This window comes from Desulfocastanea catecholica, assembly GCF_054657295.1.
The window spans coordinates 1-57,671 of the sequence record NZ_BAAHYZ010000022.1 but is presented as its reverse complement, the minus strand read 5'-3'; the positions used below and the strand labels follow the sequence as shown (position 1 = coordinate 57,671).

Below are 57,671 nucleotides of genomic sequence, written 5' to 3'. Positions count from 1 at the left end.
AGGCGAGACGGAGTTTACCGACCAGAATCTCGGAGGAAGTTTTCTGTTCAATTCCAAGGTTGGCGCGCAGCTGGTATTAGGAGAACACTGGGGACTGGAATATGTCTTTTATCACCAATCCAATGCCGGCATCTATGACCATAACATTGGTCTCAATATGCACCACTTTGCCTTGTCGTATAAATTCTAAGTTGCTCACTCCCTGATTCTGCTGCGCAGTATGCTGGCCAGGTCTTCCCTGGCCAACGGGGTCGGATTGTATTTATTACCTGTTTTCGCTACGATATTTTCAATGTCGGCGCCAGTGACGCCATATGCACTGAGTGGTGCAATGGCCAGGTCGTCGGCGAGGCTTTTCAGCTCTTCAATGAAATAATCCTGGTACCAGGCCTCTGTCTTGTTCTGCTGGTCGCTAAAGAGACTGCCAAGCTGGGTGTACTTAGTCAGAGCCGGGAGGTTATCACCTTTTGTGCGCAGATTTTTCAGGGTCAGCGCGTTCACCGGAGCCATCAGGGTGCCGCAGACCAGCCCGTGCGGGATGGGGAAAAGGCCGCCAAGAGCCGAGGCAAAGCCGTGTACCGCGCCGAGGCCGCTATTGCACAAGACAATACCGGAGAGCAGGGCCGCATAGGCGAGGTCGCTTCTGGCCCGGAGATTGCCGCCATCGGCACAGACCAGACGCAATGATCGATGAATTGCCTTGAGGCCGTCGACAGCCAGGGCGTCGGTAAGAGGTGAGCTGTTGGTCGATAGATAGCCTTCTACCAGTTGACTAAAGCAGTCCATGCCGCAGGCAACGGTCAATTTTTCCGAACAGGACAGCGTTAACGTCGGGTCGACCAGGGCCAGGTCGGGAATGAAATTATCGTGGCGCAGGGAGCTTTTAAAGCCCTGGCTGCCGATGGAACTGATCACGGCATTACTGGTCGCTTCGCTGCCGGTGCCGGACGTTGTCGGAATGGCGACAAAGGGCAGTTTCCTGCCGCTGGGAATTGTCGTGCCGACACCTTCGAGAAACCTGATGACCACTCCTTTTTCCCTGAGCATAACCGAAATGGCCTTGCCGCCGTCAAGGGTCGAGCCGCCACCGACGGCGATGACCAGATCAATGTCTGCGTCGGCAAGGTCGGCAACTATTGCATCGATCATCTCCGGTGAAGGTTCCGAACCGATATGCACGGTGTGCACCGGCATCCCCAGCTTGGCAAATATCTTCTCGAGCACGACAGCGTGTCCGGCTGCTGCAAACGAGCGGCTACCGAGTACCAGCAGAGGCCGCGCGCCGAATCGACCAAGGATATGTTCAAGTTCGGTCAGTTTGCCTGGCCCGAAAATAATCTGTCGCGGAAGCTTGAGGGTAAAAGAGGAAAACATAATTTTTCCCTAAGGAGTGGAGCAAGGTGGATTGGGCTGGAGTGCCTGACGAAACCAAGCATCCAGCGGGGAAACAGTTGCTTGTCCGGGTTCATGTCAAGCGCAATATACCGCAGCAGTCGAGTAATGCGTTGTACTATTTATTTGCGTCGAGATTAACACAGCGGTTGTATATGAAGTAAGATTGCGACAAATATTTTGCAAATATATTACATCTGATTGTGCATCGAGTCAGGGGGAGAGAGACATGAAACGAAGTAGACGAGGCAAAGCCGGCGAGGTGTTCAGGCGGGCGAAGAAATCGGGGCTGCCGCCGGGAACAGCGGTTTTTGTCGGCGAGCAAAAACAGGAGATGATTGATATCAGCATCCTGCGTTACTCCAGGGAGCATATTGAGGAAATACATACAGCAAGTGTTGAAGATTGTATGCAACTGCCGAAAGGAATCGATATTACTTGGATTAACGTTAATGGTATCCATGACGTTAAGGTGGTTCAAGCTCTGGCTAATTTTTTCGGCCTGCATCCGCTCACCACCGAGGACATCTCTAATACCCATCAGCGGCCCAAGGTTGAAGTGTTTGACGAATACATTTTGTTTGTTTTGAAGATGTTGACCTACGACGAAGAAAAAAACACCATCGAAAATGAGAATGTCAGTCTCATCCTCGGCAAAAACTTTGTCATTTCGTTTCAAGAACGCAGCGGCGATGTGCTTGATCACTTGAGGCAGCGCGTTCGTTCGGGGAAGGGCAAGGTACGCAGTGCCGGCGCTGATTATCTGGCATACGCCATTATGGATGGGGTGGTAGATGGCTATTTCGTGGCCCTTGAAAAGCTGGGCGATCACATCGAGGCAATCGATGATGAGATTTTGACCGCACCCGATACGAGGCATATGAATGAACTGCATCGACTGAAACGCGAGATCGTCTTGCTCCGCAAGGTGATATGGCCCTTGCGGGAAAACGCTTCAACTATTGAAAAATCTGCTTCAGGGCTCATCGACGAATCAACGCGACCCTTTCTGCGCGATCTTTATGACCACACCATCCAGATCATCGACATGGTCGAGACCTATCGCGACATTATCGGCGGCATGCACGACACTTATCTATCAAGCGTCAGCAATCGCATGAACGAGGTTATGAAGGTGCTGACGATCATTGGGACTATTTTCATTCCTCTCACCTTTATCGCGGGTATCTATGGCATGAACTTTGAGTATATGCCTGAGCTGAAATGGACCTGGGGCTATTTCAGCCTTTTGGGGGTCATGGCCGCCATCGGACTTATCATGCTCGGCATTTTTAAAAGGCGGAAATGGCTTTAGATTACAGATTGTTTTTTTGCGAGGAATTAATGCAACAAAAAACGCTGGTAACGTTACTTTTTTTTGAGGAAGTAACGTTTTTCTTCTTCTGTCATTTGCCTGCGGATGATTTTCAACTCATTGAAACTAAAATATAATGTTGTTTTTTTCCTGCTATCGAATGTTTGGCATTGATCTTGTAATAGAGAGATGAATGGCAGCAGCATAATTGGTTTTAACCGAGCAGAAAAAGGAGAAAAACAACATGAAAATCTTGATAGTCTATTCATCCAAATCAGGTAACACAAAAAAACTTGCCGAAGCCGTCCATGCGCATCTTTCCGGTGAAAAAGTCATACAGGCCATTGAAGAAAACCCGGACAGTGCGGGATTTGACCTTGTTGTCGTCGGTTTCTGGCTGCAGGCCGGCAAGGTTGATCCCCTGGCAGGGAAGTATCTGGAAAACCTGCGTGGCGGCAAGCTGTTTCTCATGGCCACCCACGGTGCTGCCGTGCATTCCGAGCATGCCAAAAATGCCATGGCCGGTGCGGAAAAAATGGCCTCCTCCTGTCACATCCTGGGAACTTTTAACTGCCAGGGAGAAGTCAATGCGGACTTCCTGGTGAAAGCCCAGGCGAAGGAACCGCCGCCACCGTGGATCAAGGATGCCCCCTCTGCGATAGGACATCCCGACGATGCAGATATCGCCAGGCTGCTGAAAGAGATTGACAAGGTAACACCTTAACAGAGCATACCACTCAAGCACGACCCCCCTGAGGAGGGAAGAATGGCAACAACATTTTCCGATATCGCGATTGTCTCCTGTGGCACCATGCGGATGGAACTGCAATATCTGCAGAAGGAGGGGTTTCTTAATTCCCCGCAGATATACTATACCCTCCCGGGACTGCACCAGAACGTCCAGGAGTTGGAGCATCAGTTGGTCAAACAGATTCGCAAGGCCAAAGAGAACTACCGCAAAGTCATTGTCGTTTACGGTGGCAAATTCTGTTATGTGAACATCGATGATCCGATGCGACAAATGCAGCAGATCATCGAGGAACAGGGCGAAGGCGTGGTACGCATCCAGGCAACGCACTGTATGGATATGCTGGCAAGTGGTGCGGAGCTCGAGACAATTGCCCGGGAGATGGCCGGCGGGGAACCGGTCTGGTGGATGACCCCGGGGTGGGTGAAATATCGCGCCCAGGTTTTCGATGGCTGGGATCAGGGACGTGCCAATGAAAATTTTCCGAGACATACCGGTGGAGCCATAGTCCTGGACGGTATTGGCTTTCTTGACAGCTTTATGGCGGAAGACCCGGAAAAATTTCTCGAGTATGTCGACTGGATGGGTATAACGCTCACCGCCTATCCTGTTGCCCTTGATCGTTTCAAGGGCTTACTGGCAGAACAGGCGGAGGTGCTCAATTCTTAAAGAGGCTCACCCTGTAGTGGAATATCCCATTTCTTCATATATTTCCAGATGGCGGTACGGCTCACTCCGACCCGCCGTGCGACTTCCGCTTTATTCCAGGCACAGTCGGCCAGCAAGGCAAGTAGATTTTCCTTAGTCAAATTGTGCTGCTTCAGGTTCTGTTTTTGGCTTTGTTGCGGCTGGCTTTGTGTGATATTGCTCTTTGTTGCCGTGCGGCCCTTGCCTCTCTGTCGAATTTCAAAAGGCAGATCCTTCAGTTCGATTCTATCTGTTTTGCAGAGAACAAAGGCATGTTCGATGGCATTTTCCAGCTCTCGAACATTGCCGGGCCAGTCATGATCCATCAACGTGCGCATGACCTCTCGCGAGGTATCCATGACCTGTTTTCCGGTTTTTTTATTCATGATACGGACAAAATGACTGATCAGCAGGGGAATATCCTCTTTGTGCTGCCGCAGAGGCGGAATGGTTATCGGGAACACCTTCAGGCGGTAATAGAGATCTTCGCGAAAATTACCTTCGCTGACCAGCTTGTAAATATCCTGATGGGTGGCGGTGATGAGCCGGATATCAATCTTTCGTTTCCTGGACTCACCAACCCGCTCAATTTCCCGCTCCTGCAGCACCCGCAAGAGTTTGACCTGAATAAAGGAACTCAGCTCACCAATCTCATCGAGAAAAAGAGTGCCGCCGGCCGTCTCTTCAAATCTGCCGATTCTATCACGGACAGCTCCTGTGTAGGCGCCCCTGGCGTGGCCGAATAGTTCACTCTCCAGCAAAGATTCGGACAGGGCACTGCAATTGACTGTGATCAACGGTTTGTCCCTGCGCATGGAGTTAAAATGTATGGCCCCGGCGACCAGCTCTTTGCCCGTGCCGCTTTCGCCCTGAATAATAATGGTCGCATCGCTGTCGGCCGCGGCCTTGATTGCCGTAAAGACATCGCGCATGGCCTGGCTCTTGCCGATAATGTTATCGAGGCGGTGGATTTCACCCAGACGCAGAGCCGCCTGTTCTGCTCGCTGACGCGCCTGATTCAGTTCCGTCACATCCGTTACCGTTTCAACCACGCCAAGAATCACGCCATCCTCGTCTTTGACGACACTGGCATTTTTTATAACCGGGACATCATGACCATCTTTATGCCGTAACTGGCATTCTTTGACTTCAATACGCTCTTGGGTAAGAATCCGGCATTTCTCAATATTCGCCGGGCAGTTTTCCCCAAAACACCGACTGCAGTTGAGCAAATCACACCGCCTGCCCAGGGCTTCGTTGGCGGTATAGCCGCTGATTCGCTCCATGGATTGATTCCAGGAAGAGATATTCCCCTGACTATCCATGGTAAAGACCCCATCGGCCATGGATTCAATAATCCTGCTGAGGAAGCGTCTGTTCCAGATTTCATGTGTTTTCATTGACATGGTTTGAGTACTCCTCGGTTGTTATTCAGGTAACGTTACCACCGTTTCCTTTTGTATAGTCCAGCATGTGCGGGAAGATGTCAATATGTAAATTGTCTATACAGAGCAGGTAGTTGCAGAGGTTAAATTTTATGGCATGAAAGTTGATATTTACTCTTCCGGAAGGACGTGACTGGAGGGGCTCTGTTGGACTAATCATTTCGCGGGAAATGAGCGTCTCATTTTTGTAACGGTCCATAGCAGCACGTGCAAAATGCACGGAGATGTCAGTTATGTTTAATAAAAAAAATGTGCCGATCACTAAACGGCCGCTTCACTACTGGATTTTCAGCCGATACCATGGCTTGCAACTCCTTTTACTGGTTATTATTCTGATAAGCGTGTTTCTCAGGGTTGTTCCGCTGGAACTGCAGAAAAGAATTATTAATGACGCAATCAGTAAACGTGATGAGTATCTGCTCCTGTGGTATTGCGGTCTGTATATTGCTGCTGTCCTGCTGACCGGACTGAGCAAGTATCTGATCAATATGCTGCAGGTGATTATCGGCCAGAAGATTCTCATTGGTTTACGCACAGAACTCTATTTGTATGTTCTGCATTTGCCGCTGCAACGGTATCGAGGGTTACGAACAGGTTCAGCTATTTCTGCAATAACCGGGGAACTCAATGCCATCGGCGCCTTTCTCGGGCAGGCCCTGGCCGTCCCTCTTACCTCAATTTTCACCTATGTGGCCGTGTTCAGTTATATGTATTCATTGAGCCACATGCTCACCCTGATAACCATTGCCGTTTATCCCTTTGAACTCATTGTGATTCCTTTACTGCAGAAAAAGTTTAATGCCTGGAATCAGAAAAGAATCACCACGGTGAGAGAGATGAGCGATACCGTCAATGAGGCTATCAACGGAATCGTGGAAATCCAGAGTTATAACAGGTACCAATTTGAAAAGAGCCGGATCAGCCGATTGATAGACAAGCTCTACCGGATAACGATCACCCTCAATTTATACAAATTCGGCATTAAATTTTCCGGTAATTTTTTCCAGGCCCTCGGCCCTTTTCTGTTATTTCTCGTGGGCGGCCATTTGGCAATTAATGGTCAGTTCACCCTTGGCGCTCTGGTTGCGTTTCTTTCCGCACATGAGAAACTGTATGATCCGTGGCAGGAGCTGCGGCTTTTCTATCAAGAATACCAGAATGCTCACGTCGTTTATCAACAGATAACCAGACTTTTTGATAACCAGGAAGTACCGGCTCTTCCCGCCCCCCGCCCAATCCATACCAACCCGGCGTACCTTGAGCTTGCTCATATATATTACACTCTGCCCGGCCATATTACCCTCCTGCGCAATGTCAGCCTGACCATACATCGCGGACAGCATATAGCTCTGGTCGGTGCCTCAGGTTGCGGCAAATCGACTCTTGCCTTGTTGTTGGCCGGTTTGTACAGGAGCACGGAAGGGACTATCCATCTCGAGGGGCAGGATATGAACTGTTGTTCCGCCGAATTCATCAGTTCTCAAATCGCCATGATTCCACAGCGTCCGTTTATCTTTTCAGGAACTATCAGCGAAAATATTATGTACGGCCTGCCTGATTCAGCCTCGAATGCCGGCTCTTCCGGAGAAATTCGCCATAGATTGCGGCAAATTATTCATAATATCGGTTTGGAAAAGGATCTGGTCTGGCTTGGCATGAGTTCGATTCCTCCGGTAGACAAGGCCCATAAACTCAAAAAACATATTCTGAAGATGCGACAGATCGTTCATCAGGATCTCAAAAGTCAATTTGAGGAAGTCGTCGAGTTTTATGATCGGGATAAGTTTCTGTATTATGCCACGTTACGTGATAATCTGATCTTTGGCGAGTCCCTGAACGGCAGATATGTCATTGAAAAATTACCGACCAATCCTGACTTTATTACTTTGATGAAGCAGACAGATCTGCAACAGGAGCTGCTTGATCTTGGTCTGGCCCTGGCTCGTATTACTCTGGAAATGGTGCAGCAGACCGCTACTGACGAATCTTTCTTTACCAGTAATCCCATGGAGGAAGAAGAACTTGGCAAATATCAGGATATTATAAGCCGGCTTGACAGTGCGGTCATGTTGACCAGGGAAGAAAAAAATTATCTGATGATTCTTGCTCTGCGCTATATCCCGGCTAAACATGGGCTGGTTCGTCTGAAACCGGAACTGGAAAGAAAGATTCTTGCGGCGAGACACTATTTTCTCAACGAAATTCAGCATGTCGTCAATTATCTCTGTCGACATGACAACCTTGACCTTTTATGCAACAATCACGGTGTTTCTTTGGATGATAAACCCCATGATTTTAATACGTATTGTTATTCCGGATATTTGTATAAACACAATATTCGCACCAACATATTGCTGGGTTCGGTCAAGAAGACGTTTGAAGATATCCTGCGCATAAAAGACCTGGCTTGGGACACCTTCAAACGTGAAGGGCTCCTCGATGAAATTATTGACCTTGGCCTGGAATTTTTTGTCGGCAGTCAGGGGAGTCATCATTCCGGGGGGCAAAAACAAAAAATCGCCATCGCCCGCGCCCTGCTCACCGACACACCTATTATTATTATGGATGAAGCAACGGCAAGTCTGGATAACATCTCCCAGTCGATGATCCAGGATTTTATTTCGACGTCTTTTACGGAAAAGACCATTATTTCGATAATTCATCGTCTTGATTTAGCACAATTTTATGATCGTATAGTGGTAATGGACAATGGCGGCATACTTGAAAATGGATCATATGACGAACTTATGCAGTATAAAGGCGCTTTTTACCAGTTGTATCACAGTGACAATCCGTAATGCACTGAGTGTCCTATCCACTGTTTACTCTCGCATACCTAGCAGGCTGTTCGATCTCGTTTATGCCTTATGTTTTTCGGTCCGCACTGACAACTTTGCCGGGCGTACTCTTTTAAAACCGGTGTGCCGGCCTCCTGGTAACGGTTAACACTTTTTGGTAACGTTACCGGGTGACTCTTCAGCAAGGCGATCTTTTTTTTTACTTGATTATGTTATTGATAACATTAGATTATAAAATTAAAACTTTTAAAGGAGAGTTGTTGGCATAAATATTGGATTAGCAACTTGTGGGTGCCATACAGGCTGGTAAAGAAATTTTCAAGCTTATCCATTGCAGAGGGCAAAAATGAAAAATGTAGATGTATTAGTTATAGGTGGCAGTGCTGCCGGTATTGTTGCTGCGACCACTTCAAGAAATTTTTATCCGGACAAACAAGTTGTATTAATTCGAAAAGAAGAAAAAATGCTGGTTCCTTGCGGTATTCCTTATATGTTTGGCACGCTGGAGTCCAGTGATAAAAATGTCGTTCCGAATATGGTCGTGGAAGACTGCGGTATTGATCTGATTATTGACGAAGCTGTTTCTGTTCATCAGGAAAACAAGATCTGTACGCTGACTGATGGGACGGAAATAGGTTTTGCGAAACTCATTTTTGCGACGGGTTCATCTCCTGTTGAACCACAGTGGCTTGGTGGTATTGATCTGGAAAATGTTTTTTTTATTCCTAAAGAAAAAGAGTACCTGGATAAAGAAAGACTGGCATTTGGCGCATGCGACACGGTTGTCGTCATAGGTGGTGGCTTTATTGGCGTTGAGATGGCCGATGAACTGGTCAAAGCAGGGAAGGATGTGACGATTGTTGAACTCTTACCCCATGTGCTCAGCCTTGCTTTTGATGAAGAGTTGGCATCCAGAGCTGAAGACGCCCTGATCGCCCGTGGAGTCAAGATATGTTGCGGCAGGAAGGTTAAGAAAATTCTCGGGGAAGATAAGGTCACTGGCGTGATGCTCGACGATGGGCAGATTCTCGATACCGATGCGGTGATTTTGTCTGTAGGGTATCACCCCAACTCAAATCTAGCCGAAGAAGCCGGCCTGGCTGTCAATAAGATGGGCTTTATTAAAGTCGACGAATATATGCGCACGGAGAATCCTGATATTTTTGCCGTAGGTGATTGTGCTGAAAAGTTGAGCTTTGTGACACGTACGCCAAAGAGGACCATGCTTGCTTCGACAGCATGTGCTGAGGCTCGGATTGCCGGTATGAACCTTTTTAAATTATCCACAGTTCGTTCCTTTACCGGCACTATTTCTATATTTTGTACCGCGATCGGTACAGATGCATTTGGTGCTGCCGGGGTAACGGAAAATTTGGCGAAAGAAAGGGGCTTTGATGTTTTTACCGGCATGTTTGAAGGAATAGATTGTCATCCTGGTAGCTTACCTGACGCCCACAAACAAATTGTAAAGTTGATTGCCTCAAAGGATTCAGGAATTATTCTCGGCGGGGAGGTTTTTGGCGGCAAATCCGTTGGAGAGCTGACGAATCTGATAGGGTTTATTATCCAGAGCAGAATGACGGTAGATGGAATACTTACTTCTCAGATCGGCACGCATCCTCTGCTGACAGGACCACCGACAGCATATCCGCTTATCAAGGCAGCCGAGATGATTGCCATAAAACGAAATACTTGCTTAGCTTGAAAAAACTCCCGGTTTTCATGCCGTATTATGTATGTGGGCGAGTATGAAAGAACTGATAACCGTCTCAACTTCTCCGGAATTTGTGGGCATTACCCGACAGGATCTGAGCTTGATTGCTTTCGGCACACCCTGGTCATCCCCGTGCCGTCGTCAGTATCAGGTACTGGTGAATTTTATGCGGATATATAACGGTGAACTGGCAATTGCTCGGGTTGATGTCGAAAGACATCCGGAGATTGCCCGGAAATGTCATATCCAGACGGTGCCGACATTGATCGTCTACCGAAAAAGCAGGGAAGTCAAACGGGCTATCGGGCTGCAGTCTGTTCAAACCCTTACTGTATTACTCCAGGCGTCACTATCGAATGGCAACCTGGAAAGCCCGCCTTCTTTGAACCCTGAGCATTAAAAGGATATATAAACATGCCCACATGTGTCAACCATCCCGATCGTGAAACCAACTACGTGTGTTTGAAGCATAATGTCTACTTATGTGAAGAGTGTCTGGCATGCAGTGATGCAGAGTTCTTTTGTAAGTTTCGCCCTTCCTGTATCATCTGGTTTATGACGAAAAAGAGCGCCGGGATGGAGGCTACTGCAAAGAAAGTGCCGCAACGCTGATAACAGGTGCAGCTGTAAAAAGAGTGAGCATTTTGTTCACTATTACCCAAAGTACAAAAAGGAGAGACCATGAAAAAAGGCGAAAAACTGGTTATTGTTGGCTGCAGTGGTTCCGGCGGACCGGCGGCCATGATGTCGAAAAAACTCATGCCGGAGGTGGATGTCACTGTTATTCGCAAGGAAGAATTCTTTATCGTCAGGTGAGCTCTGCCCCATGTGATAGCCGGTCTGGCTACCAGTGCTTCAATTGTTGTTCCTGATAAGATGCTGCAGGGTATGGGCATCCGTGTTGTTAACGATGAAGTGGTTAAGATCGATGCAGTAAAGAAAACCGTTGTCTCATCCGGAGGTGAGGAATTCAAATACGACAAGCTGTATATGGCCACGGGGTCCAGTTCGTTTATTCCCCCCATCGAAGGCAATGATCTGGAAGGCGTCATGACCCTGCGGGGGCTCCCCGATGCAGAAAAGATTAAAGCCGCCGTGGCCGGTGATCAAAAGAAAAATATCATATTTATCGGGGCCGGATTTATCAGTATGGAAATCGCATCTCTGCTTGCGGAGACCAAGCCGGATGGTTTTAACATTTCTATCATTGAATTGATGGACCGACCGCTCCCTCTCATGCTTGATAAAGACATGTCCGACGCTGTTCGGACCTATCTCGAAGAGAAAGGTCTCCAAATTCAGACGGGAGAAAAAGTTGAAAAACTTATAGGCAAAGACGGCAAGGTGGTCGGTGTTCAGCTTTCATCGGGCAAGACCCTTGATGCGGATGTTGTTTTCATGAATGTCGGCGTTCGCCCGAATATTCAGTTGGCCAAGGAGATCGGCCTGGAGATGGGCCAGTTCGGCATTAAAGTGAACGCATTTCAGGAAACCTCCGATCCGGATATTCTTGCCGGTGGCGATTGTGTCGAAAAAATAAATTTCATCACTAAAAAACCTACCCCGGGACAGCTGCGCGGGCCGGCAGTCGTGCAGGGTCGGCTGGCCGCCAAACGGCTCGCCGGCTATGCCATCGAATTTCCCGGCGTCCTCGATGCCGGCGGCTGCAAAATGTTCGACATGACCATTACCGCAACCGGGCTGACGGAATCAAATGCAGCCAGGGAAGGTATTGAAACTGTCTGCGCCATGGTCGATTCAAGAAGTAAACACGGCATGATTCCGGGGATGAAACCATGGAAGCTGAAGCTGGTATTTGACAAAAATACCGAGAAACTGATCGGGGGCCAGATCGTCAGTCATGCCATCGCACCTGCGCGAGAAATCGATGCCGTTTCCGCATTTATCCTCGGCGGGAGAACAATTTCACAACTGACAACCTTTACCTCCGCCTGCAATCCGGATATATCTTCCGAGCCCAGCGCGGAACCTATCACCATTGCCGCCGAGCAGGCATTGCAGAAATTGAAAAAACAGTAAGTTAATACATTGTCATGTTTAGCCACTGTTCGGGACAGCCCAGCAAAAGAGCAATGAGAGGATTCTTTCATTGCTCTTTTTCGTCCTGAGTATGGCCTCGATATTGTTGCCTCGATCATGCTCTTTTCACGGTGCCCGTGCGTTGAAGAAATTGACACTCTTTTATCTTGACAGTGAAGACCTTTTATCGCTAACACTGCGTGCATGAGATGGGTATATGCTCATAATGCGACGTTGTCGCACCACCAAAAAAAAAGGAGGTAATTATGGCGGAAGAAGCAGCTGTTGGATGTGCCAGGCCGACAGGGGGGCCGGTTGGCGAGGATGTTGTCGAAGTGGAGGCGTCACCTAAAATAATTAAGGAGGAACGGACAATGGTCATGGTTGGTCAAAAAGCCCCTGATTTTGTTGCCCCGGGCTATCAACAAGGTAAGTTTGTCAATATTAAGCTCTCGGATTATTTAGGTAAGTGGGTTGTTCTTTGTTTTTATCCAGGCGATTTTACCTTTGTCTGAGCTACGGAAATTTCAGCGGTCGCTGAAAAATATTCCGTGTTTCAGGACATGGGTGTCGAAATACTTTCTATGTCCATTGATTCCATGTTTGTCCATAAGATGTGGGATGATGACGAGCTGGCAAAAATGGTTGCGGGAGGAGTCCCTTTTCCCATGTTGTCCGACGCTGGTGGCAAGGTCGGTAAAGTCTATGGGGTTTTTGATGAAACCGCCGGTGTCGAAGCCCGTGGCCGGTTTATCATAGATCCGGATGGAGTCATCCAGGGGTTTGAGGTGCTGACGCCTCCGGTCGGCAGAAATGTCAATGAGTCCATTCGGCAAATTCAGGCATTCCAGTTGGTGCGAGAGACGAAGGGTGCCGAGGCCACGCCTTCCGGCTGGCGCCCGGGCAAGAAAACGCTGAAACCAGGCATTGATCTGGTTGGCAAGGTCTGGCAGGAATGGAAGACCGATATGGCCTTTGATTGATAGGATGCGCTGTGCACGTCGTACCGGCCGGGCCAAAACCGCCGCCGGTACGACTTTTGAAAGAAATTTGCCTGCCTGGAGTCTCTGTACAACGTTATGAGTCCTTCCACAGGTCAGCGACGGTGTACGGAGAACCGGGCGTTGCGAAAAAAGCGCCATCGACAAAACGATAGCCACTCTCCAGTGCATTTATCGCCGCCAGGTCGCCTGCCTCAAGCTCCAGATCAGCGGCAAGAAAATTTTCCCGCAATCTTTCCGGGTTGACTGATTTAGGTATCACTGCCGTGCCTCGGGAAAGTCCCCAGACAAGCAGTACCTGTCCCGGGGTGATTTGTCGTTTTGCGGCGATTTCCAGAATAACCGGATGGTCGAGGAGTGAGGGTTCATCGGCCTTTTTCATGGCCGCCGGCCGATCCCCCGAGCCCAGTGGCGAATAGGCTGTGAGCAGCACCTGGTTTTTTTTGCAGTATTCGAGCATCTTTACCTGCTGCAGGTAGGGATGCAGTTCAATTTGGTTCATTACCGGTTGAATATGCGCCTGGCCTTTGAGGTCAATCAGGCGGCTGAGGTTGAAATTACACACACCGATATACCTGCACAGTCCCTTTTTCACCATCTTCTCCATCGCCTGCCAGGTTTCCATGAGAGGAATGGCCTCCGGGGCGAGATACTCCTCCGGCCGTTTGGGGAAAACAATATTCTGCTGAAAGTGAACCGGCCAGTGGATGAGGTAAAGGTCCAGATAGTCAAGCTGCAGGTCTTTCAAGGTTCTTTCCAGGGCCGGCTGTACATGTTTGTGGGCATGGGCGTTGTTCCACAACTTGGAAGTGATCCACAGCTCCTCTCTTTTCACCTGTCCGATCGTCAGTGCTCCGGCCAGGGCCGTACCGATCTCCTTCTGGTTCTGATAGATGGACGCGCAATCGATATGGCGATAACCGATTTCTAAGGCTTCTGCAACAGCCCGACCAGCTTCTCCATTGCTTGATTTCCAGGTGCCGAGCCCGAGGGCGGGTAGAGTAACTTTGTCTGTAATAGGAAGATATTTCATCAGCTCCTCCGAGGTGGGTTAAATAATCTGTAAGGCTAATAGGTCTTTGGATGATAACAGGCCACCATGCAGCCGTCAATGTCGCGCAGTTCCGGCGGTTTTACCCGGCATATTTCGGTCATCGACGGACAGCGTGGATGGAAGGTACATCCTGACGGCGGGGCAATGGGTGACGGCAGCTCGCCGCGCAGCACGATCCGTTCCTTGGTTCGAAAAGGATCAGCCACCGGCGTAGCCGAAAGCAGCGCCCTGGTGTAGGGATGGTGCGGTTTGCTGAACAGGGTGTCCCGGCTGCCGGATTCAACGGGTTTGCCGAGATACATGACCATCACCTCGTCGGCGATGTGTTTGACTACCGACAGGTCATGGCTGATAAACATATAGGCCAGATAGAACTGTTCCTGCAGCGTGGCGATGAGGTTGAGGATCTGCGCCTGTATCGACACGTCCAGGGCGGAGACCGGCTCGTCGAGTACGACGATTTCCGGATTGAGCATCAGGGCCCTGGCCACGGCGATTCGCTGCCGCTGACCTCCGGAAAACATGTGCGGATAGCGATCATAGTATTCCGGCCGGAGGCCGACGAGTTTGATTATCTTCAGGGCGGCGTCGCGTCGTTCTTTTTTACCCATGGTGGTGTTGACCAGCAGTGGTTCTTCCAGCGCATGACCGATTTTCTGGCGCGGGTTGAGAGAGCCGTACGGATCCTGAAAGACGATCTGTACCTTTTTATGCAGGTTGCCGAGCACCTTTTTATCGGCAGTGATGATATTGATGCCGGTGATTTTCAGCTCGCCGGATGTCGGCTTTTCAATCATCGTCACCAGGCGGGCCAGTGTTGACTTGCCGCAGCCGGATTCGCCGACGACCGCCAGGGTCTTGCCTTTGATCAGTTGAAAAGAAGCCCCGTCAAGGGCCTTTAAAATTGCCGGCTTCTGGAAGGAACCGCGTTCGACCTTATAGTGGCGGGTGAGATTTTCCGCCTCCAGAACCACATCTCCTTTCATGCGCGTACCTCCTCGGGATAGTTGGTCGGGAGTCCGGCCACCAGGGGATAGTGGCAGAGGGCACGGCCGAGCTCAAGCGATGCAGCGACCGGGGGAGTAGTGCGGCAGAGGTCGGTGGCATATTTGCAGCGGGGGGAAAAGAGGCAACCGACTGGTTTGTCGAATTGACCGGGGACGACGCCGGCGATTGACGGCAGTATCTTGGCAGTCGAGCGCTCCGGCAGAGAGTTAAGTAAAGCCTGGGTATAGGGGTGGTGCGGATCGGAAAACAACCCCTTCACCAGCTGTTTTTCCACCTGCTGCCCGGCGTACTGCACCGCCACTCTTTCGGCGGTCTCGGCAACCACGCCCATATCATGGGTTATCAGCACCAGTGACATGCCTTTTTCCTTTTGTAATGTGAGCAGCAGATCAAGAATCTGCGCCTGAATGGTGACGTCGAGGGCGGTCGTCGGTTCGTCGGCAATCAATAATCTTGGATTGCAGGAGATGGCTATGGCGATCATAACCCGCTGGTTCATGCCGCCGGAAAGCTGATGCGGGAAGGCGGAAAGCCGTTTCTCCGGTTCCGGGATGCCGACCAGATCAAGCAGCTCGATGGCGCGTTTTTTTCTCTCTGCCCGATTCATACCCATGTGGATTTTCAGCGTTTCGCTTAACTGAAACCCAACGGTAAAACAGGGGTTGAGACTGGTCATCGGCTCCTGAAAGATCATCGCCATCTTCGAACCGATGATCTGGCGGAGCTGCTTCTTGCTGATGGTTTTCAGATCCTGACCGTCAAAACGAAGGGTGTCGGCGGTGATGGTCGCGGTCCAGGGCAAAAGCCCCATCAGCGCCAGCATTGACACCGATTTTCCCGAGCCGGATTCCCCGACGATGGAGACGACCTCTCCGGGTTCAATATTCATCGAGACCCGGTCGACGGCGGTGAATTGTCCCCCGCCGGTCAAAAAGGTCACGCTGAGATTTTCAATTTCAAGTAATGGCATGGTCCATTTATGAGCGTTTGAGTTTCGGATCGAGGGCATCGCGCAGACCGTCGCCCATCAGGTTGATTGCCAGCACAGTGGTCAGAATGGCAACTCCGGGAAAGGTGACCACCCACCAGGCGCGCAGGATGAATTCGCGGGCTTCCGCCAGCATGGTTCCCCATTCCGGGGTCGGTGGCTGGGCGCCCATGCCTAAAAAACCGAGGGCGGCGGCGTCAAGGATGGCAGTGGAAAAACTGAGCGCAGCCTGGACGATCAGCGGCGCCATGCAGTTCGGCAAAATGGTAATAAACATCAGCCGCAGCGACTTGACACCGATGACTCTGGCGGCGGTAACATAGTCCTTGGTCATCTCCGACATCACCGCCGCCCGGGTCAACCGGACATAATGCGGCTGCTGCACGATGGCGATGGCCACCATGGCGTTCATCAGACTCGGTCCGAGGATGGCGACGAGAACCAGGGCCAGCAGCAGGCTGGGAAAGGCGAGAACGACATCCATGATCCGCATGATGAAGGTGTCGACCCGGCCACGGAAAAAGCCGGCCATAAGGCCAAGAATGACTCCGACAACCAGGGAAATCGAGACGACGATACAGCCGATAAACAGCGAATAACGCGAACCGTAGATCAGTCGTGACAGCATATCCCGGCCGATGGCGTCGGTACCGAGGAGAAAACGGGCATCGCCGCCGGTCTGCCAGAACGGCGGCTGGAGAAGGGCCTCTCGGAACTGCTCGTTCGGTAAATGGGGCGCGATGATATTGGCAAAGACGGCGATAAGGACGACGGCAATGAAAAAAAACAAGCCGATGACGGCACCGCGGTTTTCACTGAAATAGGACCAGAATTCGCGAAGATCGGCGATGAATCCGGTCGGCCGGCTATCGATGATTCCCTCTTCACTTACTGCTTGCATGGTTGTTTCGGTCATAATTAATCCGTATGGCGTATTTGCGGGTTGATCAGACCGTAGAGCAGATCAACCGCCAGGTTGACGAGCATGACGATTGCCGCAATGAGCAGCAGACCACCCTGTACCGCCGAATAGTCTCGTCTGAAGATTGAGTCGACCATCCATTTGCCGATCCCCGGCCAGGAAAAGATGGTCTCGGTGAGGATTGCCCCGGCGAACAGCACGCCGACCTGCAGACCGATCACGGTTATGACCGGGATCAAGGCGTTACGCAGGGCATGCAGACCAATGACCCGCTGGGGTCCGAGCCCTTTGGCCCGGGCGGTGCGTACGTAATCTTCACTGAGTACCTCAAGCATGGCGGAGCGGGTCTGCCTGGCGATAACCGCCAGCGGAATGGTGCCGAGGACGATGGCCGGGAGGATGAGATGGGAAACCGCTGAGGCAAAGGCACCTTCCTGCCCGGAGAGGAAACTGTCGATCAGCATAAAGCCGGTAACGGGCTCAAAATAATAGAGCATGGAGATGCGACCCGAAACCGGGGTCCAGCCGAGGATGCCGGAAAAAAAGATAATCAGCAGCAGCCCCCACCAGAAGATCGGCATGGAGTATCCGGTCAGGGCGCCGGTCATCACCGTGTGGTCAAACATCGAGCCTCGACGGGTGGCGGCGATCATCCCGGCCGGCAGGCCAAAGAATATGGCAAGGAGCATCGCACACAGAGAAAGTTCGACCGTCGCCGGAAAGAGGGTCATGAATTCGTCGAGCACCGGTTTTCTGGTGATAATTGACGTACCGAAATCGCCCTGCACCAGCTGTTTCAGATAGTAGCCGTACTGCAGGATGATCGGTTTGTCGAAGCCGAATTCGGCCATCAGGGCGGCATGCCGTTCCTCGCTCATCCCTCGTTCCCCGGCCATGAGGAGCACCGGGTCGCCGGGGAGGGTACGAATAAAGATAAAAGCCACCAGGGTAACGCCGAAAAAGGTGGGCAGAATGACACCCAGTTTTCTTAAGAAATAAACGAACATATGTGCGTTCTCTGTAGAATAGACGGTACAAAAAAGGCCGGGCAGATTGTCTCTGCCCGGCCTGCGGGGATCATTTACTTCAGGTCAACGCCGTAGAAAACATTGCCGCCGAAAGGATCGATACGGAAATCGACGACTTCCTTGCGTACCGGCTGGAATACCACGGAATGGGCGATGGTCGCCCAGGGAGCCTGCTCTTTGAAAATGAGCTGCGCTTCTTCATAGAGTTTGGTCCGTTCCGCCGGATCGGCAACAATCTTCGCCTTCTGGATCAGATCTTCGAAGGGCTGATGACACCACTGGGCACGGTTTGCCCCGCCGACGCCGTCACAGCCGAGCAGCACGGCGAGGAAGTTGTCCGGATCACCGTTGTCACCGGTCCAGCCAAGGAGGACGGCGCCATCACGGGTCTCTTCTTTGGAACGTTTCAGGTACTCACCCCATTCGTAGGAAACGATGTCCACTTTCACGCCAACCGCGGCAAAGTCGGACTGGAGCATCTCGGCCATACGACGGGCATTGGGATTATAGGGCCGCTGTACCGGCATGGCCCAGATGTTCATTTTCAGATCCTTGACGCCTGCTTCAGCCAGTGCTTTTTTGGCGGCGGCAGGATCATAAGGATCATCGACGACGGCATCGTTATAGGACCAGATAGTCGGCGGGATCGGATTCTTGGCAACCTTGCCGGCGCCCTGGAAGACCGCGTCGAGGATGCCCTGCTTGTTGATGGCCATGTTCAAGGCCTTGCGGACCTTGGGATTGTCGAAGGGGGCCATTTTCGTGTTATAGGCCATGTACCCGACATTCAGACCTTCTTTCTGCAGCAGGTTGATGTCGGCATCCTTGCCCATCGCTTCCAGATCGGCTGGATTGGGATAGGGCATGACATGGCATTCACCGGCTTTCAGTTTCTGGTAGCGGACGGAGGCATCGGGGGTAATAGCGAAGACCAGATTATCAAGAGGGGCTTTGCCTGCCCAGTAATCCGGATGGGCTTTATAACGAATGACGGCATCTTTCTGATATGCTACCAGCTGGAAAGGACCGGTACCGACCGGCTCGAAATCAATGACATTTGGGGTGCCGGCCTTCATCATCTTGTCAGCGTACTCTGCGGAGAAAATCGAGGCGAAATCCATGGCCAGATTGGCGATAAAGGGTGCTTCAGGCCGTTTGAGGATAAATTTGACGGTGTAGTCGTCGACCTTGATGATCTCTTGCAACAGTTCCGGCATGGACATACTGTTGAAATATTCATAGGAAGCACCACCCACCTTATGGAAGGGGTGTTCTTTGTCAAATTGGCGCATGAAGGTGAAAATGACATCATCGGCGTTGAAATCACGGCTCGGGGTAAACTTTGCGGTGGTGTGAAATTTTACGCCTTTGCGCAGATGAAAGGTGTATTCGGTACCATCGGCGGAAATATCCCATTTTTCGGCAAGACCCGGGCCGATCTCGGTGGTCCCCCGTTTAAACTCGGAGAGTTTGTTGAAAACCTGTCGGGAGGAGGCATCAAAGGTCGTTCCCGCGGTATAGAAGGCAGGGTTAAAGCCTTCGGGACTTCCTTCGGAACAGAATACCAGCGTTTTCGGTGCTGCCATGGCATTCATCGAAGCCAGCAACAAGGTCGCACCACAGAATGCAGCAATCAGATTCTTCGTTTTTCGCATCTTTTTGGTCTCCTCTTTTTAAGTTGTATACCGTTATGGTACCCACTGCATGCTATACTAGACTGTAACGGTGAAATAGTAAAACAGATTTTAAAACTGTTTCAGGTCGTCGCACCCATCGCTTCCGACGGCTTTCGTCATTGCTTGTTTTTCCAGTTGGCGAAAGGATTGACGACCAGATTGGCATTGTAATATCTGCTGTCGTCGGTGACTTCTCTGCCTATCCATGCAGGTTTGGTGAATTGCTGTCCTTCGTGCTGCAATTCAATCTCGGCAAAGAGTAGCCCTTCGTTTTCTCCTTTGAATTCATCTACTTCCCAGATGAACCCGGCGAATGGAATCTTGTATCTGGTTTTTTCGATGAGGGGTTTCCGGCAAAGTTGATCGAGCATTTCCCGGGCATCATCGATGGGGATATCATATTCATACTCAAGCCGTGTGCCCCCGACATTCGGGCCTTTAATGGTCAAGATTCCCTGCTCGTCGATGATTCTTACGCGAACTGTTCGACCTTTTTCCGCATTGAGGTATCCCTGGCAGTACATTTTACCTGATCCCAGGCCGCGCCAGTCATCGTTTGCCAGCAGGAATTTTTTTTCAATTTCTTTACCCATGAAAGTATCCTTGTAAAAGTATCCGTTAAAAAGAGGGAGTGGATGGTCTGTTGGCACGTTCAATGGCCGAAAAATTCAAGGTGGTGTGTACAGTGAGCAAGGGAAAGAGCAGGGCGATAGCGAAGATGTTGACGAAAGGGATCATACTGACCAGGGCGGGCAGAACGCCCAGGCGGAAAGCAGGGCTGCGGTGCCTGCGCAGCCAGCGAAGTTTTCTGCCCAGTGACCAGCCACGCCGTGAGGCCGGATAATCGATGAACATCAGGGCCGAATAGTAGGTATACAGGAGCAGGACGATCACCTGACCTATTCCCGGAATGAAATTAACAAAGAGGGCGACAAGGGTGACAAACATGCCGAAAATGGCAATTTTTATACCCTCGAAGATGTCGGAAAAAAAACCGACCACGGAAAAGTTTGCCTCGGCGTCGAAATGCGTGCCGGCATGGAGCTTTTCCGCAGCTGTACTGAGGAAGACATAGCCGGGAGTGGAGAAGCTGTAGGCGAAGAGAAAAGCGAGATAAAAGGCGACTATCCTCGAGACAATGAGAAACAGCCAGCTGCCGACCAGCCAGCCTTTGTGCTTGATCCATCCGAGCACCCCCTCAGCTGCCGGGGCAGTGGCAACAAAATTTCCGGTCCATTGATCGATGAAATCGACGGTAAACTGAAAGCCGATCCAGGTAAGGGCAATGGTTATCAGAAAAAGAAGAAAGCTCCAGCCAAAGAGCCTTTTTCGGCGGATCATCAGGGAAAATGAGGTAGACAGCGGTATCCATTCGGCGGCATGGGCTGTTACATGGAGTTGCTTTTGCATGGTATTTACTGGTATAACGGGTATGTTTTTACGGTTTTGACGATCTCTCTACCGGGTGCAGGAAAGTATAGAGCATTTCGACTGCATGTAAAGGCTGAAAACGGATGTATTTTCAACGGAAAACACAACATTGATAAACTCATAAAAAGTCGGATTACAGGATGGCTAAGTAAAAAACTTCATATTATGAATATACTGAGCAAAAAGCAGAACCGGCCGGTTTTTGTCTGCCGGCAGTGTGGCTATCAGAGCGGCAAGTGGCTTGGCCGCTGTCCCGAATGCGGCGAATGGGAGAGTCTGGTTGAGGAGATTATTAATCCGCATATCCCGGTAAAAGGTTCCCTGGCCCAGCCGCAGCCGCTGTATCTGGCCCCCGATGGGGACGAGGAACGGATCAGCACGCATATCGACGAACTCGACCGGGTTCTCGGCGGCGGCATAGTGCCGGGCTCGGTGGTGTTGATCGGCGGGGAACCGGGAATCGGTAAATCGACCCTGCTTCTCCATCTTCTCGCCGCAATAGCCGAGGATGGCAAGAAGGTCCTCTATGTCTCCGGCGAAGAGTCGGCCCGGCAGATCAAGATGCGCGCCAGGCGGCTTGGCGCCATTCATCCGGAACAGTTTCTGGCGACGGAGAACGTGGTCGAGCATATCATCGCCATGACCTGTGCGATGCGGCCGAGCCTGCTCGCCGTCGATTCCATCCAGACCCTCACCTGTGCGGAGATATCCTCTTCTCCCGGGTCGGTCACCCAGGTACGGGAGTCGGCATATAAGCTGCTCGGCATGGCCAAGAAAGAGAATATTCCGGTCGTCCTGGTCGGGCATGTGACCAAGGATGGTGCCATCGCCGGGCCGAAGGTGCTGGAGCATATGGTCGACACGGTGCTCTACTTTGAGGGAGATCGCAGCCATGCCTTTCGCATCCTGCGGACGGTGAAGAACCGTTTTGGCTCTACCAACGAGATCGGCGTCTTTGAAATGAAGGAAGAAGGGCTGGTCCAGGTGAGTAACCCGTCGGAGATTTTTCTGGCCGAGCGGCCGTTGAACGAACCGGGCTCGGTGGTACTGCCAAGCGTTGAAGGAACGCGGCCTATTCTGGTCGAGGTCCAGGCCCTGGTCAGTCCGACCAACCTGGGTACGGCCAGGCGCACGGCCATAGGCGCCGACCAGCAGCGGCTGTCTCTGCTCTGTGCGGTGCTCGAAAAAAAGGGTGGCCTGGACATGTACGGCAATGATATCTTTCTCAATATTGCCGGCGGCATGCGTATTGATGAACCGGCCCTTGATCTCGGGGTGATCTGCGCTTTGGCCTCAAGCCTGCTGGAAAAACCGATATCCTCCACCACGGTGGTGTGCGGCGAGGTCGGTCTGGCCGGAGAAGTTCGGGCCATAGGCCATGTCGATGTGCGCATTCGCGAAGCCCATCGGTTAGGTTTTTCCCGTTTTGTGCTGCCGAGAAGCAATAAGGAGCGGATAACCTGGCAGCCGGGAATTGAATTAATCGGTGTAGCAAATCTGTCAGAGCTTATGGATGTTGTGTTTGGGTGAATTACCTGATAAAATTACTAAAATAAACATCAAAGGGAGTAGAATTATGTCCGATTCGCATCATGATCACCACGAAGATAACTCGGTAAACGTCAAGATTGCCCTGTTTTTTGTCGCCGTCATCGCAGCTCTTGTCTTTATCGGCTGGATAAACTGAGTAGTGACAGAGAGCCTTGCTGAGCTGCGGGTATCGTATCCTTCACCAATGTGTTCAATAGAGGTTTAAAGACAGCTGATGTCTCCCGAGGGATCTGAAAACAAACCAAAGAACGGGCCGGAAAGAGAAGTTGTTATTCTGATGACCGACATGGTCAGGTATTCGCGAAAATCCTCGGGGATGACCCCGGAGGAAATCCGTGATTTTCTCACCGACTATCACGGGAAGATCCATGATCTCATCTGCCGGGAAGAAAATCAACCCCTGGACATCGAACCTTCTGCCGGAGATGGCTGTCTGGTCGTTTTTGACAAGCGTCCGGGGGAAGGGCGCGCCGGTATCTGTACCCGGGCACTGCAGGCAGCTCTGAGAATGGCTGAGGCCACTGCCGAGGAACGTCTGGCGCCAACCAGAATGGGCATTCTGCTTGGCCGGATAACCGAAGCGCAACTTGGCACCAGAATGGCCAAATTCGGTTCCAGCTTTGCCGTTGCCAATCGTCTAGAGGAACTTTGTGGCCACTTCGGCACCCATCTGCTGATGGATCGGGAGGTTGCACGCTATCAGAAAGGGTTTGACGACTTGCTGGTAACCATAGCCAAGATCAGCCTGACAAGTGTTCTGCACCCGATGAATATTTTCACCCTCTATAAGCCGGGCATCCAGAATTGTCCGCCAGAGGTGGATGAAGCGGAACTGCGCAAATTTAACCGGATGAAAAATGCGGCGATGGAATTTTTCAGCGGTAATCTCCTTCTTGGTGTCGAACCGGATTTTCCCCGGGTTCGGGAAGAACTCCTTGTCGCACAGAATTTTTTCAAGGAGCTGACCGGTCGGGAAGATGTCGGTACCGAGCGGATCCTTGAATATATACGTGAAACACCTTTTCCGGCGGAAGATTTCGATCAGCGGGGAATGAAGTTGATGGAAAAGAGCCGGGATTCCCTTGGCGAACGATTGTTCCATCTGTCAAAAGAACTTTTGCGAGCCCTGGACTCCAGTTTTTATCACGCCCTGGTGGTCGACACCAAATGGGAGCGATATTTCAAGCTGCAGTGGTCTAAAAAAGGTGACACTATAATAAAAATAGACAGTGTTCCCGATGGGATATACTATCTGGACAGTGGCACGACGGAAGCTTTTAACAGCCACAACGAACTCCTTGCCACCATGGAGGCCGGAACGATCTTTGGCGAAATGGCCTATTTCGGCAAAGAGCAAAAACGGACAGCCACGGTTGTGGCGAAAACAGATGTCGTTTTAAGAAGAATTTCCACCGAGGACTTTACCAAGCTGCCGGTGATCATAAAGATATTTGAGCGGATAGCCATTGCCCGTCGACTCGAGATTGCCGAAAATCCGGTGCATCCGCAAGATAAGGCCGCGCTCTCCGCCTGATCGGACAGCGAAGAACGCGACCTTGCTGCATGGATTATTTCGCTGACAGCACGATATAGGTTGAATAATTGCCCGAGCGGATCCGCAGCAGGACCTTGTCGGAATTTGATTGTTTCAAGACGTTTTGCAGATCCTTCAGGTTCGTGATCCTTGCTCTGTTCACCTCTTCCACCAGCTGACCCGGTTTGAGACCCGCCGCTTCCGCCGCGCTGCCGGAGGCAACGTCACTTATAATCAGCCCGCTGTCCTGTTCATATTCAAATTTCTTGGCAAGTTCCGGAGTGAGCTCCTGCAGTGTGAGGCCATACTGCTCCATGGATTGATCACCACTGGAGCCCGGGCCTGCTTTACCGAAATCAGATGGCTGTTCCCCGATAGAGACCTGCACCTTCTTTGGCCTGCCGTCACGCATAATGTCGAACATTGCCTTCGTGCCGGGTTTCAGGAGAGCCACTCTGTTGCGCAGATCGGAGACGTCAATGAGATCGACATCGTTCAGCTTCAGGATAACATCCCCCTGCTTCATACCGGCGGCACCGGCCGGAGAATCTTTTTGCACCTCACTGATGAGGATACCACCGGCTTTTTTCAGGCCGAAGGATTCGGCCAGATCCTTATCGACGTTCTGGATAACCACCCCAAGCCAGCCGCGGGTGACCTTGCCTTCGCGCTGCAGCTGATCTTCAATGGATTTGACCATATTGATAGGGATGGCAAAGCCGATGCCCATATAGCCGCCGGTCCTTGAGTAGAGGGCGGTATTGATGCCGACGACCTCACCCCGGCCATTAATGAGCGGTCCGCCGCTGTTGCCCGGATTGATGGCCGCGTCGGTCTGGATGAAGTTTTCATAATCGCTTATGCCGACGCTCGACCGTCCGGTCGCGCTGACGACGCCGATGGTAACGGTCTGGCTGAGGCCAAAAGGATTACCGATAGCGATAACCCACTCCCCGGCCTCGAGGTTGGCGGAATCTCCGAGCGGCAGGACGGGCAGGTTGGCCGGATCCTCAATCTTCAACAGCGCGACATCCGTCTGAGGATCCGTACCGACAACCCTGGCCTCGAAATCCCGATCATCGGAAAGGGTGACCTTGATCGTGTCGGCTCCGTCAACCACATGATTATTGGTCAGGATAAAACCGTCCTTGCTGATGATAAATCCGGAGCCCTGGCCGTGTTGTTTGTATTCTCTCGGTTTTGGCTGTTGTTGGCGAAAACCCGGCCCGAAAAACTGATCGAAAAAGGGGTGATTAAACATATCTTCAGGGGTCAGGATGCCGGGAGAACGACTCGTGGTCGTTTTTTCCACCTTGATATTGACTACGGCAGGTTTGGCCTTTTTAACGACATTGACAAAGGCCTTTGAAGACCTGTCGAGGATGGCCATATCGTCGTTTGGGCTGGTTTGGGCATACGACTGCCCGCCAATGAGCGTCAGACAGAGCACCAGAAGGGTGAGGATCCCTGGAACAGGGAAGGGTACTTTTGTAATGTTCATGCGCATTCTCCTTTAGTGCCTTACTCCAGGAAGGCTATCATAAATAACAAGAAACCTGGAGACGGCTTTGAAATTAAGAACTTAAAGTGACTACCAAGGCACTTATCCCGGCTTATTTTCCCGTTTTCCGGGGTTAGATCAAGACTCCTGATTGGATGCTGATGGAAAAGTCAGTTAAAAATCGGCTGGCAGTGCGACTGTGCAGTGTGACTGCGTTCCGATCCGAAAATGAAGACAACACTTCGGTTCTGTTTCTCTGGAGAATAGTAAACGTGAAAAAAATACCGTCAAGAAAGATTACTGAAATGTAATCTTGAAGAATGGGCGGCAAGTCTCTAGGAGGCTTGCCGCCCGTTGTACGAGAAGAAAGGAGCGGAGCCGTCGGTCAGCTGCGGATCATATCGGCTATCTGGAATGCCACCTCTAGGCTCTGTTCCGCATTCAGGCGGGGGTCACAGCTGGTCAGATACTTGTCGGAGAGTTCCTCGTCGCCGATGTTATGTGCACCGCCGGTACATTCCGTGACGTTGTCCCCGGTCATCTCCAGATGGATACCTCCGGGGATGGTGCCTTCCGACCAATGGGTTTCGAAAAAACAGGTTATCTCCGAGAGAATATCATTAAAATTCCTTGTCTTATGACCGGATTTGGCGGTATAGGTGTTGGCATGCATCGGATCGCAGCTCCAGACGATGTTAAAACCCTCTTTTTTCATTTCCCGCAGCAGCGGCGGCAGCGCCTTCTCGACTTTTTTCATGCCCAGCCGGGTGATTATGGTCAGTCGTCCCGGGTCGTTATCAGGATTGATGATCTCGATAATGCGTTTCACATCATCGATATCGTAGGTGGGACCGAGTTTTAGGCCAATCGGATTATGTACGCCGCGTAAAAATTCGATGTGCGCGCCATCCACCTGCCGGGTACGCTCGCCGATCCACAGCATATGCGCTGAACAATCGTACCAGTCACCGGTTATGGTATCCATGCGGGTCAAGGCTTCTTCGTACTGCAGGAGCAGCGCTTCATGGGAGGTAAACAGCTGGGTCTGATTAATCTGTGGCGTTTCCGAGGAAATGCCGATGGTCTCCATGAATCTGATGGCATGGCTGATCTGCTTGGCTAACCGATCATAGGACCGTCCCATGGGCGAGTGTGCGACAAACTCCTGGTTCCATGCCTGCACCCTCTGCAGCGAACCATAACCGCCACGGGTAAAGGCGCGCAGCAGGTTCAGGGTGGAAGCGGCCATGTTGTAGCCTTTGAGCATGAATTTGGGATTGGGCTTGCGGGATTCCGCCGTGAAAGCCGCGGTATTGACCATGTCCCCCCGATAGGACGGCAGTTCAACGCCGTCGATAATCTCGGTGTCGGAGGAGCGTGGTTTGGCAAATTGTCCGGCAATTCTGCCCACCTTAATCACCGGTTTACCGCCGGCGTAGGTGAGGATTACCGCCATCTGCAGTAAGACTTTCAGGGTTTCGCGGATATTTGGCGCGGTAACCTGGGCAAAGTTTTCCGAGCAATCTCCCCCCTGCAGTAAAAAGGCGTCTCCGGTCACCGCTTTGGCCAACAGCTGTTTTAAGGAACGTATCTCCCCGGCAAAGACGAGAGGGGGAAGGGTAGCTAAATTCGTCAGTACTTTGTCCACGGCGGCCTGTTCCGGCCAGCTAGGCTGCTGCAGGGCGGTGAAATTTTGCCAGCTTGATTTGGTCCAGTTCTTCTGTACTGTCGGCATGATAATTCCCTCGGAGGATTGAAAATGTATGTATTTGGTGATTGGGTCAGGAGTCGATGGTTGGGTAAGTTTTACGTTGTCAGTTTAGGAAGTACTATAGTAGCCCTTTGGGGTGTCTTTTACAATACCCGTGAAAGGAGTGCAGGTATTAAAAACAACACCGTTCGACATCGAAGGCATTGAGGATGCGCAGTTCACGCTCCCTGCGCGTGGCTTCAGGCGGGGGAAGGAACAGCAGATCGGCAAACATCTTTTCGGCTGCAGCATGATCGGGAATAGCGTCTAAGCCATATTCGAGAATTTTGCCGGTTGTTGTGTCCAGCAGTTCACCATCCCTGCCGTTTGTCACAACGGCAAGGGGAATAATGTATTCCGGGTTGATGACTCTGGCGGCGGCAATAGCCGGCCTCTCTCGACTGACGAGAGAACCCGGACCGTAACGAATGATCATGAACTGTTTATCGTACAGGGTAACAGTCAGTTCAATGGTCGAGATGACAAAACACCTGGAAAAAAGAGTTTCAATCTTCAAGCGTGGGGTGAGCAATTCTCTGGCATAGCCCTTTTCTTCAACCATCATGCGGCTGAGATCCTGCCGAATACGTTCGTCGTCGGTGTCGGTCAGTTCTTCCCCGGTCAGATAATCCCTGAGGCTGCCGTAGATGAGGTGATGGGGTTTGGGAACAAGCATGTTTCGGCCGGTAGTGAGGTTTTTATTATGCCATCTTGAAATCCGACTTTTTACCAGTTTATCACCGTGTGTTCTATGAAAATAATAATCTCCCAGGTTTTTGCAAGTGCCCGGCAGGTGTTGCCAGGCGAGATACCGCTGCCGGTCAAGGTCCATCAGCCCGGCTCTCCGGTTTGATGGACCTTGTTCAGGCTGTCTGCATTGTACAGAGAACGGGCTAAATCCTCGGCAGATTGGCAATGGACTTGGCGATCTCTTCTGTGGGATAGTCATAGTCATGCAGTTGACCTGCATAGTACTTGTCGTAAGAGCCCATGTCGATCAGGCCGTGACCTGAAAAATTAAACAGAATGGTTTTCGGGTCATTGAGATCACGGGTGGCCTCGATAATGGCCCCGCGAATGGCATGGCATGTCTCCGGCGCGGGGATGATCCCTTCCGTTTTGGCAAACAGTACCCCGGCCTCAAAACATTCGAGCTGATGCAGCTTGATCGGCTCAACGATATTTTCCCGGACCATGGCGGAAACGATGGGGGACATACCGTGGTAGCGCAGCCCCCCGGCATGGATTCCCGGAGGAATGAAGTCGTGTCCCAGGGTGTACATATACAAAAGCGGGGTGGTCTGGGCCACATCGCCATAATCATAGGCGAGTTTTCCCGCAGTCAGCGTCGGGCATGATGCCGGCTCGGTGCCGACAAAACGGATCTTTTTCCCTTCGAGAAAATCGGGGATATAGGGACTGGCCAGGCCGGCAAAATTTGACCCGCCGCCACAGCAACCGATGATGACATCCGGGTATTCTCCGGCAATCTCCATCTGTTTTTTGGCTTCCAGACCGATAATTGACTGGTGCAGGATAACGTGGTTCAGCACCGAACCAAGGGCATATTTCGTGTCGTCTCTGGTCGAGGCATCCTCCAGCGCCTCAGAGATAGCAATACCCAGAGAACCGGCGGTATTGGGCATTTTTTCCAGAATCATCCGACCGGATCTCGTCTCCTTGCTAGGGCTGGCGATAACCTGGGCGCCATAGGTATGCATGATCGATTTGCGGTACGGTTTCTGGTCAAAGGAGACGCGAACCATATACACCGTGCACTCAATGCCGAATTTACTGGTGGCGAAGGCCAGGGCACTGCCCCACTGTCCCGCGCCGGTTTCAGTGGTCAGACGTTTGACGCCTTCCTGTTTGTTGTAGTAGGCCTGGGCGACGGCACTATTGGTTTTGTGCGAGCCGACCGGAGAGACGCCTTCGTTTTTAAAAAATATCTTGGCTTTCGTCTTCAGGGCCTTCTCCAGGCTTGTCGCCCTGACTAAGGGAGAAGGACGCCAGATTTTCAGGATATCGAGGACCTCCTCGGGAATATCGATAAATCGCTCGGTGGACATCTCCTGTTCGAGGAGGCCCATGGGGAAAATCGCGGCCAGCTTCTCCGGGCCCATGGGTTGCTTGGTTTCCGGATCAAGTGGCGGTTTGACACCGTTTGGCAGATCCGGAACAACGTTGTACCATTGGGTGGGCATCTCATCATCACGCAAGACGATTTTTTTGATCATGATTTCTCCTTCAGCAAAAGATCTGGTGCATCGATTCTGCCGGGGTGGCAGTGTCAGTATTGGTCAGGTAAAATTCTGTTCTTTACCATAATTTTCGACCGGTTGGCAATAAGCGTTTCGCCTTACCTATCTCGATTTTTCGGTAACAGACACCAGTGCCGATCTGTAGGCCTTTAAAGCTCCCGGACAGGGTGGTGTCAAGGCCCTCGACCGATCTTGCCGACAGTTGCGGACGGACGATCCAGAACAGGGTATCGTCAGCAAGATTATCAATGATATCCTGGTCCATTTTCACGATGGCCTTTAGCTGCTTATTGCCGAGGCCGGGAAGCATTTCGAGTGATCCGATCGGTAATTACTGTTTCGCTGATGCTGCATTTATCCCAGATTATCCGCGGATCAAAGGTAATCACCGCGAACATGGTCGAGGCAACGACAATGCAGAAATAGGTGGCGGCCGGTGCGATATGTATTGAAGTAAAAAAACCAAAATCAACAAGGACGGTGAGCAGGGCAATGACAAAAATATCCAGCATCGACCATCTGCCGATAAAAGAGATGAAGCGAAACATCCTCGCCTTCTGTCGCAGCAGATATACATCGCAGGGCCGGTTGGAAAGCAGGAGTATGGCGATACCGACTATTTTGAAGACGGGAACGAGAACCGAGGCGGTAAAAATGATCAGGCCGATTACGTAGGCATCATGCCGAAAAAAATAGATGATACCATCAATGATTGTCGATCGATCGGGAACGCCCATGAAATCGACCCGCATGATCGGTAACAGATTCGCCGGAGCAAGAAAAATCGCCGAGGTGAGCAGCAAAGCCCAGGTTCTGGAAATACTGAACGGCTTTCTGGTATGCAGCATCTCCTTGCAGCGTGGACATCGCTCCCCTTCCAGGGCGGTCGGCGACAGTTTATGGCAGATATGGCAGAGGATCAGGCCGTGGCCGGCGGCGGTGACAGGCCCACCATGGTCTGGCCGGCGGCGGACAGCCGGTTCGCCTGGCTTTTTCTCGCCCTTCTGGTCGATGGCCTGCCAGAAGTCCTCCTTATCGATGATTGATGTAATAGTCAGGGTGAGCAGAACCAGCCCGGTAAAGCAGAAGATCCCCGTATGATAAAATATCTCCGCGCTGGTCCCCATTTTTATGATCGTTATCAGGATGCCGAGAAGATAGACTTCAACCATCGCCCACTCTTCCAGGTGCAGATAGGTGCGAAACAGCCTCGGCAGGTACGAGGGATACTGTTGTCGGGAGAGCTGGAGAGAAATGACAAAGATCGAGGTAAGGAGCAGCAAGGGAAAGACAACCGCCGAGATCAGCACCATGAACGAGACAAAGTAATAGTCATTGCAGTAAAAATTCACGACCGACTCGAGGATGTTTGCCGAGTCGCTGAAACCAAAGGATTTCATGGTCATGAGAGGCAGGAGAATGGCCGGCAGGTAGAGGAGCAGACCGGCGATACTGAGAGCCAGTGTTTTTAAGATTGAATCCCTGTTTCTCCTGCTTATTGTCTTGCCGCAACGGGGGCAGATGAGTGAATGTCCGGCGGGAACTTCCGCCCGATTGAGGAGTGTGTCGCAGTCAGAACAGGCGATGAGATGGTCGATACTATTTGAAATTGTGATCGGATTCAATGCAGACTCTGTATTGACAAACTCGTTAAAACTTCGACTTCCGATGGATAAGTAAAAAGCTTCATATTGGAGGCGTGCAATTTTTCTATTATTTCGGCGTACTGAAGTACGTCGTAATGATAGAAAAATTGAAAAAACGAACAAGATGAAGAGTTTTTACGACGCCATTCAACTATAGTAGTGTGAACTGAACCATTTGTCATATGAAAAACTGTTGCCTGAGAGAATCAAGGTGCGAAAAATAAGGTGAAGGAATTGACGAAACATGCGCAAGGGAATGGTATCGATAACAAATGGTTAAAGATCACCATCACAACTGATCCCCGGCTGGTGGAGCCGATCAGTGATTTTCTGATCGGCGTGATCGAGGCGGGGGTGGAGACGGGTGCCCGGGATGAGCTTTTGTATGGGACGGTAAACGGCTACCTGGACAAAGCAAATCTCAGCCCGGATGAGGTGGATACCATTCTCCACAGGGTATCGACTTATCTGTCCGAGCTGGCTGAAATTTTTCATGTTTCCACGCCGTCACTGTCCTCGAGCATGATTGACGAGGAAGACTGGGGGAAAAACTGGAAAGAACATTTCAAACCTTTTACCATAGTCCCCGGGCTGGTCATTGCCCCGACCTGGGAGGAATACCGACCGGCTGGCGGCGAGGCGGTGATCACTATGGATCCGGGGATGGCCTTTGGTACCGGCCACCATGCCACGACCAGTCTTTCTCTGGAGTTTATTCGAGGGACGCTCGCGGAAAAAAGCGGTGTTACCCTGCTTGATGTCGGCACCGGTACGGGGATTCTCGGCATGGCGGCGGTGCTTTTCGGCGCCAGGGCTGTCCTCGGTATAGACAACGACCCGGAGGCGGTTTCGGCGGCAAAAGAGAATGTACGCAGGAATGGGCTGCAGGAGGCTATGCAGGTAAGCCTCGTCCCCCTTGCCTCACTGGCCGAACCGTATGGAATCGTCGTCGCCAATATTGTCCATGATGTCTTGGTCGGCATGGCGGACGATCTGATCCGGATGCTCGCCGGCGGCGGCTCACTGATTCTTTCCGGCATACTGGCAGGTGAACAGGTGGCGAATATAACAAACGTTTTTACCGCCAAAGGGCTGCAGCTGTCAGGGCAGGAAACTCGGGAGGAGTGGGCGGCGCTGCGTTTTTCCAGTAAGTGAGAGCAGTCACTGGAGAATGATAACAGAGGATAATAACAGAGGATAAAAACAAGTCGATGCGACGTTTTTTTTTCGATCCGTCTTTGCGTAACGGTGATAGCGTTTTTCTCTCCGAAGAGGAATCCCGCCATATAACCAAGGTGTTACGGCTGAAACAGGGCGATACAGTAGAGCTTCTTGACGGTCTGGGGGCGGTGTACCAGGCGGTTATCACTGCCGTCGGACGCCAGGTGCAGGCCGATATACGAGGCATTGTCTCAAGGGCCACAGATGCAGAAAAATCGCTCTGGGTGTGGCAGAGCATCCTGAAAGGAGAGAAGATGGACACCGTGGTGCAGAAATGTACCGAGCTGGGGGTGACCGGGATGATTCCTTTTCAGAGTTCCAGGTGTCAGGGAAAACTTGATCCGGTACAGGGCCGGAAAAAACATGAGCGCTGGCAGCGTATCGCCCTGGCGGCCTGCAAACAGTGCCTGCGTCTGCAGACACTCCACATCGACGCCCCCGCCGGCTATACCGCATCACTCACGACAAAAGCGGCAGACAAAGATATTCTCCGGCTGCTGTTCTGGGAAGAGGAAAAAACTACCCATCTCCATGATATTGGAGAAATCTCCCAGGCGTCCTCGCTAGCTCTGATGCTTGGCCCGGAGGGCGGCTTTACCCGGCAGGAGGTCGACGAGGCACGGCTGCTTGGCTGGCGTACCGTGGGGCTGGGGGACAGGATACTGCGGGCGGAGACGGCGACGCTCAGTGCGGTGGCCATTGTCCAGTATCTGGCGGGTAATTTATAACCATGAAAGATGCAATGGCAGAGGAAAAAAAAGGAGAGGGAGTGCAAAGAGATCTGTGTCGTTCGACAATCCTTGGCCGGTCTTCCCGGCAGATACAGCTCGATGAAGCGCTGGCCGGCGGCCACCAGATCATTGATGTCCGTTCCGCCGGGGAATTTTTCGCCGGGACCATCCCCGGGGCGATCAACGTTCCGCTCTTTGATGACGATGAGCGCAGTGTTATCGGCACCATTTACCGGCATGGCGGCCACGAGCAGGCTGTCGACAAGGGCTTTGACTACGTAAAAAAGAAATTATCCGAGCTGCTCGGAGCCTTTCAACCCTTTACCTCGAAAACCATCACCGTCTTCTGTGCCAGAGGAGGCATGCGCTCGCTGTCGGTCGTCAATCTCCTCGTGCAATCCGGCTATCAGGCCTTTCAGCTGGAAGGAGGGTATAAAACCTATCGCCAGAATATCCTCGATCGTCTGGAGAATTTCCAGCCAAAACTGATAGTCATCCACGGCCTGACCGGCTCGGGTAAAACCCGCATCCTGCAGAAACTGGCCTCGGCCATCGATCTGGAAGACCTTGCCGAACATCGCAGTTCTCTTTTTGGTGGACTCGATCGAACCCCGAGCAATCAGCGGACCTTCGAAAGCAGGCTGGTGCACATTATCGGCGCCCTCGGCAAAGAGCCGTATTTCATTGAAGGGGAGAGCCGCAAGATCGGCAGGGTCTTCATCCCCCGGCCCCTGGCCCTGGCCATGCAGGAGGCGGTGCTGGTCAAGGTTGATTGCCGTCTTGAGACGAGAATCAACCGCATCATCGAGGACTATCCGGTGACTGATACGGCAATGCAGAACCGCATCGAAAATATCCTCAAATCCCTCAGGCAGAATATGGGACAGGGGCAGGTGGAGCAGATGTGTCTGCTGCTGAGAAATGGCCAATTACACGAGCTGGTGCGTATCCTGCTGGTCGATTACTACGATAAACGATACAGCAAGAGCATGCGTGACTATCGGTATCAGCTGGAGTTGTCCTCCGAAAATATTGACGAGGCGGTAGCCGGACTTACCGAGTTTCGCCACACGCTTAGGTGATCGTGGCGGAAGAAAAAACAGTGCAAAACATAATAAATTCCTTGGTCCTCATTTTTTCGCTTGAATTACGACAAGCAGCCTTGTAACCATAAATAAGGGTAAAAAATAGAGACGCTCATATTCAATCCCTCTTAGGATTGACCGGCTGGTCACGAAATCAGAAGGATATTCCATGAAGATGATACCGATCAGGCCTTCCTGCATAGTCGCCTGCTTTCTCCTGTCATTTTTTCTGACGGCATACGGGAAACAGGCTTTAGGCGCTCAGACCGCTGTATCGCCAGGGCCGGAGGTAACCGTGATGCATATCAGCGCGCAGCCGGCCAGATTGTCTCTCGACATTGTCGGGGAGATTCGTGCCTTTCGTGAGGTGGATCTGCGCGCCCGGGTCAGCGGCAACCTGATGGAGATGACCTTCAAACCCGGCCAGGAAGTTCAGGAAGGCGACCTGCTCTTCGTCATTGACCCGGCACCCTATGAGACGGCCCTGGCCAATGCCCGGGCCGGTCTCGCCCAGGCCCGGGCGTCTCTTGCCCGGGTACGGCAGGACGTGGAACGCTACAAACCGCTGTTGCCGGATAACGCCATCCCACGACAGGTCTATGACCAGACCGTGGCCCAGGCGGCTGAGCAGCAGGCTGTCGTCGACAGCCGGAAAGCAGAAGTTGGACGGGCTCAGCTCGACCTCGATTACACCCGGGTCAGATCGCCACTGTCCGGACGCATCGGTCTGCAGAAGGTGGAGGTCGGTGCCCTCGTCTCGGCCGGACAGACTGTGTTGGCGACGGTATCGACCCTGAACCCGATCGTGGTGTATTTCAGCATCTCCGAGAACGATTACCTGGCCTACACCCGGCGCACCGAGAGCCGTCGGCAGGCAGGGCATGCCGATGCAGCAGGACAGGGGGTGGAACTGGTCTTGGCGGATGGTCGGATCTATTCGGAGAAGGGGCGTATCGATTACATAGAGCCGACGGTCAATCCGACCACCGGCACTTTAACCCTGCGTGCGGCTTTCACCAACCCCGACAACCTGCTGCTGCCCGGGATGAACAGCCGGGTTCGGGTGTACTACGACGAGATCGATGCGGCCATTTTAGTACCTCAGAAGGCGATAACCGAGACCTTGGGAAAATACTTTGTCACGATCATTGGTCCAGGCAACAAGGCGGAACTGCGACCGGTCAGACTTGGTCCCCGGATAGGGGAACTCTGGCTGGTGGAGAAGGGTCTGACGGACGGTGAGCGTATCGTTGTCGAAGGCCTGCAGAAGGCCAGACCAGGCATGGTGGTCACCCCCGTGCCCATTGACCAATCGTTGATTGGCAACTAACGGAGAGGCGACATGGCAAGGTTTTTCATCAATCGACCGATTTTTGCTATTGTCACCTCCCTCATTCTCCTTCTGGCCGGCACTATTGCCGGTTTGAGCCTGCCTATAGCGCAATACCCGCAGATTACCCTGCCGACCATCCTGGTCTCCGCCTTCTATCCCGGCGCCAATGCCGGGGTTGTCGAGGAAGCAATTGCCCTGCCCATTGAAGCCCAGGTCAACGGCGTTGAGGGCATGACCTACATGACCTCCAACTCGGCAGGAAACGGATCGTATAGCCTGAATGTCACCTTTGACCTGGCGATGGATCCGGATATCGCTTCGGTACAGGTGCAGAACCGTGCCTCCCAGGCCAATGCCCAGCTGCCCGCCGACGTCATGTCCAATGGGGTAACGACCAAGAAGACCACGCCGGACACCTTGATGTATATCGCCCTGCACTCGCCGCAGAATACCTACGATGAGCTGTTCCTGACCAACTATGCGGCGATCAATATCGTCGAGAGCATCAAGCGTGTCAAGGGAGTGGGGGATGTCCAGTTGTTCGGCGCCGAATTCGGCATGCGGGTATGGCTGCACCCCAACCGGATGGCGACCTTAGGGCTGACCTCGACCGATGTCTTCCGGGCTATTCAGGAACAGAACGTCCAGGCGCCGGCCGGCCAGGTCGGCCAGATGCCGGCCCCGGAGAATCAGCAGTTCCAGTACAGCGTGCAGGTACGGGGGCGTTTGTCCGAGCCGGAAGAATTTGCCAATATAATTATCCGTGCTCTGCCGGACGGCAGCTTCATCAGGATCAAGGATGTGGCACGGGTTGAGCTCGGGGCCAAGGACTACAATTTTTCCAGCCGCTATAACGGTAAACCCGCGGCGGCCTTTTCCATCAACCTGACCCCGGACGGCAGCGCGATGGAAACCTCCCGGCTCATCCAGGAAAATCTTGCCGAGCTTGCCGGGAGTTTTCCGCCTGATCTGGAGTATGCCATCGTCCACGACAACACCGTCTTTGTCGAGGCCTCCCTCGAGTCGGTGGTCCATACCTTCTTTGAAGCGTTGGCGCTGGTGCTGGTGGTGGTTTTTCTGTTTCTGCAGAGCTGGCGGGCGACACTCATTCCGATGCTGGCGGTGCCGGTCTCGCTGGTCGGCACCTTTGCCGCCTTTGTGCTGCTCGGCTTCACCATTAATACCCTGACCATGTTCGCCATGGTGCTGGCCATAGGTATCGTCGTCGATGATGCGATCGTCGTCGTTGAGGCAGTGGAGCATCATATGGCCCAGGGCCTGTCGCCGCGTGACGCGACGTTGAAAGCGATGGAAGAGGTCTCCGGCCCGGTGGTGGCCATCGCCCTTATCCTGGCGGCGGTTTTTGTCCCGGTGGCCTTTCTCGGCGGCATGGCCGGGGTAATGTACAAACAGTTCGCCGTCACCGTCGCTGTTTCGACCATGCTGTCGGCCTTCGTTGCCCTGTCGCTGACCCCGGCGCTGTGCACCCTGCTGCTGCGCCATAAAGACCCTGACGCCGGACAGCGGGGGGCAGGTCGTTTGTTCGGCGCCTTCAACCGCTGGTTTGAAACGGTCACCGGGGCTTATGGCCGCGGTGTACAGCGGGCGATCAAACGTCTTTTTCTGGCCCTTGGCCTGCTGGCCGTTGTCATCGTTGCGGCCGGTGGCATTATGCAAAAAGTTCCGGGCGCCTTCGTGCCTCCGGAGGATCAAGGGTATTTTCTCGGGACGGTGGTGATGCCGGATGCCTCCTCGTTGAATCGGACCATGGCGGTGAGCGCACAACTACAGAAGATCCTCGATGCCCAGCCGGCAATTGACCGCACCCTGGTGATCAACGGTTACAGCATCCTCACCGGATCCACCCAACCCGATGCGGCACTTTTTGTCGCCGAACTGCTCCCCTGGGAAGAACGGACCAGGCCGGAAATGAGTCTCAAGGCGACCATGCAGGGCGTTATGACCGGGGCCGGCAAGCTGCCCGAGGCGCTGGTGATGGTCTTCAATCCGCCGCCGATCCCCGGACTGGGATCAACCGGAGGGTTCTCCTTCAAACTGCAGGATCGCAGCGGCGGCACCCCCGCCGACCTGGCCAGGGTTGCCGGCGAGCTGATCAGCGAGGCGAATAAACGTCCGGAGCTAGGCCAGGTGTACAGTAAATTCAACCCCCGGACGCCTGCCTACCGCCTTGAGCTCGACCGGGAAAAGGCCAAGAAACTCGGCGTACCGATCAACGATGTGACCATGGCGCTGCAGACCTTTCTCGGCGGCGTCAATGTCAATGACTTCTCGCGCTTTGGCCGCACCTATAAAGTGACCATGCAGGCGGAACCAGAATTCCGCAGTGACATCAATGGAGTCGGCGTTTTTCATGTGCGCAGTGCCGGGGGCAAGATGATTCCTTTATCAACCTTGGTGACACCGGTGTCGGTCGTCTCGCCCAATACCATTGAGCGCTATAACCTGTTCCGGACGGCGGAGATCAGCGGCGAACCGGGGCCCGGTTACAGCTCAGGCGACGCGATCAAGGCCATGGAGCAAACCGCGGCGAAGGTTCTGCCGCCAGGCTATGGGTATGAATGGTCGGGGATCAGTCTGCAGGAAAAGGAATCGGCAGGGCAGGCGCCCGTAGTCTTCGCCCTCGCCCTGACCTTTGTCTTCCTGTTCCTGGCGGCTTTATACGAAAGCTGGTCGGTGCCTTTCGCCATTCTTTTTGCCGTCCCGCTGGGGGTATTCGGGGCGATGAGCGGTTTGTGGCTCACCAGCCAGACCAACAATATCTACGCCCAGATCGGACTCATCCTGCTCATTGGCCTGGCTGCCAAGAATGCCATCCTCATCGTCGAGTTTGCCAAGATGAAGTATGAACAGGGAAATTCGCTGGAAGAGGCGGCCCTGGCCGCCGGTAAGCTGCGATTACGCCCGATTATCATGACCTCGATGGCCTTTCTGCTCGGGGTGATTCCGCTGATCGTCAAGGGCGGTGCCGGCGCTGCGGCCCAGAAGGTCATGGGCATCACCGTATTCTCCGGCATGTTTACCGCAACCTTTATCGCCATCTTCATGGTACCGGTGCTGTATGTTGCTATTGAACGGCTGGTCGGGCGTATTGGCAGAAGGAACGGGAGTGGCGGGAGTAGCGACAAGACAGCGGCAGGAGAGGGGGGACGCCCATGAAAATGCGTCCTGTCTTCAGCAAGGTTATTTGCTTATCGCTGCTGCTTGCTCTGCAGAGCGGCTGTGCTCTGGGGCCGGATTATCAGCGGCCGGACCTGGTGTTACCGGATAATTTTCGCACCGAAGAAAACGGTGTAACGACCGATTCCTTTGGCGATCTATACTGGCAGTCGGTTTATGGCGACCCGGCCGTACAGGGGCTCATCAAAGAGGCGCTGGCGGCCGCCCCGGATATTCTCCTGGCTGAGGCCAGGGTGCGTGAGGCCGAGGCAGTCGCCGGAGTGGTGCGTGCCGATCTTTTTCCGCAGCTGGGCTTGAGTTTCACCACCTCGCCCATTGCCAGGCCGGAGGGCAAACAGCTGGCTTCGAGCTTCACCGGTGGCGCTGCCGTCAGCTGGCAGCTCGATCTCTGGGGTCGCCTGCGCCGCGCCAGTGAGGCGGCCAGGGCCGAGCTCATGGCCACGGAGGATGCGCGCAGAGGGGTGGTCACCTCGCTGATTGCCGATGTCGCCGGTCGTTATTATCAACTGGTAGCCGAACGTGATGCCTATCAGGTGGCAACGCGAACCGCCGCCAACCAGCGTGACGCTCTGCAACTCATTGAGCGGCTGTCCAAAGCCGGTATTGCCACTGATGCCGAAGTGCGGCAGCAGGAAGTTGCCCTGGCGGTAACCGAGGTATCACTGCCCAGTCTGCGTACGCAAATTGCCACTTCGGAGAATGGTTTGTCCATCCTGCTCGGCCGCATTCCTGGCGCTATCACCATCGACATGATATCAGCTCCGGAGATGCCCGAAGCGGTTCCGGCCGGTTTGCCGAGCCGGCTGCTCGAACGCAGGCCCGACGTCCGGGCCGCGGAACAACAGCTTGTCGCCGCCAACGCCAGGGTGGGAGAGGCCAAGGCACGCTTTTTTCCAAACATTTCTCTTACCGGCCTCTTTGGCAGAGTCAGCACGGAGGCAGCTGATGTGCTGACCGGCGGGGCGGCAACGGTCGCTTCGCTTGGCGCCGATGCCCTGCAGCCGCTTTTTGCCGGAAAGTTTTATCGGTATAATTATGCCACCGCCCTGGCCAGGCTGGATCAGGCCGTCATTGTTTATCGCCGGACTGTGCTGCTGGCCCTGGCGGAAGTTGCCACGGCGCTGACCAGTTATCAGGAGGCCGGCGTATTGCTGGCGGTGCAGGAGCGCCGGGTGGCCTCGGCCCGTGAAGCCTTGCGCCTGTCCGAACTGCGCTACCGCTCCGGGGTGGTCAGCTTCATCGAGGTCCTTGACGCCCAGCGGCAGCTCTTTGCCGCCGAAACCGAGCAGGTCGACAGCCTGTTTGAACGTCGCCTGTCCCTCAGCCAAATCTATCTCGCTCTCGGTGGCGGCTGGGAGGAACCGGCTGCGATACAATAAGTGCAGACAGGACCATCTGTCTGCCGCTGTGCATCCTGTCGGTCTCTCCTGATACAACACCAGCCGGCAGCGTTGGCGTCGGAACGCTCTTTTTTAGGAATCCGCACCTGCCGGTGTTGCACAGACCGGCTCCATCAGCGAGGAAGGTATCCAGCCTTGCCGATCCGTCTCATCGGTCACATAGCTGAAATCGCCGTGTCTTTTTTGCGGATAGACCAGTCGACCCTCCTGCAGGGCGCCGATCGACGCCGAGGAGGCAAAGGGCGAGAGAAGCAGCTTGGCATCCGGGGAAATCACTACCGAAGGATTAAAGGAATGATAGCGGAACAGGGTTCCGGCGATGGCCAGGCAGAGGAGCAGGCAGCAGCTTGTCATGACGCCGATGTGCATTGGTCTGGAAAAGCGGTATTTCATCGCTGCCGCCTGAAAAATGGTGAGCAGAATGAGGGAAAGCAACAGCAGAACGGTCCACTGGTTCAGGTTCAACAGGTGCAGGAAGCGCTCTGTCCGGGAAGATTCTTTGGGAAAGAGGCCGTTTTCTTTTTTCACCAGTTGGAGATTGCCGGAGATATCCGGATCCGAGGGGGCAAGCCGCAGGGCCCTTTCATAGTTGAGAACGGCCTGCCCTGGTTGTCCCGAGAGTGCATAGCTGTTGGCCAGATTGTAGAGCAGCGATGGTGAATAACCCGTTGTGGTGATTATCTGCCGGTATTGTTCAATGGCCTGGGTATAATCGCCACGGCTGTACGCCCTATTCGCCTCCTGGAAAAGACTCTCTTCGGCTGTACCACCAAAAAGCGCCGTAGCCGGGAAAAGGACGAGGAGCAGCGGCAGGAAACAAAACAAACGAAAGGCTGCACCGTTCATAATAACTTCTCCAGCTCCATTTTCAGGGTAAGAAAGTAGTCGTGCATTTTTTCGTCACTGAGGGTGGCTCCAGCATAGGCAGCCTCTTCAGCGGCTCGGAAAATTGCAATAAGCGGTGCATCCGCCGGCAGTCGTTTACTGATATCAGCCAGACTGAGCGCCGCCGGTTCGATATGCCACAGCAGGCCGAGCTGGTTCTGGATGGCCGTTCGGCCATGGGTAAGAAAGGCCTTGCCGTCTCCTGCCGCCTGGGCCTGTTCAACTTTTTTCAGGTCATTGTCAAGCAGGAGTTTTTTCTGCCTGTGCAGCTCTTTCTCCGGATGATTGTCGATGTTTTTCTGGCGGAGTTTCAGGACCAAAAGAACCCCCAGGGTGAGCACACAGAGGGCGGCCACCGACAGCAGCCAGCTGCTGGTAACCAGCGGCGCGATGCGATGCGAAGAGCTGCCGATCTCCAGGTGGATCGGTGCCAGTCCGCTAAGCGCCGGCACCGGTCCGGGCTGGCTGGCCGGTGGCTGTGGCGGTTGGCCCAGCGCTGGTGCCTGCAGCGGTTGGCCGATCGTCGGTACGGCCGATTGCCGCAGAGAAATAGCCACCGCCTTGCTGCTTTTGGTGATATACCTTTTTTCCCGGGGGTCAAAATAACTAAAGGAAAGTGGCGGAATGCTCGTTACGGCGCCGCTTTTGGCGACAACGGCTTGTTCAAAAACCTTGCTGCCGGCGGAACCGTCGCCTGTTTTGGCAAAATTTGCCGTGGGTGAGTAGGTTTTCCAGTCGCCATTTTCCGGAAAAACAGGCGCCTCCACCCGGTCAAAATTGCCCGTGCCTACGATTTCCATGGTCAGGGTGATCGGTTCCCCGACCTCTACCTCGACCGGTTTTGCCGTGACATCGAAGTCAAATTCCCCGACGGCGCCGGTAAAGGTATCGGGCTGATTTTCAGAGGGCAGAGGGAGAACATGAAAGACAATCTCCGGGCTCACCGAGACGATCGGCTTGCGCTGCTGACTGCCGAAAAAACTGTCCAGGGCGGGGTCGTTAAAAAAAGCATCGTCAAACAGGCTATTGCCGCCAAAAGGAGAAAGGTTGCGGCGTTTCTGGGGGATGAGCAGGGTCGCCTCAAGGGAAAAACGTATAGCATGTTCGCCGGTTTTTATCCCGGTGAGACTGGTGTCCCAGGTAAGGACATGGTACATCCTGCCATTGAGCGATTCCTCCGTCTGCTGCGGCTTGTCCGGCAGCGGTGACATGACAACGCCGTCGCCATTGAGGGTCGGCAGCGAATTGATATCGGCACGGTAGGCCTGGGTGAAATAGGCTTTTATGGTCAACGGAACGATCTCGCCGGAATAATGGCTGCCGGATTCTTGGGAAATGCGCAGAAAGGCAATTTCGTCTGTTGTCGGCTCGGCCTGGTCGGCATTGCCGGGAGGCTGCTGCCCTGTCGGTGTGACTAGAAACTGCAATGATTCTGTAAAAAACGAGTCGCCACCGGCGGTTACTGTAATCGGCGGAATGGTATATTCTCCGGGTTTCTCCGCCTGGACAAGGTAGTTATGGGAAATTGAGGAAGAGACGGCGCCGTTGACCACGCTGATCCGGCTTGACGAACCACGATTATGCAGCCGAATGCCATCGATTTCCGGCAATGCAATATCGGCATTATGGCTGGTGCCGGTCACCGTTATGGTCAATCTTGCCGCCTTGTCCAGGGGAAATGACTGGTGGCTGAGCGAGGCCTCGACGGAAACCTCGGCAGCAGAGGCGGACAACGTTCCGGGACCAAGGATGCTCAGGCAGAGAGTAAGGATGGCCGGGGCGCAAAAAAATAATCTCGCAAAGGCGCATATGCCGTTTATGGTAAAAAGATGCTGCATGTGTCGTCGTTGCTGTCGCATTACCAGTCTTTATCTAGGTGGTTGCCATTGATTCCGCGATCGGTCGGAACGAAATTCAGTTCGCCTTCCTCATTTTTCAGGGCGTTGAGCAGACTCTCCGCCTCTTCTCTAGTCATCTTGCCGAGTTGCTGTCGCTGTCCATCAGGTTCTGCCTGGTTCGCCTGGTCTGTCGGCTGGTTCTTTTCTTCCGATTCATTTACAGGGACCGGCTGGTCTTCTTTGCCGACACTATTTTCTGCAGCCTGCGGCTTCTCGGGGACATTTTCATTGCCCCCTGCATTCTGCTTCGCCTTTGACTGGTCATCTTCTGCCTGCTGCTGGTTTGTGTCCGACTCGGAGTCACCCTTCTGTTGCTGTTCTTTTTTCTCTCCGTTCTCGTCCTGCTCCTGGTTGTTATCCTTGTCCTGTTGGTCTTGGTGATTCTCTTCGTTCTGCTGTTTTTGCTGCTGTTGTTGCTTTTCCAGCTCCTCCAGCCGCTTCTTGATGATATCGTGGTTGTGCCTGGCATCGGCGTCATCCGGATCGAGCTGCAGGGCCGATTCGAGGGAACGTATCGCCTGTTTCCACTGATTGAGGGTGGTATCAGGATCGGCCTGCTGCACCTCCACACCTTTCTGGTAGTAGCTGTTTCCTCTATTGTAGTAGGCCTTTTTCTGCAGTTCGACGTCATCGCTTTTCAGCGCCTTGGTGAAGGCGTCAATGGCATCATCGAACATATTGTTTTTATAGGTGGCTGTACCGTAATTATAGTACAGCTGTGGATCATTGGGAGCCTTCTGCAATTTTTCCCGGTAAAATTCCGATGCCTGGAGATAGTCTCCCCGAGTAAAGGCTTCCTCGCCTCTGGAACAGGAGGCCTCAGGGGTGATGCCGAGGCTGAGCAGCAGGAGGATCACAGCGACTTCCGTCACTTTTTTTCCTCGCCTGCCGATGCGGCCTATGCGGCCTATGTTTATTAAAAAAGACAGGGAGCGGGTCTTTTTCCTCTCTCCCACAAGCAGCTCAAGAACCACGAATACCAATGCGGCCGCAAGCGGCCATTCGAACCTTTCCAGCGGGACTTTTTGCCGCCGTTCCGCCAGTTCTTCTTTTGGGATAAGGGCGAGTTTCTGTTGATAGATGGTCTCCAAACCTTCCCCGGCCGGCCCAAGGGGAACATACAGACCGTTACTTTTTTCGGCAAGAGCCGAGAGTGTTGTTTCATCCAGTCGGGAGGTGACAAAATTACCCTGCCGGTCTTTGACAAAGCCCTGACCACTTTTGCCTGCCAGCGGAATGAGCTCGCCCTCGCTGGTGCCGACACCAACCGTATAGATGGTCAAGCCTTGTTTGGCGGCCTCTTCCGCGGCCTTCACCGCATCACCCTGCAGATTCTCACCATCGGTTAAGATAATGAGAATTTTATGGTTCGCCGCATTATTCAAGGTCAGGGCCGCCGTGTCGATCACCGCCGCAATATTGGTGCCGCCCCGGGGAATAATGTCTGTTGTCACCGCGGCAAGAGAGTCGGCAAAAGCGCTGTAGTCCAAGGTCAGAGGGCACATCAGGTAGGCGGAACCGGCAAAGGGCATGAGGCCGACCCGGTCCCCCTCCAGCTGTTCGACAAAATCGAGTATCGCCAGATGGGCTCTTCTCAGGCGGTTCGGTTTAATATCCTCGGCCAGCATGCTTTTCGAGGTATCAAGAGCAAAGAGCAGATCAATGCCTTTGCGCTTGATATCCACCCACTGGAAGCCATACTGCGGACGGGCCAGTGCAGCAAAACACATGAAGACCGCCAGCAGCAGAAGAATGTTTTTATATCGCCTCCTGCCCGCCGAGACATTACGGGTCAGCCGGTCGAGGAGCTGATGGGCGGCAAATTTTTCCAGCGCCGCCTGCCTTCTTGTGTGCATGAAGCGAAACAGAATGATCAGGCCGATACAGGCAAGAAGACCGATAACTAACCAGTGCGGCTGGGCGAAGTGCATAATGTATTCTCTCTTAGGGGAGCTTTTTCCGCGACTGAAAGATTTCCAGACCGAGCAGGATTAACGCACCAAGAACACAATAGAAGAACAGCTCCCGGTAGGATTCAAATTTTTTGATGGTTCTCGTTGTTGTCTCCATTTTGTTTATTTCATCATAGATTTTGGCAAGAGAAGCGGTGTCGGTGGCCCGAAAGTAGATGGCCCCGGTTTTTTCGGCCACCTTGGTCAGCGTTTCTTCATCGATATCTACCTTGACCCGCATAAGCCGGCGGCGGCCAAAGTTGTCGGTGACCGGCATAGGGGCTTCGCCACGAGTACCGGCGCCGATGGTATAGGCCTTGATATTCAGTGTCTCCGCGGCTTCGGCGGCAATGAGCGGCGGGACGCGGCCGGCATTGTTCATCCCGTCGGTGAGCAGGATCAAAATTCGCGATTTAGCCTTTCTGTCTCTCAGTCGATTGGTGCCGCTGCCGATGGCCGAACCGATGGCCGTACCGTCCTCGATCATGCCTATTTGCAGTGATTCCAGTCTTTTTCGCAACCAGCTGTGGTCAAGGGTCAGGGGGCTGACCAGGTAGGGACGGCCGGCAAAGGCCAGCAGGCCGATCCGGTCATTGGGCCGTTGTTCAATGAATTCATCAACCACTTTTTTCACCACTTCGAGCCGGTTGGCAGGTCGGCCGCCGAGGGTGAAATCCATCGCCTCCATGGACCCGGAAACGTCGACCGCCAGCAGGATATCGATGCCGCTGGCCTCAATTTCCGTGGTGCTGCTGCCGAGCTGCGGCCGGGCCAAGGCCAGGATGAGAAGAAAGAGCACGACCAGGCGAAGGAGGAAGTGGAGGGTACCTGGTCGTGTCTTTCTCGCTCCGGCAAGAGATGCGGCGAGGGAGGTGGTTGAGAACAGCAGTGCCGGGGCGCCGCCGGGTCGGCCATACAAAAAGGCCAGCAGGGGCAGCAGAGTGAGCAGCCAGAGCAGTTCGGGGTGGAGAAACCTCATGACCGACCTCGCGTATATTGTGCCGCCGGTTGCGGCGACTTCCGCGGCTTCGTTGATTTTGCCGAGCTCGGCGGCGGTGTTGTCTTCTGCACAAAATTGGTCACGGCGGCTTCCATCTGTTCGAGATTGTCAAGCTGCGGCAGATGGTGGGCAAATTTGGCCATGTCCGCCTGTTCAAGGCAATCCTGCAGAGCAGTTTTATAGGTCCGCAGCGGCGAGCTGTCGCCGACACCGGTCAGGCTGTGGAGGAACTCCCGAGTGGTCTGCCGGGTCGACTGGATGGCAAAACGTGACTCGATATAGCTGCGCAGGATCTGGCTGACCCGGTCCATGTAGAACAGTCCCTGTGTCGCATTGCGCAGACTTTTCGCCTCGGCAAGCTCGAGCAGGGCTCGCTCCCAGGGCGGTATGGCCGGCTGCACCGAGGTATCTTTTCTGCGCAGATACCAAAGGAGTGCGGCAATGGCTAGCAGGAGCAGGCCAACGACGCCGGCAATGAGCAGATAGGGCGGGTGTTCGGCGATAGGCACCGGTCCATGAATGTCGTGTAACAAGCTCCCTCTGTTCACGACGCCCTCCCTTTCCGTGCACTGAAAAAACTGAGCAGCGCCGGGAGATACGAGGTGTCGGTGAAGAGATCGAGGCGGTCAATGCCCGCCGAGCGCAGGGCTTTCTGCACCATTTTTTGTCTGACCCCGGCCATGGCCTGATACTGTTGCCTGATCGTTGGGTCCGAGGTGTTCAGATCGACCTGCTCGCCGCTTTCGGCGTCTTCAAGAGTGATCCAGCCAACATCGGGAAGCTCGAATTCCCGTGGGTCGGAGACGATCATGGCGATCAGGTCATGCCGCCGGTTGCTGATCTGCAGTTTCGGCTGCAGCTCCTTGAGATCCTCGTCAAAACTATTCGGCAGGCAGAAATCGGAGATGAGAAAGGCGATGCATTTCCTCTTGATGACCCGGCTGGTAAAATCGAGGGGGACCTTCAGGTCGGTTTTTCGGCCTTTGGCCTCGAAAAAAAGTATTTCCCGGATGATGCGTAAGATGTGGCCCCGCCCTTTTTTCGGTGGAATGTACAGTTCGACGGCATCGGTAAAGAGGATAAGTCCGACCTTGTCGTTGTTGCGAACCGCCGAAAAAGCCAGCACCGAGCCCAGTTCGGCCATCATCTCCCGTTTCGAGCTGTTGACCGAACCAAAGTCACCGGAACCGCTGATGTCGATCATCAGCATGATGGTCATTTCCCGTTCTTCGGTGAATTTCTTGATGTGCGGCACGCCGGTGCGGGCGGTGACATTCCAGTCGATGGTGCGGATATCATCCCCCGGCACATATTCACGGACCTCGTCAAAGTTCATGCCGCGGCCCTTGAAAACCGACTGATAGCTGCCGGCCAGGCTGTCGTTGACCAAGCGGTTGGTGCGCACCTCGATCTGGCGGACTTTTTTGAGGATTTCCCGGGTGAGCAGTGTATCCATGGTCATATCCCCGGCAATCAGGGCACCGGAACCGTATCGAGGATTTTCCTGATGATATCCTCGCTGCTGATCCCTTCGGCCTCGGCCTCGTAGCTGATGCGCAACCGGTGGCGCATGACATCGATGACCGAGGCCTTGACATCATCCGGCGTAACATAGCCCCTGCCGGCCAGGAAGGCCAGGCAGCGGGAGACCGATTTGAGATTGATGGTCGCCCGCGGCGAGGCGCCGGTCTCGATATATTCTTTCAGTTCCAGCTGGAAGGTCTGCGGTTCGCGGGTGGCATAGACCAGGGAGACAATATAATCCTTGATCTTGTCATCCATATAGATGGTGTTGATGACCTTTCTGGCGGCGAGGATATCACCGGGATCGGTAACCGGGGTGACCAGCCTGTCGGTGTCGGTCTGGTCATACCTTTCAAGAATCTTTCGCTCCTCGGTTCTGCTCGGATAGCCGACGACCACCTTGAGCATGAACCGGTCGACCTGGGCCTCGGGCAGCGGATAGGTGCCTTCCTGTTCGATGGGGTTCTGCGTGGCCAGGACGAGGAACAACTCGGGCAACTGGAAGGTCCTGTCGCCGATGGTCACCTGTTTTTCCTGCATGGCCTCGAGAAGCGCCGACTGCACTTTGGCCGGTGCCCGGTTTATTTCATCGGCGAGAATGAGCGAGGAGAAGATCGGGCCCTGCTTCATCTCAAAGGTTGTCTGCTGTGGATTGTAAATCTGCGTGCCGATGATGTCAGCGGGCAGCATGTCCGGGGTGAACTGGATTCGTCTAAAGTCGGTCTGAATTGCCCTGGCCAGGGTTTTTACCGCCAGGGTCTTGGCCAGGCCGGGCAGCCCTTCCAGGAGGATATGTCCCCCGGTGAGCAGGCCGATCAGCAACCGTTCGATCAGATGTTCCTGACCGATGATCACCTTGGAGAGTTCATATTTGAGCGGGGCGATCCAGCGCGAGCTCTCCTTGACCGTCTCATTGATCCTCTGGATGGAACTGTAGACATCGGTGGTTGACGGTGATTCCACCGAAGCTGATGGCGGATCTGTCGTGAGGGTGAACTGCGGGGATTTGTCGTACATGTGGATACGTCCTCAAAGCTGCTGGAAAAAGGGATTGTTGTATCGATGACTGGGATGGGAACAGTATATCGAGAGAACATTACCGGAGTGTTGCATGAATATTACAAAGCGGTAATGTTTGGCGCAGCTGGGACCACCTTGCCTGGCACTCGAGGGGTTGCAGACCTTTGTGGTCAATTGAATTGCTCTCAGTCGACCTCGTTGTCCTTAGCTACATTCGGCAAAGTTTGCTTTTTTCGGTAAACCATGCCGTTAAATCTGGCGACAATCTGGCCCTGTTCGTCGGTGACCAGGACATCGTAGGAACTTAATCGTTTCGGCTCGTCCAGTTCTGTCGCCGTGGCGTAAAGGGTGCCTGACGAGACACCTTTTAAAAAGGAGATATTGACATTGATCGCCAGCGCCAGCTGGCCATGGCTGTTCGATGCCACTTCAAAAGCCAGATCGGCAAGGGTGAAGAGAGCGCCGCCCTGGACAACGTTGGCCGCATTCAGGTGTTTGTCCTCGATGTGCAGACGCGCCCGGCAATACCCCGTGCGCACCTCGACTATTTCAATACCGGTAAGTGCGGCATATCGATCCTGGGAAAAGATATTTCGTGCTGTGGCTGTATCCATGATGTTATCGTAGTTTTCTGTCGTTTGTGCTGCGCTTGCCAGGGGGATTGAATTACCGGATTCCGGACACTTACAGCCAGTCTGTCAGAGAAAGACCGACACCAATTTTGTTGACATAATTATTGTAATCAATAAGGCTTTCGCCATACCCGGTGAAATATTGCACATACCCTTTCACATACGGATAATTAAAGAGTGGGAAACTCCAGCTCAGTTCAACCGCACCATGGTCAAAGCCTGACTCAATACTGTTTCGTGACATTACACTGAACACATGTTCCTTGTATTTATAAATGGCACGAATCTCTCCATGGCCTAAAAAATCAGTGATGTCGCGGTTATCGTCATCATCGGCATCCTCTTGAATTCTATACCATGGTTTCAAACTGAGTGCCAGATTGCCCCGTTCAATAATAAAATTGGCATAGATTCTGTTCCAGCTTCGTGACAGTTCGCCCCCACGACCATTTGATTGATGAACAATGCCGAGTATATTCGATGTATTGGTAAAGCCCCACAGTTCCCATCGGGGGTTGAACTGCACCCATCCTTCCGGTTCATGGTTGGTTTCCCTGAAGGGAGATGAATTATCATCATTGTACACTTGCCAGAAAGAATGGTTTGTGTAGGCGGCGTAGACATCCATCGTATTAAACAGGTTGACCGCCAAAGGAAATTTGGCACTTACCTGGAACTGTGCTTCGGTATCATCTGCTTCAAGAGATTGATCGTTGGCCACACCCTGGAAAAATCTCGAATCATACCCATGGGTGTTATAAGCCCCTAGTAAAATATAATTCGGTTTATGGGTCATCAAGGTAAATGGCTGGAGGACATTTTCCTTGTCTTGTCTTACCCGCTCGGAGGCGACTGAGGTTTCTTGGTCCTGTGTGGTATAGGTGCCATCTTGCAGTTGTTTCTGACACTCTAAGCGTAATTCTCCTATCGTTGTTGCATCGCTTACCTGCTGCATCTTTTCCGTCATACATTCGGCCAGATCCATCGCCTGGCTTGCTTGAGGCATGGTAATTCCTGTGAGCAGCAGGCAAAAGACAGCCTTGCCGAGGAAAGGTCTTTTTGTCATAAAATTATTCCTTTGGTGGTCATTTGTTATGTACATGCGGTCTTTTTTTTTGATTGCCTCCGGTGTGCCTGCTCGAGACACCGTCACCTCGACCATACCTGTTTAAGGCAATTATGTCTTTAAAAGTAAGCGATGCCATCAGCCGAAGGTTAAAAAGATCGCATAAAATTGCCAGGAGAAGGACTTTTTTTGATTAATGATTATTTTTTCTCGTAAAATTGACGTAAAGCAGTCACGAAGTCAAAAAAATCCACACCGTTCTACCTGGACATTGAGAGATTCAGTGCCCAGGTCATGCTCCACTCCTGTCTCATGGCAGGAGTCCTTCGTCCAATTACCATAATTGAGGTGCAGATTATGAAAACGCAAATTGTAACAGCAATACCCCAGAGAGTAAAGTACATGTCACGCCTTGGTCTGACGATAATTCTTGCTGCCCTGGTCTTGACCTTCCCCCGGATATCGGCGGCCGCCACTGCGGCGGAAATCAATCGTGACGCAGATATCGCCTTGGAAAAACTGTACCAGACGACTCCGGCCGCAAAAAACATGGCCGGAGTGGCCAAAGGAATTCTGGTGTTTCCCAACATCATCAAAGCAGGGTTGGTCGTTGGTGGTCAGTACGGTGAGGGGGTGCTTCGAGTTGGGGGAGAGTCGGCGGGATACTACAAGTCAGTTGCTGCGTCCTATGGTTTGCAGGCCGGCGCACAGACTTTTGGTTATGCCTTGTTCTTTATCGACGATGAGAGTCTGCAATACCTCAAAACAAGTCAAGGGTGGGAAATCGGTGTTGGTCCGACCATTGTCGTGGTGGATGAAGGGGCCGCTCGTTCGCTTTCTTCGAGCACAGTTCAATCAGGAATTTATGCCTTCTTTTTCGATCAGAAAGGGCTGATGGCAGGTCTGAGTATTGAAGGGAGCAAGATAACTCCGTTTGTGCCTGGTCAATAATAAGACAAAGAAAAGACTGATCCCTTGCAACCTTGCACAGCAAAACCATCATCACAGATGCGGCAGGACCTGCAAAGAGCCATGGATAAGGTTGACGCTACCCTGTAGCTTGCCGATCAGGTCGACCGGCATAGACAATACCGCTAAGAAGCAGCGCGCTGCCCATCAAGGTAATCGAGTTAGGGACTTCCTGAAAAATGAGCAATGCCAGCAAGGTCGCACCAATGGGTTCGGCAATGACGACCACCGAGACAGAAGCGGCGGACAGGTAGCCCAGCGCCCAGTTATATGAAGAGTGGCCGATCAGTTGAGGGAAAACGGCCATGAGTATCATGAGCAGATAGGCGGTGACCGAATAGCCAAAAAGACCGTGTCCGCTCGCCAGGGCCATGATGACAAGAAAGAAGGCAGCAGTGGAATAGACGACGGCAGTATAACTGAGCAGTGACATGCCATGTCGCAGTCGACGGCCAATGATCAGGTAGGCGGAAGCCGCAACAGCGCCAATGAGCGCCAATCCATTACCCAAAAGTGGGTTCGGCTGGTTGGTGAACTGGGTAAGACTGAATTGGAGCCGGCCATCCAGCACGGCCACCACATCAGCCAGACCAATCACCAGACTGCCGAGCATCGCCAGAGCGATACCTAGCTTCAAGGCCCGCGACAAGTGTTCGTGCAACAGAAAAGGCGCGGCCAGTCCAACCCATAGTGGCGAGGTGGTGACCAGAACCGTCGAACTCGCCACCGACGTATAGGCGAGTGAACTGATCCAGGCGGCAAAATGCACTGCGAGCATAAAACCGGAGAGCAGCGCCAGCAGCCAGGCGGAGCCGGACATCCGGCGCAGTTCAGCGCGCCGTCTCGTCAGCGCCAGCGGCAATAAAACCGCCGAAGCCAGGGTGAGCCGCCATGCGGCAATGACCAGCGAAGGCATATCCTGCCCCTGGGCCAGACGAACCAGAATGGATCCCGACGAAATGCCCAGCACACCGATAAGGAGGACAACCCCTGGGGAGAAGTGCGGTGACACGGCAGTTTTCATTCTTCCTGCATTGACTTGGTAAAAATGCGTCTCATCGACTCCTCAAGGTGTGACGGCGGTATCTGATAACTCGTTCATCAGATCGGTAAAATCGTTATACGTGGCGGACATGTCGTTAAATGCCTTTGTCGCTCCGGGCAGGTCTTCTTCCTGTGCACTTTCAGTGAAATCAAGCGAGGAAAGTTTAAGGGCGCCCGAAAGCGTTGCGATCTTTTCTTTCGTCACAAGCTCAACCTCGTCCTGAATGTGGGAAGGGATTTTCTCTGCCAGGGTACTGATAAGTTTACCGTCTTCGGCGGCTCGCCTGAGGTTTTTCCCTTCATTGAGGACGCCTTGAATTCTGATGAGGGAATTGTCAACCAGGGTCAGGGTTTGGTTAATATCCATAACGGTCCTGTAGAGGCCGTAGGCAACGTAAACGGCACACCCGTGGAGAAAGAGAACTGCCATCAGCAAAAAAACGCATTTGTGAAATGATTGCATAGACGATACCTGTAAAAGAATGGAATACCCTGCTGAAAAAGTAACAAGAAAAATCTGTTCCCGTCATGCCCTCGGATACAGGAGGAGCTTGTGGGGTATAGCGTTGTCAATCTTTATCCTTGAAATTGAGGGCATATGTCAAGGATAAAGATTTTACTCCGTCCACTGTGCTGACAAGGACAAAAAGTGATTATATTACTTCACTGATAAGCAAGGCAATCGCTCCATAAGACACTCCACATGATATTTTTCAATCGGCATATTTGGGGGTAACCATGACACAGAACAGCATGGCAGTCTGGCCGGGAAATCCTTACCCGTTAGGCGCGACCTGGAACGGCGAGGGCGTCAATTTTGCTCTTTTTTCCGAGTGTGCCGAAAAAGTAGAACTCTGCCTGTTTGACCACCAGGGCCGTAAAGAGGTCGAACGCATCCACCTGGCCTGGCAGACTGATCAGGTTTGGCACTGTTACCTGCCCGAGGCGCGGCCCGGTCTTCTCTACGGCTACCGGGTCCACGGGCCTTATGAGCCAAAGAACGGTCTGCGTTTTAACTCGGCGAAGCTGCTCCTTGATCCTTATTGCAAGGCTATTTTCGGCCGGCTGCGGTGGCATGATTCTCTTTTCGGCTATCAGATCGGCAGTAGTCTGGCCGATCTTTCCCGCAACCGGGCGAACAGTGCCCCCTATATGCCCAAATGTCAGGTGATCGATCCGGCTTTTACCTGGGGCAACGACCGACCACCTGCCATCTCCTGGTATGAAACAATCATTTATGAGCTGCATGTCAAGGGTTTTACCTGGCTGCATCCGCTTGTTCCCAAGGGATTGCGAGGTACCTACGCCGGACTGTGCTCTGCCCCGGTGGTCGATTACCTCAAACGTCTCGGGGTGACAGCGATTGAACTCATGCCGGTGCATGCCTTTGTCGATGAACGCCATCTGGCGGACAAAGGCCTGACTAACTACTGGGGCTATAACTCCATCGGCTTCTTTGTCCCGGATGGGCGATATTCGGCCTACGGCCAGATCAACGAGTTCAAAACCATGGTGAAGACCCTCCACTCCGCCGGCATCGAGGTCATTCTCGATGTGGTATACAACCACACCGCCGAGGGCAATCATCTGGGACCGACCCTCTCTTTTCGCGGCATCGACAACCTGGCCTATTACCGGGTAGTGGCGGATGATACCCGCTACTATATGGATTTCACCGGCTGCGGTAATACCCTGAATATGCAGCATCCACGGGTGCTGCAGCTGATCATGGACAGCCTGCGCTACTGGGTGCTGGAGATGCACGTCGACGGCTTCCGTTTCGACCTGGCTTCGGCGCTGGCCCGGGAGCTCTATGAGGTGGACCGTCTGGGCGCCTTTTTCGACATCATCCACCAGGATCCGGTGCTCTCCCAGGTCAAACTGATCGCCGAGCCGTGGGATCTCGGCGAGGGAGGCTATCAGGTTGGTAACTTTCCGGTAGGCTGGACGGAATGGAACGGCAAATACCGCGATACTGTACGGTCCTACTGGAAAGGCGAAGGAGGTACGATCGGCGAGTTTGCCCATCGGCTGACCGGCTCCAGTGATCTTTACGAACGAGGAGGCAGACGCCCCTGTGCGAGCATCAATTTTGTCACCTGCCATGATGGGTTTACGCTGCACGATCTGGTGAGCTACAACGAGAAGCATAACGAGGCCAATCTTGAAAATAACCAGGATGGTGAATCAAACAACCGCAGCTGGAACTGCGGCAGCGAGGGTCCAAGCGATGATCCACAGATCAACTTGTGCAGATCCCGTCAGAAAAGAAACTTCATCGCCAGCCTCTTCCTGTCCCAGGGGGTGCCCATGCTCCTGGCCGGGGACGAGATAGGCCGGACCCAGCAAGGCAACAACAACACCTATTGCCAGGATAATGCCTTAAGCTGGATTGACTGGACGCTGGATGACGAACAGCAGGAACTGTTTGAATTCGTCCAGCGCCTGATCGCCCTGCGCAAGAAGCATCACGTGTTTCGCCGCCGATATTTTTTCCAGGGTCGTCTCATCAAGGGTGCCGGCGTCAGGGACATTGTCTGGCTGACCCCAGGGAACAAGGAAATGACCGACGAGGAATGGCAACATTCCTTTGCCCGCTGCCTGGGGCTCTATCTGGCCGGTGATGCTCTTGACGAGCAGGATGAAAAAGGCAATGCTGTCGTCGACAACCGATTTCTCCTGCTGGTCAACGCCCACGAAGAACCCATTTCTTTTATCCTTCCGGATTTTCTCCCTGTAACCAGCTGGCATCTCCTCCTCGATACCAGCCGGTCAAAAGGTGAACCGGGAGAAAAACGCATCTGGGAGGCCAAGGCCAGTTACCCGCTGCTCGAACGTTCCCTGGTACTTCTGGTGGAATCCCAGGGGTGGAAAGAGGAACTTCATGTAACCCTGGAGTGAGCATCTTTCTATAGGAAGTAGCACGCTTGTTGGTGCAAGGCGAAACCCGATCGGTTTATATTAGAGCGCGACCGCCCTACCAAAAGGAACGTGCGCGCTCGGCGGTTGTTTCCGGTGACGAAAAGGTAGCCATATCGCCGAGCATCACTTCGAAGCCGGTAAAATCACTGCGTGCCCAGGGAGCGTAGTTACTGCGAACGGTGAGAACAACCCGGATTTCCAGATGGTCCGAGCCGTCTTCCAGAAGAAGCATGCCAAAATTGTAGCCGTTGCGACCGAGGCTGCGGTAGAAGTTCTGGGTATTCAGCACGCCTCTTGCCAGGGTCTGCCAATGTTCGTCGGTCATGTGCCGGACGGAACATATCCCCGGCAGAATACCCCAGATTTCAAAAAATCCTTCGGGGGCAAAGGCGGCGAGCCATTGCCACGGGCCGGCTGCATCGATGATTCGCCGACCGTCCTGTTGTTCATACTGCAGGTAGTCGGCATACAGGCGAATGCGGTGTTTCTGGTGGTATTCGGCTGCGCGGCGGCCAAGAAACCGTTGAAAGTTGGCGGGTATTCGGTCGGCTTGTACCTGAAGATGGGGGTGGAGCAGCGATCCACCCGCCGAGGGAAGGTGATTCTGGGTGATTGCCATGAAAACGGCGGCGGGATCATGGGCCAAAACATGCAGCAGGTAGTCGCGGCAATTGAGAAAGCTGTCCACATAAGATTGCCGGGATGCCGAGCCGATCTCGACAAAATGCTCGTTGTCGAAAAGGCTCACCGCTGAATATCGGCCGTAGGGAAAGAGGTTGGGGAAAAGTGTTGATGTGCCTCTGGTCATCCTTTTTTCCGGGTATAAATCGGCCGCGAGTCGAGGGGTTGCCGTGGCCAGCCGAGCCGCACAGAAAGGGCATTGGTCGCGGTCCGCAGCAAAAGGGGGGGGTGGAGGCAGGGACTCCGTCCCGGGTTCGCGTTCTTCGCCACGGCTATAGGTTATCCTGCAGGTGCGGCCGGTGATGGGGTGAACACGGATATCAATGGGGCGATCGGCAGGCTCACCGTTCGGCAGTACGATCCGGGAATGAAACATTTCCTGGGTAAACGTCAACATTGATGTCCTCCTCTTGTTGTTTTTCCGCAGTCAAGACTGGAATGACGGTACAGGCAAGCCCAAGAGCCATCAGCAGCCGCAAGATTGAGATTGCGGCAAGCGAAAAATCGGCCTTTCCTGGCCCTCTGACTGTCAGCGATCTCCCGTCATGCCGAATTCGATCGGCGCCTTGACGTAGAAAATATCAACCCCTTCCTCTTTCAAGCGGGCAAACAGACGATCGGCATCAGCCTCGCTGACCGCCATGGTAACCTGAATCGGCTGGTCCGCCAGATCAAAAAAATGCACGGAACGTAATTTTCCATCATGGCCGAAACCTTCCGCTGCCGGAATCAGTGTTGCGCCGCTGATGCCGATTTTATGGGCTTCTTCCAGCAACCAGTGAGCGACGGGAGTTTTATGATGTTTTCGGTCCTGCTGGGTAAAAAAAGTGAGTTGATAGCCCTGCATGGTCTTCGCCTCCAATTCAGATTCGTTTAAAAAGAGCAATGCTGGCGATGCCGAGTATGGTCATGAGCAGCGAGCCGCCGACATGGGTCGATATGGCGATGCCCGCATAGAGAAACCTGTCCTGCTGAATCAAGGTGGTGATTTCGGCGGAAAAGGTCGAGAAGGTGGTGAGTCCGCCGAGAAAACCGGTGATTAGGAAAAGTCGCCATTCCGGCGAAAGCTCCGGATGCCCGGCGAAAAAGGCTATGGCCAGACCGATCAGATATCCGCCAAGCAGATTGGCCGCCAGTGTGCCGGGTGGTATGGCGGGGAACAACGAGTTTAAGGAAAGTCCGAGCAGCCAGCGCATCACCGCGCCGATCGATGCACCAAGACTGATAGCCAGAATGGATTGCAGCATACGCCACTCCTCTATGCAATATTTTTGATCCGGACAGGAAGAATCTAGAACCGGTGCACCAGCAGCGATAAAAAAAACTCCCGCCCCTTAAAACTAAAGAGCAGGAGTCATCAGCATTGTCAGAAAAAGCGGTTAATGGCGAACCCCATCACCTTTGTATATCCTATGAAAAAAGAGTAGCTGAATTGAAATATCGCGTCAACAGGAAATGTTGGCTGAGTTGCTCTTGATTGCATGAAAAAAGAAGGGCCTCCTGTCAAAGCCCTTCTTTTTTTTTGTACTGCAACCGTCCGAAAAATATTTAGGATTATGGTTGAACGGGTTTTTTATGGGTAGCCCGCATGGATGCGGCCAGATGCTTGATTTCACCCAA

The 57,671-nt window shown here is 53.1% G+C and carries 50 protein-coding genes and 1 riboswitch (1 of these 51 running past the window's edge); of the genes, 20 read left to right on the top strand and 30 right to left on the bottom strand.

Annotated elements, in window-relative coordinates; genetic code table 11:
• Nucleotides 1–190, top strand: partial view of an acyloxyacyl hydrolase gene (locus ACYQ8U_RS17660; protein ID WP_459946882.1) — the 3' end only. The gene continues 350 nt to the left of window position 1, outside the view; only the last 190 of its 540 coding nucleotides appear in the window; the start codon falls outside the window, past its left edge; its stop codon occupies nt 188–190.
• A 5-nt stretch (nt 191–195) separates the two neighbouring features.
• Here ACYQ8U_RS17660 and ACYQ8U_RS17655 read toward each other — a convergent pair whose 3' ends face one another.
• Nucleotides 196–1,374, bottom strand: a complete 1,179-nt coding sequence (locus ACYQ8U_RS17655) for an iron-containing alcohol dehydrogenase (protein WP_459946881.1) — start codon at nt 1,372–1,374, stop codon at nt 196–198.
• Between the two features lie 247 nt (nt 1,375–1,621).
• On the opposite strand from ACYQ8U_RS17655, the gene corA reads away from it, so the two are divergent.
• The 3 genes from corA to ACYQ8U_RS17640 all read left to right on the top strand — a co-directional run bounded on the left by corA (nt 1,622) and on the right by ACYQ8U_RS17640 (nt 4,124).
• The gene (gene corA, locus ACYQ8U_RS17650; protein ID WP_459946880.1) at nt 1,622–2,707 is read left to right on the top strand and encodes a magnesium/cobalt transporter CorA; all 1,086 of its coding nucleotides are present in this window, start codon (nt 1,622–1,624) and stop codon (nt 2,705–2,707) included.
• Between the two features lie 244 nt (nt 2,708–2,951).
• Nucleotides 2,952–3,431: a flavodoxin family protein gene (locus ACYQ8U_RS17645; RefSeq protein ID WP_459946879.1), complete on the top strand. Its 480-nt coding sequence runs from the start codon at nt 2,952–2,954 to the stop codon at nt 3,429–3,431.
• A gap of 42 nt (nt 3,432–3,473) precedes the next feature.
• On the top strand, nt 3,474–4,124 hold the full coding sequence (locus tag ACYQ8U_RS17640) for a DUF1638 domain-containing protein (RefSeq protein WP_459946878.1): 651 nt from the start codon (nt 3,474–3,476) through the stop codon (nt 4,122–4,124).
• Here the strand turns inward: ACYQ8U_RS17640 and ACYQ8U_RS17635 are convergent.
• Nucleotides 4,121–5,542, bottom strand: a complete 1,422-nt coding sequence (locus tag ACYQ8U_RS17635) for a sigma-54 interaction domain-containing protein (RefSeq protein WP_459946909.1) — start codon at nt 5,540–5,542, stop codon at nt 4,121–4,123. The genes ACYQ8U_RS17640 and ACYQ8U_RS17635 overlap by 4 nt on opposite strands.
• Before the next feature lie 278 nt (nt 5,543–5,820).
• Between ACYQ8U_RS17635 and ACYQ8U_RS17630 the strand changes: the two genes are divergently transcribed.
• The 6 genes from ACYQ8U_RS17630 (at nt 5,821) to prxU (ending at nt 13,122) form a co-directional block, all read left to right on the top strand.
• A complete protein-coding gene (locus tag ACYQ8U_RS17630) occupies nt 5,821–8,385 on the top strand; it encodes an ATP-binding cassette domain-containing protein (protein ID WP_459946877.1) in 2,565 nt (854 codons plus the stop codon).
• 346 nt (nt 8,386–8,731) lie between these two features.
• Nucleotides 8,732–10,090: an FAD-dependent oxidoreductase gene (locus ACYQ8U_RS17625; protein WP_459946876.1), complete on the top strand. Its 1,359-nt coding sequence runs from the start codon at nt 8,732–8,734 to the stop codon at nt 10,088–10,090.
• Nucleotides 10,091–10,133: 43 nt separating this feature from the next.
• Nucleotides 10,134–10,499: a thioredoxin family protein gene (locus ACYQ8U_RS17620; RefSeq protein ID WP_459946875.1), complete on the top strand. Its 366-nt coding sequence runs from the start codon at nt 10,134–10,136 to the stop codon at nt 10,497–10,499.
• Nucleotides 10,500–10,780: 281 nt separating this feature from the next.
• Entirely contained in the window at nt 10,781–10,915 is a 135-nt protein-coding gene (locus ACYQ8U_RS17615) for a hypothetical protein (protein ID WP_457576904.1), read from the top strand.
• A gap of 12 nt (nt 10,916–10,927) precedes the next feature.
• Nucleotides 10,928–12,139, top strand: a complete 1,212-nt coding sequence (locus ACYQ8U_RS17610) for an FAD-dependent oxidoreductase (RefSeq protein WP_459946874.1) — start codon at nt 10,928–10,930, stop codon at nt 12,137–12,139.
• 266 nt (nt 12,140–12,405) lie between these two features.
• Complete coding sequence (gene prxU / locus ACYQ8U_RS17605) at nt 12,406–13,122, top strand: thioredoxin-dependent peroxiredoxin (RefSeq protein ID WP_459946873.1); 717 nt, start codon at nt 12,406–12,408, stop codon at nt 13,120–13,122.
• Between the two features lie 94 nt (nt 13,123–13,216).
• On the opposite strand, the gene ACYQ8U_RS17600 is transcribed toward prxU, so the two are convergent.
• The 8 genes from ACYQ8U_RS17600 to ACYQ8U_RS17565 form a co-directional block, all read right to left on the bottom strand.
• Nucleotides 13,217–14,173: an aldo/keto reductase gene (locus tag ACYQ8U_RS17600; RefSeq protein ID WP_459946872.1), complete on the bottom strand. Its 957-nt coding sequence runs from the start codon at nt 14,171–14,173 to the stop codon at nt 13,217–13,219.
• 35 nt (nt 14,174–14,208) lie between these two features.
• Entirely contained in the window at nt 14,209–15,180 is a 972-nt protein-coding gene (locus ACYQ8U_RS17595; RefSeq protein ID WP_459946871.1) for a dipeptide ABC transporter ATP-binding protein, read from the bottom strand.
• A complete protein-coding gene (locus ACYQ8U_RS17590; protein WP_459946870.1) occupies nt 15,177–16,172 on the bottom strand; it encodes an ABC transporter ATP-binding protein in 996 nt (331 codons plus the stop codon). The genes ACYQ8U_RS17595 and ACYQ8U_RS17590 overlap by 4 nt, the downstream gene beginning before the upstream one ends.
• Nucleotides 16,173–16,179: 7 nt before the next feature.
• Complete coding sequence (locus ACYQ8U_RS17585) at nt 16,180–17,091, bottom strand: ABC transporter permease subunit (protein WP_459946908.1); 912 nt, start codon at nt 17,089–17,091, stop codon at nt 16,180–16,182.
• A gap of 17 nt (nt 17,092–17,108) precedes the next feature.
• Nucleotides 17,109–18,119 carry an ABC transporter permease subunit gene (locus ACYQ8U_RS17580; RefSeq protein ID WP_459946869.1) on the bottom strand — a complete coding sequence of 337 codons (1,011 nt, stop codon included), beginning with the start codon at nt 18,117–18,119 and terminating at the stop codon, nt 17,109–17,111.
• 74 nt (nt 18,120–18,193) lie between these two features.
• Nucleotides 18,194–19,795, bottom strand: a complete 1,602-nt coding sequence (locus ACYQ8U_RS17575; protein WP_459946868.1) for an ABC transporter substrate-binding protein — start codon at nt 19,793–19,795, stop codon at nt 18,194–18,196.
• A 137-nt stretch (nt 19,796–19,932) separates the two neighbouring features.
• Nucleotides 19,933–20,409, bottom strand: a complete 477-nt coding sequence (locus tag ACYQ8U_RS17570; RefSeq protein WP_459946867.1) for a CYTH domain-containing protein — start codon at nt 20,407–20,409, stop codon at nt 19,933–19,935.
• A gap of 25 nt (nt 20,410–20,434) precedes the next feature.
• Nucleotides 20,435–21,226: an EI24 domain-containing protein gene (locus ACYQ8U_RS17565; RefSeq protein ID WP_459946866.1), complete on the bottom strand. Its 792-nt coding sequence runs from the start codon at nt 21,224–21,226 to the stop codon at nt 20,435–20,437.
• Nucleotides 21,227–21,412: 186 nt separating this feature from the next.
• Here ACYQ8U_RS17565 and radA point away from each other — a divergent pair, with 186 nt between their 5' ends.
• Together radA and ACYQ8U_RS17555 are read left to right on the top strand one after the other, a co-directional pair.
• A complete protein-coding gene (radA, locus tag ACYQ8U_RS17560) occupies nt 21,413–22,777 on the top strand; it encodes a DNA repair protein RadA (protein ID WP_459946865.1) in 1,365 nt (454 codons plus the stop codon).
• A gap of 235 nt (nt 22,778–23,012) precedes the next feature.
• A complete protein-coding gene (locus ACYQ8U_RS17555) occupies nt 23,013–24,332 on the top strand; it encodes a cyclic nucleotide-binding domain-containing protein (RefSeq protein WP_459946864.1) in 1,320 nt (439 codons plus the stop codon).
• A gap of 34 nt (nt 24,333–24,366) precedes the next feature.
• Here the strand turns inward: ACYQ8U_RS17555 and ACYQ8U_RS17550 are convergent, their stop codons facing one another.
• From ACYQ8U_RS17550 to ACYQ8U_RS17525, 6 genes are all read right to left on the bottom strand, one after another.
• On the bottom strand, nt 24,367–25,833 hold the full coding sequence (locus ACYQ8U_RS17550) for a DegQ family serine endoprotease (protein ID WP_459946863.1): 1,467 nt from the start codon (nt 25,831–25,833) through the stop codon (nt 24,367–24,369).
• Between the two features lie 385 nt (nt 25,834–26,218).
• On the bottom strand, nt 26,219–27,568 hold the full coding sequence (locus ACYQ8U_RS17545) for a class II 3-deoxy-7-phosphoheptulonate synthase (RefSeq protein ID WP_459946862.1): 1,350 nt from the start codon (nt 27,566–27,568) through the stop codon (nt 26,219–26,221).
• 148 nt (nt 27,569–27,716) lie between these two features.
• Nucleotides 27,717–28,415 (bottom strand): type I restriction enzyme HsdR N-terminal domain-containing protein, encoded by a 699-nt coding sequence (locus tag ACYQ8U_RS17540; RefSeq protein WP_459946861.1) that lies wholly within the window; start codon nt 28,413–28,415, stop codon nt 27,717–27,719.
• Between the two features lie 61 nt (nt 28,416–28,476).
• A complete protein-coding gene (locus tag ACYQ8U_RS17535; RefSeq protein WP_459946860.1) occupies nt 28,477–29,820 on the bottom strand; it encodes a TrpB-like pyridoxal phosphate-dependent enzyme in 1,344 nt (447 codons plus the stop codon).
• An 82-nt stretch (nt 29,821–29,902) separates the two neighbouring features.
• A complete protein-coding gene (locus tag ACYQ8U_RS17530; protein WP_459946859.1) occupies nt 29,903–30,154 on the bottom strand; it encodes a hypothetical protein in 252 nt (83 codons plus the stop codon).
• Nucleotides 30,132–31,469: a paraquat-inducible protein A gene (locus ACYQ8U_RS17525; protein ID WP_459946858.1), complete on the bottom strand. Its 1,338-nt coding sequence runs from the start codon at nt 31,467–31,469 to the stop codon at nt 30,132–30,134. The genes ACYQ8U_RS17530 and ACYQ8U_RS17525 overlap by 23 nt, the downstream gene beginning before the upstream one ends.
• Before the next feature lie 255 nt (nt 31,470–31,724).
• On the opposite strand from ACYQ8U_RS17525, the gene prmA reads away from it, so the two are divergent.
• The 6 genes from prmA (at nt 31,725) to ACYQ8U_RS17495 (ending at nt 40,437) form a co-directional block, all read left to right on the top strand.
• The gene (gene prmA / locus ACYQ8U_RS17520) at nt 31,725–32,645 is read left to right on the top strand and encodes a 50S ribosomal protein L11 methyltransferase (protein ID WP_459946857.1); all 921 of its coding nucleotides are present in this window, start codon (nt 31,725–31,727) and stop codon (nt 32,643–32,645) included.
• 56 nt (nt 32,646–32,701) lie between these two features.
• On the top strand, nt 32,702–33,439 hold the full coding sequence (locus ACYQ8U_RS17515) for a 16S rRNA (uracil(1498)-N(3))-methyltransferase (protein ID WP_459946856.1): 738 nt from the start codon (nt 32,702–32,704) through the stop codon (nt 33,437–33,439).
• A gap of 41 nt (nt 33,440–33,480) precedes the next feature.
• Nucleotides 33,481–34,524 (top strand): tRNA 2-selenouridine(34) synthase MnmH, encoded by a 1,044-nt coding sequence (gene mnmH, locus ACYQ8U_RS17510; RefSeq protein WP_459946855.1) that lies wholly within the window; start codon nt 33,481–33,483, stop codon nt 34,522–34,524.
• Between the two features lie 172 nt (nt 34,525–34,696).
• The gene (locus tag ACYQ8U_RS17505; RefSeq protein ID WP_459946854.1) at nt 34,697–35,857 is read left to right on the top strand and encodes an efflux RND transporter periplasmic adaptor subunit; all 1,161 of its coding nucleotides are present in this window, start codon (nt 34,697–34,699) and stop codon (nt 35,855–35,857) included.
• A gap of 12 nt (nt 35,858–35,869) precedes the next feature.
• The gene (locus ACYQ8U_RS17500) at nt 35,870–39,037 is read left to right on the top strand and encodes an efflux RND transporter permease subunit (RefSeq protein WP_459946853.1); all 3,168 of its coding nucleotides are present in this window, start codon (nt 35,870–35,872) and stop codon (nt 39,035–39,037) included.
• On the top strand, nt 39,034–40,437 hold the full coding sequence (locus ACYQ8U_RS17495) for an efflux transporter outer membrane subunit (RefSeq protein ID WP_459946852.1): 1,404 nt from the start codon (nt 39,034–39,036) through the stop codon (nt 40,435–40,437). The genes ACYQ8U_RS17500 and ACYQ8U_RS17495 overlap by 4 nt, the downstream gene beginning before the upstream one ends.
• Before the next feature lie 93 nt (nt 40,438–40,530).
• Here ACYQ8U_RS17495 and ACYQ8U_RS17490 read toward each other — a convergent pair whose 3' ends face one another.
• The 9 genes from ACYQ8U_RS17490 to ACYQ8U_RS17450 all read right to left on the bottom strand — a co-directional run bounded on the left by ACYQ8U_RS17490 (nt 40,531) and on the right by ACYQ8U_RS17450 (nt 50,435).
• Nucleotides 40,531–41,304 carry a tetratricopeptide repeat protein gene (locus ACYQ8U_RS17490; protein WP_459946851.1) on the bottom strand — a complete coding sequence of 258 codons (774 nt, stop codon included), beginning with the start codon at nt 41,302–41,304 and terminating at the stop codon, nt 40,531–40,533.
• Complete coding sequence (locus tag ACYQ8U_RS17485; protein WP_459946850.1) at nt 41,301–43,202, bottom strand: BatD family protein; 1,902 nt, start codon at nt 43,200–43,202, stop codon at nt 41,301–41,303. The genes ACYQ8U_RS17490 and ACYQ8U_RS17485 overlap by 4 nt, the downstream gene beginning before the upstream one ends.
• Entirely contained in the window at nt 43,202–45,172 is a 1,971-nt protein-coding gene (locus tag ACYQ8U_RS17480) for a vWA domain-containing protein (RefSeq protein WP_459946849.1), read from the bottom strand. Before ACYQ8U_RS17480 ends, ACYQ8U_RS17485 begins: the two co-directional genes overlap by 1 nt.
• Before the next feature lie 13 nt (nt 45,173–45,185).
• The gene (locus tag ACYQ8U_RS17475; protein WP_459946848.1) at nt 45,186–46,172 is read right to left on the bottom strand and encodes a vWA domain-containing protein; all 987 of its coding nucleotides are present in this window, start codon (nt 46,170–46,172) and stop codon (nt 45,186–45,188) included.
• The gene (locus tag ACYQ8U_RS17470) at nt 46,169–46,741 is read right to left on the bottom strand and encodes a DUF4381 family protein (protein ID WP_459946847.1); all 573 of its coding nucleotides are present in this window, start codon (nt 46,739–46,741) and stop codon (nt 46,169–46,171) included. Before ACYQ8U_RS17470 ends, ACYQ8U_RS17475 begins: the two co-directional genes overlap by 4 nt.
• Nucleotides 46,738–47,649: a DUF58 domain-containing protein gene (locus ACYQ8U_RS17465; protein ID WP_459946846.1), complete on the bottom strand. Its 912-nt coding sequence runs from the start codon at nt 47,647–47,649 to the stop codon at nt 46,738–46,740. The genes ACYQ8U_RS17470 and ACYQ8U_RS17465 overlap by 4 nt, the downstream gene beginning before the upstream one ends.
• Before the next feature lie 17 nt (nt 47,650–47,666).
• Nucleotides 47,667–48,734: an AAA family ATPase gene (locus ACYQ8U_RS17460; RefSeq protein WP_459946845.1), complete on the bottom strand. Its 1,068-nt coding sequence runs from the start codon at nt 48,732–48,734 to the stop codon at nt 47,667–47,669.
• A gap of 188 nt (nt 48,735–48,922) precedes the next feature.
• Nucleotides 48,923–49,351 carry a PaaI family thioesterase gene (locus ACYQ8U_RS17455; protein ID WP_459946844.1) on the bottom strand — a complete coding sequence of 143 codons (429 nt, stop codon included), beginning with the start codon at nt 49,349–49,351 and terminating at the stop codon, nt 48,923–48,925.
• A 70-nt stretch (nt 49,352–49,421) separates the two neighbouring features.
• A complete protein-coding gene (locus ACYQ8U_RS17450; RefSeq protein WP_459946843.1) occupies nt 49,422–50,435 on the bottom strand; it encodes a phospholipase A in 1,014 nt (337 codons plus the stop codon).
• Between the two features lie 357 nt (nt 50,436–50,792).
• Here ACYQ8U_RS17450 and ACYQ8U_RS17445 point away from each other — a divergent pair, with 357 nt between their 5' ends.
• Nucleotides 50,793–51,386, top strand: coding sequence for a lipid-binding SYLF domain-containing protein (locus ACYQ8U_RS17445; protein ID WP_459946842.1), 594 nt, complete (start codon nt 50,793–50,795; stop codon nt 51,384–51,386).
• Nucleotides 51,387–51,483: 97 nt separating this feature from the next.
• On the opposite strand, the gene ACYQ8U_RS17440 is transcribed toward ACYQ8U_RS17445, so the two are convergent.
• Nucleotides 51,484–52,428 carry a DMT family transporter gene (locus ACYQ8U_RS17440; protein ID WP_459946841.1) on the bottom strand — a complete coding sequence of 315 codons (945 nt, stop codon included), beginning with the start codon at nt 52,426–52,428 and terminating at the stop codon, nt 51,484–51,486.
• A 42-nt stretch (nt 52,429–52,470) separates the two neighbouring features.
• On the bottom strand, nt 52,471–52,911 hold the full coding sequence (locus tag ACYQ8U_RS17435) for a hypothetical protein (RefSeq protein ID WP_459946840.1): 441 nt from the start codon (nt 52,909–52,911) through the stop codon (nt 52,471–52,473).
• 275 nt (nt 52,912–53,186) lie between these two features.
• Between ACYQ8U_RS17435 and glgX the strand changes: the two genes are divergently transcribed.
• Complete coding sequence (glgX, locus tag ACYQ8U_RS17430; protein ID WP_459946839.1) at nt 53,187–55,349, top strand: glycogen debranching protein GlgX; 2,163 nt, start codon at nt 53,187–53,189, stop codon at nt 55,347–55,349.
• Between the two features lie 76 nt (nt 55,350–55,425).
• Here glgX and ACYQ8U_RS17425 read toward each other — a convergent pair whose 3' ends face one another.
• The 3 genes from ACYQ8U_RS17425 to crcB form a co-directional block, all read right to left on the bottom strand.
• On the bottom strand, nt 55,426–56,448 hold the full coding sequence (locus tag ACYQ8U_RS17425) for a galactose-1-phosphate uridylyltransferase (RefSeq protein ID WP_459946838.1): 1,023 nt from the start codon (nt 56,446–56,448) through the stop codon (nt 55,426–55,428).
• 132 nt (nt 56,449–56,580) lie between these two features.
• Nucleotides 56,581–56,898 (bottom strand): DUF190 domain-containing protein, encoded by a 318-nt coding sequence (locus ACYQ8U_RS17420; RefSeq protein WP_459946837.1) that lies wholly within the window; start codon nt 56,896–56,898, stop codon nt 56,581–56,583.
• A gap of 16 nt (nt 56,899–56,914) precedes the next feature.
• Nucleotides 56,915–57,298, bottom strand: coding sequence for a fluoride efflux transporter CrcB (crcB, locus tag ACYQ8U_RS17415; RefSeq protein ID WP_459946836.1), 384 nt, complete (start codon nt 57,296–57,298; stop codon nt 56,915–56,917).
• Nucleotides 57,299–57,392: 94 nt separating this feature from the next.
• A riboswitch (Fluoride riboswitch) is annotated at nt 57,393–57,460 on the bottom strand.
• Nucleotides 57,461–57,671 lie beyond the last annotated feature (211 nt).

Bases quoted from the DNA above. Each gene is read 5' to 3' on its own strand.
- ACYQ8U_RS17475 (WP_459946848.1), bottom strand. From the start codon at position 46,172: ATGAGGTTTCTCCACCCCGAACTGCTCTGGCTGCTCACTCTGCTGCCC.
- ACYQ8U_RS17550 (WP_459946863.1), bottom strand. From the start codon at position 25,833: ATGAACATTACAAAAGTACCCTTCCCTGTTCCAGGGATCCTCACCCTT.
- ACYQ8U_RS17655 (WP_459946881.1), bottom strand. From the start codon at position 1,374: ATGTTTTCCTCTTTTACCCTCAAGCTTCCGCGACAGATTATTTTCGGG.
- ACYQ8U_RS17645 (WP_459946879.1), top strand. From the start codon at position 2,952: ATGAAAATCTTGATAGTCTATTCATCCAAATCAGGTAACACAAAAAAA.
- ACYQ8U_RS17595 (WP_459946871.1), bottom strand. From the start codon at position 15,180: ATGAAAGGAGATGTGGTTCTGGAGGCGGAAAATCTCACCCGCCACTAT.
- ACYQ8U_RS17460 (WP_459946845.1), bottom strand. From the start codon at position 48,734: ATGTACGACAAATCCCCGCAGTTCACCCTCACGACAGATCCGCCATCA.
- ACYQ8U_RS17555 (WP_459946864.1), top strand. From the start codon at position 23,013: ATGTCTCCCGAGGGATCTGAAAACAAACCAAAGAACGGGCCGGAAAGA.
- ACYQ8U_RS17505 (WP_459946854.1), top strand. From the start codon at position 34,697: ATGAAGATGATACCGATCAGGCCTTCCTGCATAGTCGCCTGCTTTCTC.
- ACYQ8U_RS17445 (WP_459946842.1), top strand. From the start codon at position 50,793: ATGAAAACGCAAATTGTAACAGCAATACCCCAGAGAGTAAAGTACATG.
- ACYQ8U_RS17495 (WP_459946852.1), top strand. From the start codon at position 39,034: ATGAAAATGCGTCCTGTCTTCAGCAAGGTTATTTGCTTATCGCTGCTG.
- corA (WP_459946880.1), top strand. From the start codon at position 1,622: ATGAAACGAAGTAGACGAGGCAAAGCCGGCGAGGTGTTCAGGCGGGCG.
- ACYQ8U_RS17425 (WP_459946838.1), bottom strand. From the start codon at position 56,448: ATGTTGACGTTTACCCAGGAAATGTTTCATTCCCGGATCGTACTGCCG.
- ACYQ8U_RS17590 (WP_459946870.1), bottom strand. From the start codon at position 16,172: ATGCCATTACTTGAAATTGAAAATCTCAGCGTGACCTTTTTGACCGGC.
- ACYQ8U_RS17440 (WP_459946841.1), bottom strand. From the start codon at position 52,428: ATGAAAACTGCCGTGTCACCGCACTTCTCCCCAGGGGTTGTCCTCCTT.
- ACYQ8U_RS17515 (WP_459946856.1), top strand. From the start codon at position 32,702: ATGCGACGTTTTTTTTTCGATCCGTCTTTGCGTAACGGTGATAGCGTT.
- ACYQ8U_RS17455 (WP_459946844.1), bottom strand. From the start codon at position 49,351: ATGGATACAGCCACAGCACGAAATATCTTTTCCCAGGATCGATATGCC.
- ACYQ8U_RS17485 (WP_459946850.1), bottom strand. From the start codon at position 43,202: ATGCGACAGCAACGACGACACATGCAGCATCTTTTTACCATAAACGGC.
- ACYQ8U_RS17585 (WP_459946908.1), bottom strand. From the start codon at position 17,091: ATGCAAGCAGTAAGTGAAGAGGGAATCATCGATAGCCGGCCGACCGGA.
- crcB (WP_459946836.1), bottom strand. From the start codon at position 57,298: ATGCTGCAATCCATTCTGGCTATCAGTCTTGGTGCATCGATCGGCGCG.
- ACYQ8U_RS17600 (WP_459946872.1), bottom strand. From the start codon at position 14,173: ATGAAATATCTTCCTATTACAGACAAAGTTACTCTACCCGCCCTCGGG.
- ACYQ8U_RS17630 (WP_459946877.1), top strand. From the start codon at position 5,821: ATGTTTAATAAAAAAAATGTGCCGATCACTAAACGGCCGCTTCACTAC.
- ACYQ8U_RS17465 (WP_459946846.1), bottom strand. From the start codon at position 47,649: ATGGATACACTGCTCACCCGGGAAATCCTCAAAAAAGTCCGCCAGATC.
- ACYQ8U_RS17435 (WP_459946840.1), bottom strand. From the start codon at position 52,911: ATGCAATCATTTCACAAATGCGTTTTTTTGCTGATGGCAGTTCTCTTT.
- ACYQ8U_RS17640 (WP_459946878.1), top strand. From the start codon at position 3,474: ATGGCAACAACATTTTCCGATATCGCGATTGTCTCCTGTGGCACCATG.
- ACYQ8U_RS17620 (WP_459946875.1), top strand. From the start codon at position 10,134: ATGAAAGAACTGATAACCGTCTCAACTTCTCCGGAATTTGTGGGCATT.
- ACYQ8U_RS17450 (WP_459946843.1), bottom strand. From the start codon at position 50,435: ATGACAAAAAGACCTTTCCTCGGCAAGGCTGTCTTTTGCCTGCTGCTC.
- radA (WP_459946865.1), top strand. From the start codon at position 21,413: ATGAATATACTGAGCAAAAAGCAGAACCGGCCGGTTTTTGTCTGCCGG.
- ACYQ8U_RS17625 (WP_459946876.1), top strand. From the start codon at position 8,732: ATGAAAAATGTAGATGTATTAGTTATAGGTGGCAGTGCTGCCGGTATT.
- ACYQ8U_RS17490 (WP_459946851.1), bottom strand. From the start codon at position 41,304: ATGAACGGTGCAGCCTTTCGTTTGTTTTGTTTCCTGCCGCTGCTCCTC.
- ACYQ8U_RS17545 (WP_459946862.1), bottom strand. From the start codon at position 27,568: ATGCCGACAGTACAGAAGAACTGGACCAAATCAAGCTGGCAAAATTTC.
- ACYQ8U_RS17635 (WP_459946909.1), bottom strand. From the start codon at position 5,542: ATGAAAACACATGAAATCTGGAACAGACGCTTCCTCAGCAGGATTATT.
- ACYQ8U_RS17615 (WP_457576904.1), top strand. From the start codon at position 10,781: ATGAAAAAAGGCGAAAAACTGGTTATTGTTGGCTGCAGTGGTTCCGGC.
- ACYQ8U_RS17500 (WP_459946853.1), top strand. From the start codon at position 35,870: ATGGCAAGGTTTTTCATCAATCGACCGATTTTTGCTATTGTCACCTCC.
- ACYQ8U_RS17580 (WP_459946869.1), bottom strand. From the start codon at position 18,119: ATGTTCGTTTATTTCTTAAGAAAACTGGGTGTCATTCTGCCCACCTTT.
- ACYQ8U_RS17535 (WP_459946860.1), bottom strand. From the start codon at position 29,820: ATGATCAAAAAAATCGTCTTGCGTGATGATGAGATGCCCACCCAATGG.
- ACYQ8U_RS17480 (WP_459946849.1), bottom strand. From the start codon at position 45,172: ATGCACTTCGCCCAGCCGCACTGGTTAGTTATCGGTCTTCTTGCCTGT.
- ACYQ8U_RS17540 (WP_459946861.1), bottom strand. From the start codon at position 28,415: ATGGACCTTGACCGGCAGCGGTATCTCGCCTGGCAACACCTGCCGGGC.
- ACYQ8U_RS17420 (WP_459946837.1), bottom strand. From the start codon at position 56,898: ATGCAGGGCTATCAACTCACTTTTTTTACCCAGCAGGACCGAAAACAT.
- ACYQ8U_RS17530 (WP_459946859.1), bottom strand. From the start codon at position 30,154: ATGCTTCCCGGCCTCGGCAATAAGCAGCTAAAGGCCATCGTGAAAATG.
- ACYQ8U_RS17570 (WP_459946867.1), bottom strand. From the start codon at position 20,409: ATGGGTAAAGAAATTGAAAAAAAATTCCTGCTGGCAAACGATGACTGG.
- ACYQ8U_RS17575 (WP_459946868.1), bottom strand. From the start codon at position 19,795: ATGCGAAAAACGAAGAATCTGATTGCTGCATTCTGTGGTGCGACCTTG.
- glgX (WP_459946839.1), top strand. From the start codon at position 53,187: ATGACACAGAACAGCATGGCAGTCTGGCCGGGAAATCCTTACCCGTTA.
- ACYQ8U_RS17565 (WP_459946866.1), bottom strand. From the start codon at position 21,226: ATGCAAAAGCAACTCCATGTAACAGCCCATGCCGCCGAATGGATACCG.